The 57671-nt window shown below is 58.7% G+C and carries 52 protein-coding genes and 1 riboswitch; of the genes, 23 read left to right on the top strand and 29 right to left on the bottom strand.

Annotated features, from left to right (window positions below; all coding sequences use genetic code 11):
- Nucleotides 1-195 precede the first annotated feature (195 nt).
- Together Q1K07_RS16020 and Q1K07_RS16015 are read right to left on the bottom strand one after the other, a co-directional pair.
- Nucleotides 196-1848, bottom strand: coding sequence for a thiamine pyrophosphate-binding protein (locus Q1K07_RS16020; protein ID WP_300313030.1), 1653 nt, complete (start codon nucleotides 1846-1848; stop codon nucleotides 196-198).
- A gap of 55 nt (nucleotides 1849-1903) precedes the next feature.
- On the bottom strand, nucleotides 1904-2221 hold the full coding sequence (locus Q1K07_RS16015; protein WP_300313028.1) for an NIPSNAP family protein: 318 nt from the start codon (nucleotides 2219-2221) through the stop codon (nucleotides 1904-1906).
- 208 nt (nucleotides 2222-2429) lie between these two features.
- Between Q1K07_RS16015 and yiaK the strand changes: the two genes are divergently transcribed.
- From yiaK to Q1K07_RS15995, 4 genes are all read left to right on the top strand, one after another.
- Nucleotides 2430-3443, top strand: a complete 1014-nt coding sequence (gene yiaK, locus Q1K07_RS16010) for a 3-dehydro-L-gulonate 2-dehydrogenase (protein ID WP_300313025.1) — start codon at nucleotides 2430-2432, stop codon at nucleotides 3441-3443.
- A 194-nt stretch (nucleotides 3444-3637) separates the two neighbouring features.
- Entirely contained in the window at nucleotides 3638-4606 is a 969-nt protein-coding gene (locus Q1K07_RS16005) for a tripartite tricarboxylate transporter substrate binding protein (RefSeq protein ID WP_300313023.1), read from the top strand.
- A 64-nt stretch (nucleotides 4607-4670) separates the two neighbouring features.
- Nucleotides 4671-5162 (top strand): tripartite tricarboxylate transporter TctB family protein, encoded by a 492-nt coding sequence (locus Q1K07_RS16000; protein WP_300313021.1) that lies wholly within the window; start codon nucleotides 4671-4673, stop codon nucleotides 5160-5162.
- Between the two features lie 3 nt (nucleotides 5163-5165).
- Entirely contained in the window at nucleotides 5166-6680 is a 1515-nt protein-coding gene (locus Q1K07_RS15995; protein ID WP_300313019.1) for a tripartite tricarboxylate transporter permease, read from the top strand.
- A 102-nt stretch (nucleotides 6681-6782) separates the two neighbouring features.
- Here the strand turns inward: Q1K07_RS15995 and hmpA are convergent, their stop codons facing one another.
- On the bottom strand, nucleotides 6783-7958 hold the full coding sequence (gene hmpA / locus Q1K07_RS15990; protein WP_300313016.1) for an NO-inducible flavohemoprotein: 1176 nt from the start codon (nucleotides 7956-7958) through the stop codon (nucleotides 6783-6785).
- Nucleotides 7959-8195: 237 nt separating this feature from the next.
- Between hmpA and norR the strand changes: the two genes are divergently transcribed.
- From norR to Q1K07_RS15965, 5 genes are all read left to right on the top strand, one after another.
- Entirely contained in the window at nucleotides 8196-9758 is a 1563-nt protein-coding gene (norR, locus tag Q1K07_RS15985; RefSeq protein ID WP_300313014.1) for a nitric oxide reductase transcriptional regulator NorR, read from the top strand.
- A gap of 153 nt (nucleotides 9759-9911) precedes the next feature.
- Nucleotides 9912-10943 carry an amino acid ABC transporter substrate-binding protein gene (locus tag Q1K07_RS15980; RefSeq protein ID WP_300313011.1) on the top strand — a complete coding sequence of 344 codons (1032 nt, stop codon included), beginning with the start codon at nucleotides 9912-9914 and terminating at the stop codon, nucleotides 10941-10943.
- A 171-nt stretch (nucleotides 10944-11114) separates the two neighbouring features.
- The gene (locus tag Q1K07_RS15975; protein WP_300313008.1) at nucleotides 11115-12290 is read left to right on the top strand and encodes an amino acid ABC transporter permease; all 1176 of its coding nucleotides are present in this window, start codon (nucleotides 11115-11117) and stop codon (nucleotides 12288-12290) included.
- A 1-nt stretch (nucleotide 12291) separates the two neighbouring features.
- Nucleotides 12292-13395 (top strand): amino acid ABC transporter permease, encoded by a 1104-nt coding sequence (locus tag Q1K07_RS15970; protein WP_300313005.1) that lies wholly within the window; start codon nucleotides 12292-12294, stop codon nucleotides 13393-13395.
- A gap of 150 nt (nucleotides 13396-13545) precedes the next feature.
- Nucleotides 13546-14274 (top strand): amino acid ABC transporter ATP-binding protein, encoded by a 729-nt coding sequence (locus tag Q1K07_RS15965; RefSeq protein ID WP_300313138.1) that lies wholly within the window; start codon nucleotides 13546-13548, stop codon nucleotides 14272-14274.
- A gap of 143 nt (nucleotides 14275-14417) precedes the next feature.
- On the opposite strand, the gene Q1K07_RS15960 is transcribed toward Q1K07_RS15965, so the two are convergent.
- On the bottom strand, nucleotides 14418-15335 hold the full coding sequence (locus Q1K07_RS15960) for a LysR substrate-binding domain-containing protein (RefSeq protein ID WP_300313002.1): 918 nt from the start codon (nucleotides 15333-15335) through the stop codon (nucleotides 14418-14420).
- Nucleotides 15336-15599: 264 nt separating this feature from the next.
- Here Q1K07_RS15960 and Q1K07_RS15955 point away from each other — a divergent pair, with 264 nt between their 5' ends.
- From Q1K07_RS15955 to Q1K07_RS15940, 4 genes are all read left to right on the top strand, one after another.
- Nucleotides 15600-16940: a VOC family protein gene (locus tag Q1K07_RS15955; RefSeq protein WP_300312999.1), complete on the top strand. Its 1341-nt coding sequence runs from the start codon at nucleotides 15600-15602 to the stop codon at nucleotides 16938-16940.
- Between the two features lie 111 nt (nucleotides 16941-17051).
- Nucleotides 17052-17813, top strand: coding sequence for a sulfite exporter TauE/SafE family protein (locus Q1K07_RS15950; RefSeq protein ID WP_300312996.1), 762 nt, complete (start codon nucleotides 17052-17054; stop codon nucleotides 17811-17813).
- 137 nt (nucleotides 17814-17950) lie between these two features.
- The gene (locus Q1K07_RS15945) at nucleotides 17951-19585 is read left to right on the top strand and encodes a serine hydrolase (RefSeq protein WP_366945086.1); all 1635 of its coding nucleotides are present in this window, start codon (nucleotides 17951-17953) and stop codon (nucleotides 19583-19585) included.
- 149 nt (nucleotides 19586-19734) lie between these two features.
- On the top strand, nucleotides 19735-20610 hold the full coding sequence (locus Q1K07_RS15940) for a DMT family transporter (protein ID WP_300312993.1): 876 nt from the start codon (nucleotides 19735-19737) through the stop codon (nucleotides 20608-20610).
- A gap of 20 nt (nucleotides 20611-20630) precedes the next feature.
- Here Q1K07_RS15940 and thiE read toward each other — a convergent pair whose 3' ends face one another.
- From thiE to Q1K07_RS15895, 9 genes are all read right to left on the bottom strand, one after another.
- Nucleotides 20631-21383, bottom strand: a complete 753-nt coding sequence (gene thiE, locus Q1K07_RS15935) for a thiamine phosphate synthase (protein ID WP_366945085.1) — start codon at nucleotides 21381-21383, stop codon at nucleotides 20631-20633.
- Nucleotides 21373-22239 carry a hydroxyethylthiazole kinase gene (thiM, locus tag Q1K07_RS15930; protein ID WP_300312991.1) on the bottom strand — a complete coding sequence of 289 codons (867 nt, stop codon included), beginning with the start codon at nucleotides 22237-22239 and terminating at the stop codon, nucleotides 21373-21375. The genes thiE and thiM overlap by 11 nt, the downstream gene beginning before the upstream one ends.
- Before the next feature lie 34 nt (nucleotides 22240-22273).
- Nucleotides 22274-22373, bottom strand: a riboswitch (TPP riboswitch).
- 75 nt (nucleotides 22374-22448) lie between these two features.
- Nucleotides 22449-22934, bottom strand: a complete 486-nt coding sequence (locus Q1K07_RS15925; RefSeq protein ID WP_300312988.1) for a C40 family peptidase — start codon at nucleotides 22932-22934, stop codon at nucleotides 22449-22451.
- Nucleotides 22935-23016: 82 nt separating this feature from the next.
- On the bottom strand, nucleotides 23017-23361 hold the full coding sequence (locus Q1K07_RS15920) for a hypothetical protein (protein WP_300312986.1): 345 nt from the start codon (nucleotides 23359-23361) through the stop codon (nucleotides 23017-23019).
- Nucleotides 23362-23589: 228 nt separating this feature from the next.
- Entirely contained in the window at nucleotides 23590-25692 is a 2103-nt protein-coding gene (locus Q1K07_RS15915; RefSeq protein WP_300312984.1) for a sulfatase-like hydrolase/transferase, read from the bottom strand.
- A gap of 98 nt (nucleotides 25693-25790) precedes the next feature.
- On the bottom strand, nucleotides 25791-26891 hold the full coding sequence (locus tag Q1K07_RS15910; RefSeq protein ID WP_300312981.1) for a zinc ABC transporter substrate-binding protein: 1101 nt from the start codon (nucleotides 26889-26891) through the stop codon (nucleotides 25791-25793).
- Between the two features lie 38 nt (nucleotides 26892-26929).
- Entirely contained in the window at nucleotides 26930-27820 is an 891-nt protein-coding gene (locus Q1K07_RS15905) for a metal ABC transporter permease (protein WP_300312978.1), read from the bottom strand.
- Entirely contained in the window at nucleotides 27821-28543 is a 723-nt protein-coding gene (locus Q1K07_RS15900) for a metal ABC transporter ATP-binding protein (protein WP_300312976.1), read from the bottom strand.
- Entirely contained in the window at nucleotides 28543-28683 is a 141-nt protein-coding gene (locus Q1K07_RS15895) for a hypothetical protein (RefSeq protein ID WP_300312973.1), read from the bottom strand. The genes Q1K07_RS15900 and Q1K07_RS15895 overlap by 1 nt, the downstream gene beginning before the upstream one ends.
- 326 nt (nucleotides 28684-29009) lie before the next feature.
- Between Q1K07_RS15895 and Q1K07_RS15890 the strand changes: the two genes are divergently transcribed.
- Together Q1K07_RS15890 and Q1K07_RS15885 are read left to right on the top strand one after the other, a co-directional pair.
- Nucleotides 29010-29558, top strand: coding sequence for an outer membrane beta-barrel protein (locus Q1K07_RS15890; RefSeq protein WP_300312970.1), 549 nt, complete (start codon nucleotides 29010-29012; stop codon nucleotides 29556-29558).
- A gap of 249 nt (nucleotides 29559-29807) precedes the next feature.
- Nucleotides 29808-30392, top strand: a complete 585-nt coding sequence (locus Q1K07_RS15885) for a DUF4202 domain-containing protein (RefSeq protein WP_300312968.1) — start codon at nucleotides 29808-29810, stop codon at nucleotides 30390-30392.
- Between the two features lie 10 nt (nucleotides 30393-30402).
- On the opposite strand, the gene Q1K07_RS15880 is transcribed toward Q1K07_RS15885, so the two are convergent.
- The 6 genes from Q1K07_RS15880 to Q1K07_RS15855 form a co-directional block, all read right to left on the bottom strand.
- On the bottom strand, nucleotides 30403-31146 hold the full coding sequence (locus tag Q1K07_RS15880) for an ATP-binding cassette domain-containing protein (protein WP_300312965.1): 744 nt from the start codon (nucleotides 31144-31146) through the stop codon (nucleotides 30403-30405).
- The gene (locus Q1K07_RS15875; RefSeq protein ID WP_300312962.1) at nucleotides 31140-32171 is read right to left on the bottom strand and encodes an iron ABC transporter permease; all 1032 of its coding nucleotides are present in this window, start codon (nucleotides 32169-32171) and stop codon (nucleotides 31140-31142) included. Before Q1K07_RS15875 ends, Q1K07_RS15880 begins: the two co-directional genes overlap by 7 nt.
- On the bottom strand, nucleotides 32168-33166 hold the full coding sequence (locus Q1K07_RS15870; protein ID WP_300312960.1) for an ABC transporter substrate-binding protein: 999 nt from the start codon (nucleotides 33164-33166) through the stop codon (nucleotides 32168-32170). The genes Q1K07_RS15875 and Q1K07_RS15870 overlap by 4 nt, the downstream gene beginning before the upstream one ends.
- Before the next feature lie 4 nt (nucleotides 33167-33170).
- Nucleotides 33171-34214, bottom strand: a complete 1044-nt coding sequence (locus Q1K07_RS15865; protein WP_300312958.1) for a ChuX/HutX family heme-like substrate-binding protein — start codon at nucleotides 34212-34214, stop codon at nucleotides 33171-33173.
- 9 nt (nucleotides 34215-34223) lie between these two features.
- A complete protein-coding gene (locus Q1K07_RS15860) occupies nucleotides 34224-36335 on the bottom strand; it encodes a TonB-dependent hemoglobin/transferrin/lactoferrin family receptor (protein ID WP_300312955.1) in 2112 nt (703 codons plus the stop codon).
- A 109-nt stretch (nucleotides 36336-36444) separates the two neighbouring features.
- Entirely contained in the window at nucleotides 36445-36642 is a 198-nt protein-coding gene (locus Q1K07_RS15855) for a hemin uptake protein HemP (RefSeq protein WP_300312954.1), read from the bottom strand.
- Between Q1K07_RS15855 and Q1K07_RS15850 the strand changes: the two genes are divergently transcribed.
- Together Q1K07_RS15850 and Q1K07_RS15845 are read left to right on the top strand one after the other, a co-directional pair.
- A complete protein-coding gene (locus Q1K07_RS15850) occupies nucleotides 36641-36862 on the top strand; it encodes a hypothetical protein (RefSeq protein WP_300312951.1) in 222 nt (73 codons plus the stop codon). The two genes, Q1K07_RS15855 and Q1K07_RS15850, sit on opposite strands and share 2 nt — an antisense overlap.
- Before the next feature lie 76 nt (nucleotides 36863-36938).
- A complete protein-coding gene (locus tag Q1K07_RS15845) occupies nucleotides 36939-37205 on the top strand; it encodes a hypothetical protein (protein WP_300312948.1) in 267 nt (88 codons plus the stop codon).
- On the opposite strand, the gene Q1K07_RS15840 is transcribed toward Q1K07_RS15845, so the two are convergent.
- From Q1K07_RS15840 to Q1K07_RS15830, 3 genes are all read right to left on the bottom strand, one after another.
- Entirely contained in the window at nucleotides 37176-38225 is a 1050-nt protein-coding gene (locus Q1K07_RS15840) for a C45 family peptidase (RefSeq protein WP_300312945.1), read from the bottom strand. The genes Q1K07_RS15845 and Q1K07_RS15840 overlap by 30 nt on opposite strands.
- A 95-nt stretch (nucleotides 38226-38320) precedes the next feature.
- Nucleotides 38321-39580, bottom strand: coding sequence for a dicarboxylate/amino acid:cation symporter (locus Q1K07_RS15835; protein WP_300312943.1), 1260 nt, complete (start codon nucleotides 39578-39580; stop codon nucleotides 38321-38323).
- 254 nt (nucleotides 39581-39834) lie between these two features.
- Nucleotides 39835-40596 carry a dienelactone hydrolase family protein gene (locus Q1K07_RS15830; protein ID WP_300312941.1) on the bottom strand — a complete coding sequence of 254 codons (762 nt, stop codon included), beginning with the start codon at nucleotides 40594-40596 and terminating at the stop codon, nucleotides 39835-39837.
- Nucleotides 40597-40790: 194 nt separating this feature from the next.
- Between Q1K07_RS15830 and Q1K07_RS15825 the strand changes: the two genes are divergently transcribed.
- Complete coding sequence (locus Q1K07_RS15825) at nucleotides 40791-41996, top strand: ABC transporter substrate-binding protein (protein ID WP_300313133.1); 1206 nt, start codon at nucleotides 40791-40793, stop codon at nucleotides 41994-41996.
- A gap of 87 nt (nucleotides 41997-42083) precedes the next feature.
- On the opposite strand, the gene Q1K07_RS15820 is transcribed toward Q1K07_RS15825, so the two are convergent.
- The 6 genes from Q1K07_RS15820 to typA all read right to left on the bottom strand — a co-directional run bounded on the left by Q1K07_RS15820 (nucleotide 42084) and on the right by typA (nucleotide 48853).
- Nucleotides 42084-43394 carry a branched-chain amino acid ABC transporter permease gene (locus Q1K07_RS15820; RefSeq protein ID WP_300312938.1) on the bottom strand — a complete coding sequence of 437 codons (1311 nt, stop codon included), beginning with the start codon at nucleotides 43392-43394 and terminating at the stop codon, nucleotides 42084-42086.
- Nucleotides 43394-44398 (bottom strand): branched-chain amino acid ABC transporter permease, encoded by a 1005-nt coding sequence (locus Q1K07_RS15815; RefSeq protein WP_300312935.1) that lies wholly within the window; start codon nucleotides 44396-44398, stop codon nucleotides 43394-43396. Before Q1K07_RS15815 ends, Q1K07_RS15820 begins: the two co-directional genes overlap by 1 nt.
- Before the next feature lie 32 nt (nucleotides 44399-44430).
- A complete protein-coding gene (locus Q1K07_RS15810; protein ID WP_300312932.1) occupies nucleotides 44431-45135 on the bottom strand; it encodes an ABC transporter ATP-binding protein in 705 nt (234 codons plus the stop codon).
- A 151-nt stretch (nucleotides 45136-45286) separates the two neighbouring features.
- Nucleotides 45287-46057, bottom strand: coding sequence for an ABC transporter ATP-binding protein (locus Q1K07_RS15805; RefSeq protein WP_300312929.1), 771 nt, complete (start codon nucleotides 46055-46057; stop codon nucleotides 45287-45289).
- 330 nt (nucleotides 46058-46387) lie between these two features.
- A complete protein-coding gene (locus Q1K07_RS15800; protein ID WP_149286694.1) occupies nucleotides 46388-46696 on the bottom strand; it encodes a hypothetical protein in 309 nt (102 codons plus the stop codon).
- Between the two features lie 297 nt (nucleotides 46697-46993).
- The gene (gene typA / locus Q1K07_RS15795; protein ID WP_300312923.1) at nucleotides 46994-48853 is read right to left on the bottom strand and encodes a translational GTPase TypA; all 1860 of its coding nucleotides are present in this window, start codon (nucleotides 48851-48853) and stop codon (nucleotides 46994-46996) included.
- A gap of 289 nt (nucleotides 48854-49142) precedes the next feature.
- Between typA and nhaC the strand changes: the two genes are divergently transcribed.
- Nucleotides 49143-50648, top strand: coding sequence for a Na+/H+ antiporter NhaC (nhaC, locus tag Q1K07_RS15790; protein WP_300312920.1), 1506 nt, complete (start codon nucleotides 49143-49145; stop codon nucleotides 50646-50648).
- A 9-nt stretch (nucleotides 50649-50657) separates the two neighbouring features.
- Nucleotides 50658-51974, top strand: a complete 1317-nt coding sequence (locus Q1K07_RS15785) for a D-amino acid dehydrogenase (protein WP_300312917.1) — start codon at nucleotides 50658-50660, stop codon at nucleotides 51972-51974.
- Between the two features lie 75 nt (nucleotides 51975-52049).
- Here the strand turns inward: Q1K07_RS15785 and Q1K07_RS15780 are convergent, their stop codons facing one another.
- Nucleotides 52050-52589: a hypothetical protein gene (locus Q1K07_RS15780; protein WP_300312914.1), complete on the bottom strand. Its 540-nt coding sequence runs from the start codon at nucleotides 52587-52589 to the stop codon at nucleotides 52050-52052.
- 674 nt (nucleotides 52590-53263) lie between these two features.
- Here Q1K07_RS15780 and glnA point away from each other — a divergent pair.
- From glnA to ntrC, 3 genes are all read left to right on the top strand, one after another.
- Nucleotides 53264-54670: a glutamate--ammonia ligase gene (glnA, locus tag Q1K07_RS15775; RefSeq protein WP_149286689.1), complete on the top strand. Its 1407-nt coding sequence runs from the start codon at nucleotides 53264-53266 to the stop codon at nucleotides 54668-54670.
- Between the two features lie 419 nt (nucleotides 54671-55089).
- Nucleotides 55090-56139, top strand: a complete 1050-nt coding sequence (glnL, locus tag Q1K07_RS15770; protein ID WP_300312910.1) for a nitrogen regulation protein NR(II) — start codon at nucleotides 55090-55092, stop codon at nucleotides 56137-56139.
- A complete protein-coding gene (ntrC, locus tag Q1K07_RS15765) occupies nucleotides 56132-57538 on the top strand; it encodes a nitrogen regulation protein NR(I) (protein ID WP_300312909.1) in 1407 nt (468 codons plus the stop codon). Before glnL ends, ntrC begins: the two co-directional genes overlap by 8 nt.
- Nucleotides 57539-57671: the final 133 nt, after the last annotated feature.

The following is a 57671-nucleotide window of genomic DNA, read 5'->3' as shown; positions in this document are numbered from 1 at the left end:
CTGTCCCAGCATGTCGTGAGCGTCGGTTGAGTAAAATCCTGCTTTACTTGCGTTCACGTGAGCCATGGCTGACGTAAAAGGAGAGGGGAGATATTGATTTCCCCTAAGGCCGGACTAGATGTCCAACCTTGAGGAGAGGATCAATCAAAGGGGCCTATTACCCCGTGCCATCGGTCCTGAGAAAGCCCGATTCTTTCAAGCCTCCTTCTCCAGACGCAACCGCGGGGAAAGTGCCTCTCGATCGACGCGCAGCTCGAGGATTGCCGGGCGACCCGCCTGGCGGGCTCGATCCAGTGCCGATGCTATCTCCTTGTCTTCACGGATGACCTCGCCATAGCCGCCATAGGCCTGCGCCAGGGCGGCAAAATCTGGGTTGACGAGATCCGTCGCGGAAGGTCGTTGTGGATAGCGGCGCTGCTGATGCATGCGAATGGTGCCGTACATGCCGTTGTTGGACACCAGCACGATGATGTTGGCGCCATACTGGCAGGCAGTACCGAACTCCTGGGATACCATTTGAAAGCAGCCGTCCCCTGCCAGGCAGATCACTTCCCGTTCGGGATAGCGCAGTTTGGCTGCCACGGCAGCGGGCAGGCCGTATCCCATCGAGCCCGAGGTAGGAGCCAGTTGGGTGCGAAAATCGCGATAGCGATAATAGCGATGCAGCCATGCGGAGTAGTTACCTGCTCCGTTAGTCACAATGGCGTCGTCTGGAAGGGCCTCATTGAGATGATGAATCAAGGTCTCCATGCGTAACGCCCCCGGTGTCGGCTCCGAAACCTGCCAGGCATCGTAGTCGGCCCGCGCTGCTTCCAACCAGGCTCGTCGATCATTGCGCGGAGGCACGGCATGCTCAGCCAACTGCTGTACCATCATTCCGGCCTTGGCCACCACCGGCAGATCTGGACGATAGACCCGACCAAGCTCGTCGGCATCGGCGTGTATGTGGATCAGGCGCTGCCGGGACCTGGGCGGTGTCAGCAGCGTGTAGCCGCTGGTGGTCATTTCACCGAGTCGGGCGCCCAGTGCCAGCACCACATCCGCCTCCTTGATGCGCTCGGCCAGTGCTGGATTGATGCCGATACCAACATCACCCACATAGTTGGGATGGCGATTGTCGAGGTAGTCCTGGCAACGAAAGGAGGCGCCAACCGGCAATTGACAACGCTCAGCGAACTGCCCCAATGCCCGTGCGGCAGCCTGTGACCAGCCGCTGCCACCGACAATGACCATGGGCCGTTCGGCCTCGTTCAGTGTCTCGATGACGGCCTGGACATCCTGCTGATCGGCCCTGCCGCTAGGAAGATTGGCCGCGGGCAGCACGTCGGCTTCGCAATGGCTCGACAGCATGTCTTCCGGCAGGGCCAGTACCACTGGGCCAGGGCGACCACTCTGGGCGACATGGAAGGCATGGCTGACGTATTCCGGAATGCGATCCGCCCGGTCGATGGTGGCAACCCACTTGGCCAGCGGCGCAAACATTGCCCCGTAGTCCACTTCCTGGAAGGCCTCCCGGTCACGCTGGTCGCTGGCGACCTGACCAATGAACAGAATCATCGGCGTCGAGTCCTGGAAGGCTACGTGTACACCACTGGAGGCATTGGTCGCGCCGGGTCCCCGGGTCACGAAGGCCACCCCCGGCTGGCCGGTGAGCTTGCCGTCGGCCTCGGCCATCATGGCGGCACCGCCTTCGTGGCGGGCGACAATGGTGTCGATCTCAGCATCATGCAAGGCGTCGAGAGCGGCAAGATAGCTTTCGCCAGGTACACAGAAGACTCGCTCGACGCCCTGGGCGGCGAGGGCCTTGATGAGCACCTGACCACCGTGGGCACTGGTGTGAGAGGTCATGGCATTGTCCCGTCGGGAGAGAGTGGCTGCTGGAAGTATGGCAGTAGAGGCCCGCTTACAGCGGCGAAAATGACGTTGAACGCAGCAGCTTGTTGCACTGGTGCTGGACGTTGCCAGCTTCCGCGCTCTTCTTGCGGTAGGCGATCCACTCTGGGTCCTGCTCCATGGCGGTGCGGCGCCGTTCACGGTCTGCCGCGGAATCGTATCCCCACAGGTGGACAACCTGATTATGGGTGCCTGTTTCGGTCACGAAGTAGCCGATGAGATTGCCCAGATGACGTTTCTGAATGGGCAGGCCTTCGCGCTCGTAGAGTTCGAGAAAGGCGTTGAGGCGGCCGGGAACCATGGTGTAGGTGCGTAGATCGACGATCATGTGGCTTCCTGATGGGTGAATGTGGAAAAAGATGCATGAGAAGTTCTTCTATTAGTAGTACATATGATCTTTGTATGCGAGTTCGACCATAGTGGGGGGCTGGGTGCGCTGATCTGGGCGTCCACTAAAGTTGCATACCGCTCAGAGAAGGCGGGGTCTATGTTGTCCTTGGCTGTCATTTGTATGATGTATTATTTAAGGATCTGTCGTGGCTGAGATTCCCTTCATTGAGCTGGAAAAGCGTCTCGAGCGAATCCTCCGAGTGGCTGGGTTAGGCGCAGAGGATGCCGCTCTCTGTGCCCGTGTGCATGCCGAGTCGACGCGGGATGGCGTGGTCTCCCACGGCGTAGGCCGCATCCCTAGGTTCGTCGACTATCTCGCCAGGGGGTGGGTGGATCCGCAGGCGACTCTGACACCGGTCACTCGCCTGGATACCCTGGAGGTTCTCGATGGCGGGCAGGGTATTGGTGTGTGCCACGCTCTCACCGCCACTGAGCGTGCAATGGCGCTGGCCAGCCAGCATGGCATGGGGCTGGTCGCGCTTCGCAACACCACGCACTGGATGCGCGGTGGTACCTATGGCTGGCATGCCGCAGAGCAAGGGTATGCCGCCATCATGTGGACCAATACCGAGTCCTGCATGCCGGCCTGGGGCGCCAGGAGTCAGAGCATCGGCAACAACCCGCTGGTCATGGCCGTGCCCTCGAAAGAGGGGCCGCTGGTGCTGGACATGGCCATGTCGCAGTTTTCCTACGGCAAGCTGACCACCCTGTCCGAGGCCGGAGAGAGGCTACCGGTGGATGGGGGCTTCGATGAGCAGGGGCGTCTCAGCCGCGACCCCGGCGTGATTGCTGCCACTCGGCGACTGTTGCCGACCGGCTACTGGAAGGGCTCTGGCCTGGCCATCCTGCTGGATGCCCTGGCCGCGCTGCTGTCCCAGGGCAATGCCAGTCATCAGATCGACCGTATCCAGCGCGGCAGCGGTACGGGGTGCTCCCAGATTTTCATGGTTTTCGATCCTCGGCATCTTGGTGGCCTGGAGGCCTGTGAGGCGCTCTGCGCCGGAATTGCCGATCATCTTGCTGCCAGCGAGCCGGATGAAATGGGACGACAGGTTCGCTGGCCAGGGCAGGCGACGATGAACCACCGACGACAGGGCTCGGATGAACTCGTTCATATTCCAGATGACACCTGGCAGGCCGTACTGGCGCTGCCTGTCTGATGATGGACGCTGAAAATCGCAGCTCTGATGGGTTATGCAGACAGCGGCAGAGATATCCGTTGGTACAGCGATAACCGTTGTTGCTGCAGAACAGTTGCTACAGAGAGTAGTTGCTACAGAGAGAACAGTCGTTTTCGCAGCTCAGGCCGGTACGTCCGACTGAAACCCAATAACAATCCAAGGGAGTCAACGCCATGCACAAGTCAATCCCGGTTCTAGGGCTGGTGGCCCTGATCAGCGCTACCGCGGCACACGCCGATTATCCGCAACGCGACGTCCGCATGATCGTGCCCTGGGGCGCAGGCGGCGGTACTGACGGTATCGTGCGCAAGATATCCAGCCTCGCTGAAGATTCGCTTGGCGGCACCATCTATGTGGAGAACATCGAAGGCGGCATGAGTGCCAATGGTCTGGTGCAGGCGCTTGGTGCCCGGCCTGATGGCTATACCCTGGTCGCTCTGACCTACGATAGCGTGGTGACGATTCCCTGGCAGGGCATGCTGGCCGGATACGATATCGACAAGCTTGATCTGGTCGCCCGGATTACCAGCGAACCGGATTCCATCGTGGTTCCCGATGGCTCGCCATATGCCAGCCTCGAAGAGTTGGTTGCCGCGGCCAAAGAAGCCCCCGGCGAGATCCGTGCTGGTATCCAGAACATGGGCAGCCGCACCCACTTGACGCTGCTCCAGCTCCAGGATCAGGCCGGCGTGACATTCAAGGTGGTGTCCTATCCCGGTGGTGCGGCGCCACAGAAAGAAGCGCTGCTCAATGGGGAAGTGGATTTTGCCCTCACCAGCCTGGGCGATTTCGAGTCGCTGATCTCATCGGGGGACGCGCGTGGCCTGGTGGAGTTCACTGATGTGCAGAGCGAGAGCTTCCCTGATGTTCCTCCGGCCAAGGAGTTGGGCTACGACATCCAGATGGGCAGTTTCGTGATTCTGGCGGCGCCCGCCAATACGCCGGACGAGGCCATCTCTGCTCTGGAACAGGCTTACCAACAGGCTTACGACAGCGAGGAATTCCAGCGCTGGTTGGTCGATGTCGGGGTGACACCCAACTGGTTGGGTCATGACGAGGTTACCGACTGGGCACAGACGACGCAGCAGGCGCTCTTTGGTCGTATGGATGAGCTCAAGAAAGCGGGGCTGCTGGGGCAATGACCCCGATCAACGTCAACCCCGTCATGCTCGAGCATGGCGGGGCACCATTCCATGAGGTCCGGTCATGAAAATTCTGTCCTGGTTGGGCAGCAGCACGGGAGTCGCCGTGCTGCTGCTGGCCCTGACCCTGGTCTATCTGGTAGCGGCATTGGGCATCGCGCCACCGATCAGCAACGGCAATATCACCGCTTCTTTTTTCCCGGTGGTACTTGGCTTGATCATGCTGGTGGCATTGGGGACGTCAGTACTGGGGGGGCGGCGCAAGACGGCTGCCGAGAGTGAAGACGAGCCATCCACAGAGGCGGATGCCAGCACGTCATTCGGGCCCCTCGCGGTGGTGGTGCTGACTGCCGCCTATATCGCGCTGTTCTCATTGCTGGGGTACTTCATCAGCACCGCACTCTATGCCTTTGCCATGACCCTGGTGTTCAGCGCCGGGCGTCCCGGTCGACAGCAACTACTGGTCAAGGCGCTGATTGCCGTGGCCATTGCGGTGTTGGGGTACGGACTCTTCGAGTGGGTGTTCCAGGTCCGCCTACCGGTACTGTGGGGATAACACATGGACTATGTTGCTGAATTGATGCGTGGGTTTGCCGTACTCATGCAGCCCGACATTCTTCCCTACCTGATCGGTGGTTATCTGATCGGAACCTTCTTCGGGGCCGTGCCGGGGCTGACCTCGATGCTGGCTATCGCGCTATTGCTGCCGTTGACCTACAGCCTTGATATCACGGCGGCGCTGGTGGCCTGTGCCGGCATTTTCATGGCCGGCATGTGCAGTGGCAGCATTACTGCAACGACGATCAATATACCCGGTGCGCCAGCGTCGATGATGACCGCTATTGAAGGCTATCCCATGCAGCAGCGCGGGGAAGGCGCCAAGGCGCTGGGCCACGCGGCCCTGGCCTCGATGATTGGCGGTGCTCTGGGCGCGGTGTTGTTGATGGTGGTGGCGCCACTGGCCACCGACGCGGCGCTGTTGATACGCACGCCAGGCAAGTTTGCGTTGATTGCCTTCGCCCTGATCGTGATTGTCATCTCCCAGCGTGGGGCAATCTCCAAGGGACTGGTGGCAACCACACTAGGGGTCATGATTGCCACCGTCGGTATCGATGTGATGCAGCCAGTGACCAGATTCACCTTCGGTACTGCCGTGTTGATGCAGGGGATCGACATCATGCCGTTGGTGATCGGAGCCTTCGCCATCAGCGAGCTGCTGGTGCAGGCCGAGAACAAGTCAGCACGCACCGTGGAAGTCGCGGACGTCAAGGCGGCTCCGATCCGGCGTCGCGACTTCATTCCACCGTGGAGCGAGGTGCGAGAGATCGGCTTATTCCGCTATGTGAAGTGTGCAGTCATCGGCTATGCGGTGGGGGTTCTGCCTGGAGCAGGCGGGTCGATGGCGGCTTTCGTCGCCTATGCCGAGTCAATGCGCAGTTCGAAGCACCCCGAGAAGTACGGCAAGGGCTCTGTGGAAGGCATTGCAGCCGCCGAGGGGGCCAACAATGCCATGTGCAGCGGCGCTTTTGTCCCGATGCTGTCATTCGGCATACCGGGGGATCCGACAACGGCGATTGTGTTGGGGGTGCTGGTGATCAATGGTCTGCAGCCCGGGCCACAGTTCCTCGACAGCCAGATGGCCCTGATCGCTCCCATGTTCATGGCTCTGTTTGTGTCGGCCTTGATCCTGGTGCCGTTGACGCTCTACCTGCTGGGGCCCTGGTTCGTGCGCATCGTGTCGATCAGGCGGGACATACTTTATGCCAGCATCGCGGTGATCGCGCTGGTCGGCTGTTATGTGGCGACCTATTCGATCTTCCAGATGGGACTCGCGCTGTTGTTCGGTTTACTGGCCTGGCTCCTGCGTCGACATGGTTATCCGGTTGCCTGTCTGCTGCTGGGGTTCGTGCTGGGACCAAGTCTCGAGGAATACTGTCGACGTTCGTTGTCGATCTCCGACGGCAGTCCGCTGATCTTCCTGACCAGTCCGGATAGCCTGTTCTTCCTGGCCCTGACGGGAGTGTTCTATTACTTCATGGTGATACGCAAGCCACAGGCGCGCCAGCACGCCTAGGCGATATTTCTCTTCTTCTGCTGGCGCCGGATGGCACAAGGCCGCATCGTTTTCGATGCGGCCTTGTGCATTTTCACCGGGCAAAATGTTCTGCTGGTGATCTCAGGCTGCGGTGTGCAAGGGGCGGGACGGGCCGAAATGCTCGTAATGACGCTGGTTGCCGGGAACGCCGAGTTCCTCCAGATAACGATCCATCACACTCATGAATTCTTGCGGGCCGACGAAGTAGCACTGGGCCTTGTCGCTTGGCAGCAGGCGAGCCAGCACTTCCTTCTCGATGCGCCCCTGAACATCACCGCCTTCACCTTCTTCGTAGGCGACCAGGGTGGTCAGCTGGTCGGGATGCTGGGCAGCAAGCTCCTTGAGATCATGGGCAAAGGCATGATGCTGAGCACTGCGTGCCGCATGCAGGTAGCTTACCCGGCGGCCCTGCTTCAGAGCCTGACGCACCAAGGGCAGCATGGGGGTCTGGCCAACGCCGCCGCTGATCAGCACCACGGGGGTGTCACTGTCGTCCAGGGTCAGCTCGCCAGCGGGTGGCAGCAGCTCCAGCACATCACCGACCCTGGCCTGCTGGTGCAGCCAGTTGCTTACCAGGCCTTCCGGTTCCTGCTTGACCGAGATACGGTAGCCGCGGCCATCGAGCAGACCCGACAGGCTATAGTGGCGGTGTGTCGTCTGGCCGTTGATGTTCAGCTTGAGGCCAATGTACTGGCCGGGCTTGGCTTCTGCCACTGGGCCGCCATCGACGGGTTCAAGATAGAAGGAACGGATGACGTCGCTTTCCTGACGAATGTCAGCGATGCGGAAATCTCGTGTGCCTTTCCAACCGCCCTGGCTGTGGGCGAATGCATCGTAGCGCTGTGCCTCGGCGGCAATCAGCAAGTCGGCCAGGTCCTGATACAGTGCCCCCCAGGCATCGGCGATTTCCGGGGTGACGGCATCACCCAGTACCTCTCCGATGGCCGCCATCAGGCATTCGCCAACAACGGGATACTGCTCAGGCTGAATGCCCAGCGATACGTGCTTGCTGATCGCGGTGGCCATGGCGGCCTGAGCCTCGGCCGGGCGCTTGCGCAGACCCACATAGGCCAGTACCGACTGAGCCAGTGCGCGCGGCTGGGCGCCATCGCGCTGATGGGTCTGGTTGAAGAAGCTGGCCACCTCAGGGTAGCGCTCGAACATCAACGGATAGAAACAGGCGGTAATGGCATTCAAGTGTTCGGCGACAACGGGAGCAGTGGCGTCGATGATGGCGTCCTGAGCGGCTGTGGTCATGGCGTGACTCCTAGGTGTGATCATTCTCCTTTCTTGTCGCAACCCGCATGCCGACATGCCAGGCCTGCGTCATCCTGCCGCATATAGTTGCCTGCAGGCCTTGTGCCAGGCGCATTTCAGCTTCATGTCGGATAGAGACGCGTCCTGACGGCTTGTTGTTGTGATGTCAGAATGACACTACATTGATTGTCTTAATGACATTGGTGATTGTGAAATTGACAATTCAGGGGACTGACCATGGTGACGTTCATGCAGCGCCTGCGGGAACTGCTGGTGCGCCTCGGGGGAAATGATGACGATGGCCTGGTGGAAGCCTGGCAGGACCTGCTCGAGACGCTGGTGGCGGGAACCGGAGCCGATGCCAGCGCTTTACTGGTGCATCAGGGTAATGGCCTTGTGCCAGTGGCCGTGATCGGCCTGCCGGAGAGCGTGCGTGGCAAGACCTTTCTGCTGGAAGAACACCCGCGCTTGGCGGCCATTGCAGAAACGCCGCAGGTGTGCCGTTTTCCGGCTGATTCCCCGCTGCCTGACCCTTACGATGGCCTGCTCGATGAAGAGCTGAGTCAGGTGCACGATTGCCTGGGGGTTGCTCTACGTGATGGCAAGCGCCTGATCGGAATGGTGACGCTGGATGCTCTGACACCGGGGCAACTGGCATCCTTGGATGACGAAGGACTGATTGCCGCAGCCGATCTGCTTGGTACCTGCCTGTGTCTGGCCGAACGATTAGGCTCGGCACGCATGCAACTGGCGGTGACTCAGGAAACACCGCTCAAGCCATCCATCGTGAGCCGCTGGAACAGTCCGGCCATGCGTCAGCTGATGGCTTCGATAGAGCTGGTGGCTGCCTCTGACATGAGTGTGCTGGTGCATGGCGAGACTGGTGTAGGCAAGGAGCGGATTTCCCGGGCCGTGCATGAGTATTCACGTCGGGCGGATGGTCCCTTGGTCATGGTCAACTGTGCGGCATTGCCTGCCTCATTGATTGAAAGCGCTCTGTTTGGCCATCAGCGTGGTGCCTTTTCCGGGGCAACCCGGGATCATCGCGGGCATTTCGCCATGGCGGATGGCGGCACTCTGGTCCTCGATGAGGTCGGAGAACTGCCCTTGGCACTGCAGCCCAAGCTGCTCCGAGCGCTGCAGGAAGGGGAGATTCAGGCCCTGGGCAGTGAGAGGTCCCGCAGCGTGGATGTGCGTGTGGTTGCTGTGACCAACCGCGATCTGGCGGCGGAAGTCGCCGCCGGTCGTTTCCGCGAAGACCTCTATCACCGTCTCAGTGCCTTTCCGTTACGTGTTCCGCCTCTGCGCGAGCGACCGGAAGACTTGCCGCTGTTGATCGGACACTTTCTGGAAGAGAACCGCATACGTCTGGGGGTCGGTAATCTGCGTCTTGCGACGGAGACTCGGCAGGCCCTGAGCACCTGGGCGTGGCCGGGCAATGTGCGTGAACTGGAGCATGTATTGGCCAGGGCATCATTGCTGGCCGTGGCGGAAGCACCTCCTGCGGCCGATCCCAGGCGCCGAGTGGTACGAATCAACCCTCATCACCTAGGGCTCGATCCCAGCATGGGGGGACGTCAGAATGTTGCCGAATCCCTTGAAGAAGGGCACTCCATCAAGAAGCCTGAGCCAGGTAATGCTGTCGCGATGAATCTGCGGGAGGCCACGGATGCCTTCCAGCGTGAGCATATACAGCATGCCTTGGCCGAGCAGGGAAATTGGGCAGGGGCTGCCAGGGAACTGGGGGTGGATGCGGGCAATCTGCATCGCCTGGCCAGGCGCCTGGGGTTGAAGGCATGACCGGGATCACAAGTAAGGTGTAATTCGAGCTAGCGTTTAAAACCTGCGTTGACCAAGAACGTTTTGGCTCCGATAGTAAATTGCGTGATTCAGCAAATTGGCAAATCGACACAATCAGCCAATCAGCACACGCAACCGATCGGAGTTGAAAGCATGAAACGCAACAATAACAAGATGCTGATCCCTCTCTCTGTCGCTGCCCTGACCCTGGGCATGACAAGCGTAGCCTCCGCCGCGACTCTGGATGAGGTCAAGCAGCGTGGCAATCTCACCTGTGGCGTCAATGTCGGGCTCTCCGGGTTTTCCTCACCAGATGCCAGTGGTCAGTGGCAGGGACTGGACGTGGAAACCTGCCGGGCTCTGTCGTCAGCGATCTTCGGCGATCCTGACCAGGTCGAGTTCACACCGCTCACGGCCAAGGAGCGCTTCACCGCGCTGCAGTCCGGGGAGATCGACGTGCTGTCTCGCAACACGACCTGGACGGCAACTCGTGATAACTCGCTGGGGCTCAATTTCACCACTACCACCTTCTACGATGGCCAGGGCTTCATGGTGTCGAAGGATCTCGGCGTGACCAGCCTCGAGGACCTGGACGGAGCCTCCATCTGTATCCAGTCCGGCACGACTCATGAACTCAACCTGGCCGATTACTTTCCGTCCAAGGGAATCGAGATCAGTACCGTGACCTTCGATACCCCCGACCAGACGGCGTCGGGCTTTGCCAGTGGGCGCTGCGATGTGTTGACTTCCGATACCTCTCAGCTCAGTGCCTTGCGCCTGCAATTGCCCGATCCGGAAAGCGTCGAGATCATGACGCAACTGATCTCGAAGGAACCTCTCGGTCCGGTGGTTCGTCAAGGCGACGATCAATGGTTCGACATCGTAAAGTGGACGGTATACGCCATGGTCAATGCTGAGGAACTTGGGGTAACACGCGAGAATGTCGAGCAGATGAAGAATGATCCGCCGAATCCTCAAGTGGCACGTCTTCTGGGGGTGGAAGGGACCTATGGCGAGCAGTTGGGGCTCGGCAACGACTGGGCCTACAACATCATTGCTCAGGTAGGCAATTACGGTGAGGTGTTTGATGAAACCGTAGGGGCCAACTCACCACTCAAGATCAGCCGTGGCTTGAACGCGCTGTGGGATCAGGGCGGAATTCTCTACGCACCGCCGATTCGCTGAGCCCGTCCTGGCAGGTTGCGCCCCCGTGTGCGCAACCCGCCGGGACGAGCCGTGAGTAGACTGGGCTCTGCTTCATCAGGGTTGCGAGCCTCGGTCCGGTTTCTCATCTGACTGGATGATGTTGCGGGTTATCTCCGCGACATCGTCGAGTTGTTGCGCTAGAGGCCAGTCATGTCCAACCCCTCAGCCAGCCACGTCCCGTTGTGGCGGCGTCCTGCGTTCCGTGCTCTGATCATTCAGGCGTTACTGCTTGTTGGTCTGGTGGCCTTGATTACCATGATGGTAAACAATGCCCTGACTAACCTGGATGAGCGTGGCATTACCACCGGCTTTGCCTTTCTGAGCGAACGAGCCGGGTTTTCCATTCCCCAGACCCTGATCGACTTTCCCGGCAACAGCACCTACGGGCGAACCTTCATCGTCGGCCTGCTCAATACGTTGCTGGTCTCGGCCATGGGTATCGTGGCAGCGACCATCATTGGCTTTGCTGTTGGCATTGCGCGGCTGTCACCCAATTGGCTGCTGGCGCGCCTAGCGGCTGCCTACGTCGAGATATTCCGCAATATTCCGCTGCTGGTACAGATCCTGTTCTGGTACTTCGCGGTGCTCCAGGCACTACCGAGTCCACGCCAGAGCCTGTCGTTGATGGAGGCGGTGTTTCTCAATGTACGTGGTCTGGTGGTGCCGGCACCAATACCGGAAGCTGGCTTCGGGCTGACACTGGCAGCACTGGCGGTGGCGGTCGTTGCCAGTATTGCCTTTGCGCTCTACGCACGGCGTCTGCAGGAGCGAACCGGTCGGGCATTGCCGGTGTACTGGTGCGGCACGGCGATGATCATCGGTCTACCGCTGCTGGCTTTTGTCATCAGTGGCGCGCCACTGAGCTGGGAGATACCGGAACTGAAGGGCTTCAACTTTCGTGGCGGCATCACGGTCATTCCCGAGCTGATGGCGCTGTGGCTGGCACTGTCGATCTATACGGCGTCCTTCATCGCCGAGATCGTGCGCTCGGGTATTCAGTCGGTACCCTCAGGCCAGGTCGAGGCCTCGCGTGCCATCGGCCTGTCGCCGAACATCACCCTGCGCAAGGTGGTGATCCCCCAGGCCATGCGGGTGATCGTGCCGCAGTTGACCAGCCAGTATCTGAACCTGATCAAGAACTCGTCGCTGGCGACGGCGATCGGTTATCCCGACCTGGTGGCGGTCTTCGCCGGTACCTCCCTGAATCAGACCGGGCAGGCGATCGAGATCATTGCCATCACCATGGCGGTGTATCTGACCATCAGTCTTGTGGTGTCGGCGTTCATGAACATCTACAACGCCCGCACCCTGATCAAGGAGCGCTAGCATGAACGATTCCACTGCGCGAGATACCTTGATTGCGGCACGCCCGGCACCGGACATCCGCCATGGTCTGGTCGGCTGGCTGCGCTCGCGGCTGTTCAATGGCCCGGTCAACTCGATCGTCAGCCTGTTGACGCTGGCACTACTGGTGTGGGCACTGACGCCGATGGTCCAGTGGGCGCTGATCAATGCCGACTGGCTTGGCGATAGTCGCGAGGCCTGTTCCGGTGAAGGGGCTTGCTGGGTATTCATCAGTGCGCGCTTCGAAACCATCGTCTATGGCTTCTATCCCGTCGCTGAGCGCTATCGGGTCGATATCACCCTGGCATTGATGGCGGTGACCATTGCCTGGCTGGCGATTCCGCGCATGCCAGCCAAAAAGTGGGTGGTGGTCTTTGCTCTGGTCGGGTTCCCGATCATCGCCTGGTTGCTGTTGGTGGGCGGTGTGTTCGATCTGCCCCATGTCCCGACTCGCCGCTGGGGTGGCCTGATGCTGACGCTGACGGTGGCAACAGTGGGTATCGTCGGCTCATTACCGCTTGGCGTCTTGCTAGCGTTGGGGCGCCGCTCGCAGATGCCGCTGGTCAGAAGCCTGTGCATCGTCTTCATCGAGTTCTGGCGTGGCGTACCGCTGATCACCGTGCTGTTCATGGCATCGGTCATGCTGCCGCTGTTCGTGCCCAACGAGGTCGAGTTCAACAAGCTGCTGCGGGCGCTGATCGGCATCATGTTCTTCTGGAGCGCCTACATGGCCGAGGTGGTACGAGGTGGTCTGCAGGCGATACCCAAGGGCCAGGAGGAAGCCGCCAAGGCACTGGGACTCAGCTATTGGCGACGAATGGGACTGATCATCCTGCCCCAGGCGCTCAAGCTGGTGATTCCCGGTATCGTCAACACCTTCATCGCGCTGTTCAAGGACACTTCGCTGGTGTTGATCATCGGCCTGTTCGACCTGCTGGCGATCATCCGTGCAGGCTTGACCGATAGCGATTGGCTGGGCTTCGCGACGGAAGGGTATGTATTTGCGGCACTGATGTTCTGGGTCTTCTGCTTCAGCATGTCGCGCTACAGTCAGCATATGGAGCGGCGTCTGCATCGTGGCCATTGATGAGACTTGCCTCAGCCATGACCAGGCTGCTCCTAGCGCCGCCAGGCCCACAACAATTCCAATGATTCGGGAGTAAAGATGATGTCCTCTCAAGCTGCCACGTCTGTGCCGGAAGGTACATCACCAGCCTCGGCTTCCGACCAGCCGGCGATGATCGAGATATCCGGGCTCAACAAGTGGTATGGCGACTTTCATGTGCTGCGGGATATCGACCTCAAGGTCGAGCGCGGGGAGCGAATCGTCATCTGTGGACCCTCCGGCTCCGGCAAGTCGACCCTGATCCGTTGCATCAATCATCTCGAGGAGCATCAGCAGGGCGATATCGTGGTCGATGGCATGCACATGACCGAGGACGTCAAGCGCATCGAGCAGATCCGTCGCCACGTCGGCATGGTATTCCAGCACTTCAACCTGTTTCCCCATCTATCGGTGCTGGAAAACTGCTGTATCGCCCAGACATGGGTGCAGCGGCGCCCGCGGCGGGAGGCCGAAGCCACCGCCATGGAGTATCTCGAGCGGGTGCAGATCGCTGACCAGGCCCACAAGTATCCCGGTCAGTTATCCGGTGGTCAGCAGCAGCGGGTGGCCATCGCTCGGGCCCTATGTCTCAAGCCGGAAGTCATGCTGTTCGATGAGCCGACGTCGGCCCTCGATCCAGAGATGATCAAGGAAGTGCTCGATGTCATGGTCGAATTGGCCCGGGACGGCATGACCATGCTCTGTGTGACCCATGAAATGGGCTTTGCCAGAACCGTAGCCGACCGAGTGATCTTCATGGATCAGGGGCAGATCATCGAGGAAGCACCGCCGGAGACATTCTTCAGTGCGCCACGCTCGGAACGGACGCGGCTGTTCCTCAGCCAGATTCTGGGCCATTAGGGAAACACTGAATAAATAGCTACACGAAGCCAATCGCTGCGTTACGCGGTGCTCGGAATCCTCACATAGTCGGCCTATGCTCCGGTTCCTGCGCTCCGGGCGCCTTGCGCTTGAACTCGCTCACTGATTTATGCAGCGCTTCCTTAAGGGCTGGGTGGCTCGGGGAATGCAGAACACTGCGCCCGCTCGATCAGATAGTCGATGAAGTGTCTGACGTGTGGTTGCTCGCCCAGGGCTTCCGGAGTGACCAGGTAATAGGCGTCGGGAGTGGTCAGTACGTGGGGAGAGGCGAGTTGCAGTTGGCCGCTGTCCAGTTCCTCGTCGATCAGAAAGCGCGGCACCAGCCCCAGTCCAGCGCCGTTGATCAGCATCTGGATCAGGGTGTGGAAGGTCTCGACACGAGTACCGTAGTAGCTGCGTTCACTGCGGATGCCCTGACCGGCAAACCAGTGGTGCCAGGCAGCTGGGCGGGTGGCGAGGTGCAGCAGGCGACAGTCGCCGAAGGCTCGGGCGGCATCCGGCTGTCGCTCGGCCAGGTAGTGCGGGGCGGCCACTGCGACGACCTCCTCGCCAAACAATCGGTGGCATTCGAGCCCCGGCCAACTGCCATGACCATGGAACACTGCCACGTCGAGGCCTTCGCCATGCACGTCGAAGGCCTCGACACGATCGGTGAGCTGCAGGGTCAGTTGTGGGCGGGCTTCGAGGAAGGCGGGGAGATGGCGTGCCAGCCAGCGGCTGCCGAAAGTCGGCAAGGTCGCGACTTTCAGCACTTCGCCCTGGCCGCTCCAGGTCTGGATGGTATTGGTCGACATCTCGAGCTGGGCCAGAATCTTGCGCGCTTCGCTCAGGTACAGCGCGCCTTCCGGTGTCAGCACCAGACTGCGCCTCAGGCGGCGGAACAGCTTGCGTTGCAGCACATCTTCCAATTGTGCCACCTGCTTGCTGACGGCGCTCTGGGTGATGCTCAACTCTTCGGCGGCACGGGTAAAGCTGAGGTGTCGCGCCGCAGTCTCGAAGCACTGGATGGTGACCGTGGAAGGCAAGTGACGGGCTTTCATGGATAGGTACAACTTTTATGCATGAGTATGAGGGTACGGTGGAAAAGGCCATTCAGCCGTTTTTTACCTTGACGCCTTACATGAGATGCTGACTCGATATTCTCACCTCACATTCCGGAATGGAATGCAAAGCGTGCTTTTTTTCGTTTGTCCCCTATTGTCGGCTCTGTTTTCATGGGCGGTAAATCGGAGGTATGGCGTCCTGTCAGCCATGACTCCTTTCCAGCCATCACCATGTGTTCTTACATATCAGGTAGAGCCACCATGTCGTCCTCTTTCGTTTCCTCCGATGAGATTCGTGACCGCTTTTCGCGTGCTATGTCGGCCATGTATCAGACAGAAGTGCCGCAGTACGGCGCCTTGCTGGAACTGGTCGAGACCGTCAATCGCGAGACGCTGGAAGCATGGCCCGAATTCAAGGCCAGCCTTGAGGCCCGTGGTGAACTGGAGCGCCTCGGTGTCGAACGCCATGGCGCCATCCGCGTGGGAACAGCGGAGGAGCTGGCGACGTTGCGACGCCTGTTTGCGGTGATGGGCATGTATCCGGTGGGCTACTATGACCTCTCCGAGGCGGGAGTCCCGGTGCATTCCACCGCCTTTCGTCCGGTGTCTGACGCGGCCCTGGCGCGTAATCCCTTCCGCCTGTTCACTTCGCTGCTGCGGCTGGAGTTGATCGAGGATTCGGCGCTGCGCCAGCGTGCTGCCGATATTCTCGCGCAGCGCGATATCTTTACGCTGGGGGTGCGGGAGCTGATCGCCGCTTTCGAGAACGAGGGTGGATTGACCAGCGACCAGGCGGACCGGTTTGTCGCCGAGGCACTGGAGACCTTCCGTTGGCACCAGCATGCCACGGTGGATCGCACGACCTATGACGACCTGCATGCCGCCCACCGTCTGATTGCTGATGTAGTGTGTTTCCGTGGTCCGCATATCAATCACCTGACGCCGCGTACTCTGGACATTGATGAGGTTCAGCGCCGGATGCCCGCTGCCGGCATGTCGCCCAAGGCGGTGATCGAAGGGCCGCCGCGTCGCCAGTGCCCGATCCTGCTGCGCCAGACCAGCTTCAAGGCGCTGGAGGAACTGACCCATTTCCGTGGCGATGACATCGGCAAGCACACCGCACGTTTCGGCGAGATCGAGCAGCGTGGCGTAGCGCTGACCGCGCGTGGCCGCCAGCTCTATGATCAACTGCTCAATGAGGCGCGTCAGGCGGCCACTGGTGCGGACAATGAGGCTCATCAGGCGCAGTTGTCCGAGGTCTTCGAGGCCTTCCCGGATGACGACACCATCCTGCGCCGTGAAGGATTGGCTTATTTCGAATACCGTTATGCCCCAGGGCATGAAGGTGCCGAGGGTGGCCTGGAGGACCTGATCGATACTGGCAAGGTGATTGCCGAGCCGATCACCTACGAAGACTTTCTACCGGTCTCCGCGGCGGGCATCTTCCAGTCGAATCTGGGCGGTGAGGAAGGCTCCGTCGGCCAGGGCAATGCCAATCGTGAGGCTTTTGAAGCGGCTCTCGGCACACCGGTTATCGATGAGCTCAGGCTATACGCCGAGCGTGAGCAGGCATCCCGGGCCGCCCTGAAAACCAGGAAATAAGCTGCAAAATCGAGAAATAGCCGCCAGAAAGGTATGCTGGGCGACTGAGCTGTTCGGAATACAATCTTCAGAACTAGCCATTCGGAACATCGTCATTCGGAAGCCCAGCCCATGGATTGGCCTAGCCTGCTATCTCCTCTACCTGCAAGCATCAGTATTCTGCTGATTCTGCTTTCCTCTCTGACATCCATGATCAGCGCTTCCATGGGAGTTGGCGGAGGCACCCTGTTGATCATGACCATGGCTCAGGTGATGCCGGCATCGGCATTGATTCCGGTGCATGGCATGGTGCAGCTGGGCTCCAACGGTGGGCGCCTGGCCATGACGCTGCGCCATGTGGAGTGGAAAGCCCTGGCAAGTTTTGTCCCCGGGGCGATCATCGGAGCCCTGGTGGCCAGCTGGTTGCTGATTCGCTTGCCGGCAGGGGTACTGGAGCTGGCCATTGCGGGATTTGTCCTGTTTACCATCTGGGGGCCTGGGCTACCTCAGCGCGCGCTGGGTCATCTCGGCACACTGATTGCCGGTGCCGTGACGACACTGCTTTCCAGCATGGTGGGGGCCTCGGGGCCCATGGTGGCCTCATTCATCAAGCAACGTGGGGGTGGACGGCAGTCCACGGTGGCCACTTTTGCTGCCTGCATGACACTGCAGCACCTGAGCAAGGCCTTTGTCTTCGGTGTGGCAGGTTTTGTCTTCCGTGACTGGCTGGGGTTGATGGTGTTGATGGTCCTGTCTGGGGTAGTGGGTACCTGGCTGGGCCTGCGCTTGCTGTCGCGCCTGTCTGAGCAGCGCTTCGATCTTGCTTTCCGCTGGGTACTGACGGTGCTGGCTCTGCGCCTGGTGTGGTTAGGTGTCACCCGATTGACAAACTGAGAAAGTCTCTCACCTGTCATTTGTGGTACTTTTTTGCGGTTAAAAGGCGATAATTCCGAGGATTTCCCTCGCTTTGGCCTGTACAGATCGGCCAAGTGGGTCATAATGCTCTCAGAGCAAGCTGGAAATTCTGGGGAATGACAATGGTGTCCGCAAGGAGTACCGGGTGGCGCTCGGCCACCTCGCTGATGCTAGTGCTGGTTGCCAGCCTGATCCTGGGCCTGGCGTCAGGCACAGCGTGGGCCAATCCGCGATATGCCGGCATCGTGGTCGATGCCGAAACCAATGAAATTCTGTATGCCGAGAATGCAGATGAGCCTCGCTATCCTGCTTCTCTGACAAAGATGATGACGCTTTATATGTTGTTCGAGGCCTTGGAAAGTGGCTCCAAGACCATGACAACGCCCTTGGCAGTGTCGTCTCATGCGGCTTCCATGCCTGCCACCAAGTTGTGGCTGAAGGCAGGCCAGAGCATTCCGGTAGAGAAAGCCATTGAAGCCATGGTGGTGCGTTCGGCCAACGACGTCGCGGTGGTGGTGGGGGAATCCCTGGGGGGGACAGAATCCCAGTTTGCCAGCATGATGACCCGCAAGGCCCAGGAACTGGGCATGCGAAACACCACGTTCCGCAATGCCTCTGGACTGCCGGATGATGGTCAGAGGACGACGGCGCGAGACATGGCCATCCTGTCCATGCACCTGATTCGTGATTTTCCGCAGTACTACCACTATTTTGCGCTGACGGAATTCACCTGGAAGGGCACTCGACACACCGGGCATAACCGTCTGCTCAAGAACTATCCGGGTACTGATGGCCTCAAGACCGGTTTCATCCGTGCCTCGGGCTTTAATGTGGCGACATCATCCGTGCACAACGGTAAGCGCATGGTGGCGGTGGTCATGGGCGGATATACCGCTGCATCCCGTGATGAGCAGATGATGAGCGTGCTGGATCGTGGCTTCATGCGTGCCTCCTTGCTCAATGGCCGTGGTTTCCTTGCTGATACCGATTTCTCCGGTGGCGAGTTGATGGACCCTTCAAGCGGCTTCCAGCCAGCCACACGACCTTCGCGTCAGATCCAGGTCGCCAGTGTCTCGTCTACAGCGCCAGCAACTACCACATACAGCGCTTCCGCGACGAGACAAGCTCCCACAAGTACTGCGGTGCAGCCATCCCGTGTCGAGAGTGTGATTCAGCCGACGCCATCTACATCCAGTTATGCCGCAACGACGCCAAGCTATTCGTCTAGCGCCTCTTATGCGTCTGCATCCGGCTCTTCGTCGACCTATAGCTCATCGGCGCGCTATGCTCCCTCGTCGGGCTCTTCCACATCGAGCATGGGCGGGAGTTCAGGGAGCAGCGCAGCATCAGCAGACCCTTTGCGTCAGCTGATTGATCGCCCGAGTGTGGCGTCCACTTCCCCACCTGCTTCAACTTACTCGACCCCCACTGCCGGCCGTAGTGTTGCGGTAGCATCGACGGCTCCGGCAGCTTCGCAACCCCAACCCTCAGTACCGTCTCAGGGCGAGGGGGACTGGGGTGTGCAGGTCGGCGCCTTCAGCAATGCGGATCATGCCCGTGTGCAAGCTAGTGAAGCAGCGGAAAAGATCTCGTCCCAGATGGCAAATGCCCGGGTATCTGTGGCACGAGCCGACAGTACCGGTGTCTATCGCGCCCGGGTCGTGGATCTGCAGGAAAGTCAGGCGCGCAGCGCTTGTCAGAGTCTGCAGCAGCAGGGCATGGACTGCATGGTGGTGCAAGCCAGCTTGTAACCGCCCAGCACCGCTCTGTTGCATGTTCATGCGTTCAGGGCGGTGCATTGTCTAGTGTTCTCCAACGCCGATGCCTAGTGCATCGGCGTTGTTGTCTATTTCCACAACGTCCATATCAAGCATGACGTCTGTTTCCAGGAGGAAAAGCTGTGTCACCATCGCTCAAGGGCATTGCCTACATGTGTCTTGGGGTGTTGTGTCTGGCATTGGGGGACGCCGTGTCCAAATGGCTGGGGGCGAGTTATTCAACGATCCAGATCATCTTCTTTCGCACCCTGATTTCCTTGCCGCTGATCGCACTGTTGGCGTATTTCTCCGGAGGGCTGGGCAGGCTCCGCACCAGGCGCCCCAAGGTGCATCTGTTGCGTGGTTTGATCTATGCAGGGGCGATGGCCTGCTTCGTGACAGGGCTGACGATGCTGCCACTGGCGGAAGCGACGGCCATCGCTTTCGCAGCACCGTTGTTTGTCAGTCTGCTGTCGGTCCCTTTGCTGAATGAAAAGGTCCAGCCTTCGGTGATACTGGCTTCTCTGATTGGCTTTGTGGGGGTGCTGGTCGTCGTGAGGCCAGGTTTTTCGGGGGTATCTCTTGGAGCCCTGTTCGCCTTGGGAGCCGCCCTGTTCTACGCATTGATGATGATCACATCGCGCCGCTACGGGACGCGAGAGCATCTCTGGGCCATGGTCTTCTACATGGCCCTGGTGCCCTTTGTGCTTTCCAGCTTCATGCTGCCCTTTGTATGGCAGACGCCAATGGCGTGGCATTGGCCCGGCTTTCTGCTTTCAGGCACCTTGGGAGTGGGCGCCACCGTCTTTATCACTCTGGCCTTTCGCCATGCTCCTGCGGCCATTGCCGCTCCTTTCGATTACACCGCCATGTTATGGGCGGTGCTGCTGGGATGGGGCATCTGGGGTGAAGTGCCGGATATCTGGGTTCTGCTCGGCGGTACCCTGATCATCGGCAGTGGCCTGCTGATCGCCTATCAGGAAGGGCGCACTTCGCTGAAGAGACGACCTACGGTCTGAGACCGGCTGTAAGCTGTGAATTATAGCTTTGAGTTATAAGCTGTAAGCTTTAAGTAACCCCCGAACCCAGGCTTTTGTCTGTGATCCAGGGGGACTGGACGGCTCGTGACTCGATACTCGTGGCTATGGCTTACGGCCCACTCCTTCACCAGCACTTGAGTCGCGGCCTGAGGGTCGGGTTGCCCGCAGATGGCGGAGACAACGGCCATGCCATCGGCGCCGCTGGCGCGTACCTGAGCGGCATGTTCAGCCTTGAGACCGCCAATGGCCACATTGGGCAGGGGACTGGCACTCACCAGTCTTGCCAGCCCGGATAAGCCTAGTGGGGTGGCGTGGTCGCTCTTGGTAGAAGTAGCAAATACTGGGCCCAGCCCAAGGTAGTCCAATGCGGCGCGATCCAGCTTGTCCAGCTGGGTATGGTTCTGCACCGACAGGCCAATGATGGCCTGCTCCCCCAGCAGTCGGCGGGCTTCGCCGACATCCCCATCTCCCTGGCCCAGATGCACACCATCCACTTCTGCCGCCAGGGCAACCTCGACACGATCATTGATCACCAGGGGGACACCTGACCCGTCCAGCAATGTCTTGAGCCGCCGGGCGATAGCGATCAGCTCGGCGTCACTGGCATGCTTGTCACGCAGCTGTACCAAGGTGACGCCTCCACGCACGGCAGCCATCACGGTTTCTTCCAGTCCCTGAGTTGCACACAAGGCTGGGTCAGTCACCAGATAGATGGCGAGCTGTTCGGGGCGGAAGCGGCGTTCAGCAGACATGATCGATCTCCACGGGGGCGAGATGAGAGAAGGTGCTTTCGTTGAGGTTGTACAGGGCATCGAGGAAGGCGCTGGAAAAGCTGCCGGGGCCGTTGGCTGCAAGGCCTGCCTGGCGCCCGGCTTCTGCATAGCAGGCCAATGCAGCGATGGTGGCTTCGAAGGTGTCGCTGCCTCTGGAAATGAAGGCGGCGATCACTCCTGTCAGGCTGCAGCCTAGCGTGGTCACCCGTGGCATCAGTTCATGTCCCCCGGGAATACGAGCCAGCCGCTTGCCATCGGTCACCAGATCGACCTCCCCGGTGACGGCGACCACGGCCGATGTGGCGTTGGCCAAGGCAATGGCCGCCTGGAGAGCCTCATCAGTACCGGCAGTAGTGTCAACGCCGCGACCACTATCGGCCTGGTGTGCAAGCGCCATGATTTCCGAGGCATTGCCTCGAATGACGGTCGGCTTCAGGGCAAGTAGTTGCGCTGCGACATCGCGGCGATATCGGGTGGCACCAACCCCGACGGGGTCGAATACCCAAGGCTTGCCATGTTGCCGGGCACTACGTGCTGCCATGAGCATCGACTTGACCCAACTCGCCGAGAGCGTGCCGATATTGATGGTCACGGCATCGGCCAGAGCCGCAAATTCCGAGACTTCCTCTGGAGCATGAACCATGGCAGGCGATGCACCCAGCGCCAGCAGAATATTGGCCATGCTGTTCATGGCGACAAAGTTGGTCAGATTATGAACCAGCGGTGGGGTTTGGCGGAGTTCCTGCAGATGAACACCGAGAACGTCCGGTGAGAGTGTTGTGGTAGCCAAGCTGGGTGGCATGGTGTTGGATGGCATGGAAGAGCGGAATGACATCATTGCCTCCAGGCGGAGGCATGTGGAGACACGGCATCATGCCATGTCGACTCCCTCCGCCGGTATGATCCGGTTCAGGTTCAAAGGGTACGTCTCAGCCGTCCGACGATCCCACGGCGCCCCTGTCGAAGGCTTTCACTATCCTTGTTCCGCGCCATGCTGTAAAGCCAGCGTGGAACCCGCTGCGAGATGCATTGATGTGTGAGCCCTTATGGTGCGGGAGCAGCAGCACCGACGAAATGTTCGCGCCAGTAATCCAGGGCAAGGGAGGTGGTGGTCACCCTACGTCCGCTACCTGGAGCATGTACCATGGTGTCATCGCCCATGTAGATGCCCACGTGGCTGACTCCGGAACCCTTGCCTGTGGAGAAGAACAGCAGGTCTCCCGGCCGGGCAGAGTCGATGGGGGGAAGATTGTCATATTGAGACTGGGAGGTACGTGGCACCGAGATGCCAGCCCTGGAGTAAGCCATCTGGACCAGGCCGGAGCAGTCCATGCCGCGTTCATCGTTGCCGCCGTAGCGATACGGCGTGCCTATCGCGCTCCTGGCTTCCGTCAGTACCAGCGCGCGTTCCATGGACAAGCCCTGGGAGCCATCCTGAGTCGAGAGCTGAGGAGAAGAGCAGCCGGCCATGACCAACATCGTCAGTAGCCAGGGCAGGACGCGAACGAAGGGAAAAGGCGCAGGCACCATTGGCGCAATCCTTGCTGAGATGGATGCTGTACAAAGGTAGCCGGTTGGCGGTAGTGAGCCAAGCGCCAATATCCCGACTTCCTCATCGGAAGGAAATGCGCGTACCACTGGCCAGCATTTCATCCGGTGTCATGGGATGGCCTGGCACGCCGATCATTTCATCACCACACTGGTCGGCCCAGGTCAGTACGCCATGGGTCAGTCTTGTTTCGCCAAGGACTTCGCGGACTTCTCCTGTACCGAGAAAGGTGCGCGTCTCGCCATGTTCATCGCAAAGTTCAGACACGCCATTGGCATGGTGAAAGCGCACGGTACAGATACCATCCATGGACTCGACTTCGACAATGGGCGAAAAGCCATGAGATAGGGCGTGGACCAGCTCCTTGAGGGTAATCTGCCGGCCCAGGGTATCGCTGATATTGGACATGGTGAACTGCCTCATCAAGGGCAATGAAGGTTGCCTTTGTTCAGACTGGTCCAGGTCCGTGCATCTGGCAAACCCAATTTTGCATGGCGCCTGCTGAGAGGAGTGCCCCGCATATCCGCACAGCTGCCGCAACAGCCGAAAAAGGGGAGACGGATGTCTCCCCCTTGTCGTGACAGGGCTATTTGTAACAGGACGATGACGTTGCAGGTTACCTGGCCGTCTCGGGAGTCAATGCACAGCCGCTATTTTGTGGGCATCCTGCCTCTGGGTATCGAGGTTCAGTGCTTCGCGGCGAATTCGCCAGTCTTCGAGGGCCAGGTGCGCGCGGGCCTGTTGCGCTTGCTGCTGCAGGGTCTCGGAGGGGGACTGTGTCGCAGCGAGAGTGCCTTCGTCGGTCCAGTGATAGTAAGTCGGGTCAGCCAGGTTGGTGACGGCGCCATCGGTACTCACCAGCATGCCTATTCCTCCATCCTCCTTGTTGAAGGATAGTGCCATGGGCAGCGGTGAAGGCTGATACAGGTCCCTGCCTCCCCAGGGCACTTGGGCCTGAGATAGTGAATGGGCCCAGAGTGTCGGGAAGATATCCCGATGACTGGTCCATTGTTCGCGCTGAGGCTGGCCACCGTTACGGTATGGTTCGGGAATCCACATCAGGATCGGTACGCCGAATTGATCGAATAGGTTGTGGGTGTCCGGATACCGGATGATCGAGCGTGAATTATGGTCACCCGTTGCAGCGAACAGCGTATGGTCGAGCAGGCCATCCTGCTCAAGCTGGTCGAGGAAGCCCCCCATGGCATCGTTGGCATATTGGTATGTCTGCAGGATGGAGGTGCCCATGTCCGGCGAGACGGCCAACTCATCACCCAGCAGGGAAACATCCAGCGGGCCAGGCTGATAGCTGTCCGGAATATGGTAGGGGGGGTGATTGGTGATCGAAAGCATGGTCAGCATCACCTTCTCGCCTCGAGCATCTGCTTCCTTCAATAGCTGGTTGGCATAGCGGAACATCCACTCGTCATCGAGCCCCCAGGTGCCGCCTGTCGCTTTCGGGAAGCGCTCGCGGATGGCACTTTCGCCCAGTACCTCATCGAAGCCCTGGCGCTTCAGGGCATCTTCAAGGTTGCGCCACTGGGCCGGTCCCGAAGTCAGGAATACCGTGTGGTAGCCCGCCTGTCGATAAGGCAAGGCGACAGAGGTCGAGTAGGTGCGATAACCGTAACGGCTCTGGGTCAGGGGGCTGATAGGTGTATCCAGCAAAATGCCTTCCAGGCTGGGATGTGTGCCATTCTCCGCGGAGAGCGCATGCGGGAAGTAATCTGCCTTTTCCTCCAGCCAGGGGCGCAGCCGACCCAGCAGGTCGTTTTGCTGTGGGTCGTCGAAATCCATCGGGTGGCGTCCCCAGCTTTCCATCAGGCTGAGGACAACATGAGGTGGATGCTGTGCGGCGGCAGGATTGGGTATCGTCGTTTCGATCATCCGCGAGGCCAGCTCACTGTCGCTGGTGACATCGCTCCAGCCCAAGGCATGGGCCGCTTCCTGTGCAGAGGCATAGCCATAATGTTCAAGCCCTTCACCAGGATCGTCGCTGATGGTGGATACCTGACGCTCCTTCAGGGCCAGGTAAAGTGCCTGAGGACCACTGGGTACCAGGTCGTTGACGAAGGCGTTTGAGGACACAGACATGTGCATTTCACGCAGAGGGAAGGTGCCGAAACTGCCACGTCCCAATCCAGCGAGGGCTACCACGGCAGCGATGACCAGTATTGCCGAGGCTGGTGTGCTCAGCGTTCGTCTGGTCCGGTGGTGGCCGCGCTGCATCAGGGTGATCTGGATGCCGGTCATGAGGATCAGTGCAACGACCAGCGGGACAAGAGGATAGTCATTCCACACTGTTGCCAGTACGGCTTGAGTGTCGTCTTCGAATAGACCGAAGATCAGGGAATTGATTGGCCCCTGATAAAAACTGAAAAAGAAATGGTTGATCAGGGCCAGCAGATTGACCAGCAGCATGATCAGGACTGCCCATGGCAACCAGCCTCGACGCCAGGCGGCGATGGCAGGGCGCGGGAAGACCAGTAGCACAGTGGCAATCAGTAACCATGGCCCCAGCAGGGTGGCCATGAGCTTGGCATCGAAGCGTATGCCAATCCAAAAGGCTTGCAAGACTTCGGCCAGGGGGGCATTCAGTGGGTCAGGCGCATTCAGCCATAGCAATAGCCCGCGCATGACGGTCAGTGTCACAACGCCGGCCAGGCCCAGTCGCCATAACTGGCGATTCAGTTCGCGCCAGTGCTCCCAGCGCGAAATCTTCACGGTATCGTCACGCATATGTCATTCCGTCATGTTAATGCGGCGAATACTATAGCGGGCTAACAGTATGGTGACGATACAGAGAGGTCGTTAGTGGTGCTTCTGCCTGGTGTGTATCAGTGCTTGTGGGTTTCTTCCTGGTGGCCCTCTTCCTGATGCTGGGCATCAGCCAGACCGGCATGCAGCACTTCAGCGTTGTGCAGCATCATGCCTAGATAGTGGGAAGTGGGCCCACTTTCGGACAAGGCGCCGGTGTAGAGAGTGCCCGCAATAGGCAGGCCAGTCTCTTCTGACAGTTGCTGCATCAGGGCCGGACCCACCATGTTTTCCTGGAACAGCGCCGGGATATTGCGCTGCTTGATGATTTCGATCAGCTTGACCAGATCGGCGGCAGAGGGCTCTGCATCGGTGGAGAGTCCTACCGGCGACAGGAAGCCGATGCCATAGGCTCGCTGGAAGTGCCCAAAGGCATCGTGGTCAACGATGACATAGGTATCATGCGGTACGGCGTCGAGCAGCTCGTGGATATGAGCGTCCGTCGCCTTGATTTCCTTGATATAGGCATCAGCCTGGGCACGATAGTCCTGCTCATGCTCGGGATCGACGGCAATCAGGCCATCGCGGATATTGGCAGCGTAGATGGCTCCTGCACTTAGATCCAGCCAGGCATGTGGATCGAACTTGCCATGCTCATGGCCTGCATGTGCCTCGGACTCGGCGTGCTCCTCAGCATGCTCTTCGTGGCTGCTGTGGTGTTCTTCTTCATCGTGCCCGGCATGTCCTCCATGCTCCTGATGATCTGCGTGATCTGCGTGATCTGCGTGATCTGCGGCATGTTCCATGGAAAGGCCGCTGTAAGGCAGAGGTTTGGTACCTTCGCTTGCTGTCACCAGTTCGCCTTGATAGCCGCTGGAATCCAGCAGGCGATTCATCCAGCCTTCGAACTGCAGGCCGTTGAACACGACCAGGTCCGCTTCGGCCAGGGCGCGCGCATCGCTGGGGCTGGGCATGTAGACGTGCGAGTCACTATCCGGCCCCACCAGGGAGGTCACCTCCACGTGCTCTCCACCGACATTGCGAGCCATATCGGCCAGAATGCTGAAGCTGGTCACCACCTGAATCGGCTGGGCCTGCGCCAGTGAGGTAAACCCAAGAGTGACGAGGGCTACGGCGATGAGTCGAGACTTGGTACAGGGCAATGCAGATGGCAATGGCATGATGAGTGGCTCCTGTTGAGGCGATGGTGCGGGTGATGTCATTCGTTCATGTCGGCGCCAAGCGGCGTAGCCCGGCGGCGCCGGCGAGCAGACAGACTGTAGTGGCGGCCAAATATCGCCGAGAAAAGATAGGCCACACCGGCCAGCAGAATGATGGCGGGGCCGGATGGCAGGCTCAGGTGGTAGGACAGCAGGAGGCCTCCACTGCTGGATACCAGGGCAACCAGCACCGAGATCATGATCAGCCCTTCCAGGCGGGTACTCCAGAAGCGAGCGGTAGTGGCAGGCAGCATCATCAGGCCTACGGCCATCAAGGTGCCCAGAGTCTGAAACCCGGCGGTCAGGTTCAAGACCACCAGGCCGAGGAAAATGCTGTGGACCAGCCCGCCACGCACCCCTTGCCCACGCAGGAACAAGGGGTCCAGGCACTCCACCACCAAGGCCCGGAAAATTACGGCCAGGATGATGATGATCAGGCTGCTGATCAACGCGATCAACAGCAGCGCGGTACTGTCCACTGCCAGTATCGAGCCGAACAGCACGTGGGTCAGGTCGACACTGCTGCCGGCAAGCGAAACCAGCATGACACCACCCGCCAATGAGATGAGAAAGAAGCTGGCCATGGAGGCGTCTTCCCGGTGCCCTGTCATCTGCGAAACGCTACCGGCGAGCAGCGCCACCAGGATGCCGGACAGCATGCCACCCAGGCTCATGGCTGGTAGAGAGAAACCCGCCAGCAGAAAGCCCAGCGCCACGCCAGGCAAGATGGCATGGGACATGGCATCACCGATGAGGCTCATGCCGCGGAGCACAAGAAAGACGCCCAGGGGAGGTGCTGCCAGCGACAATGCCAGGCTGGCCACCAGGGCACGATTCATGAAGGCATAGTCGAAGGGAGCGATAAACCAGGCGTAGAGAGTTTCTAGCATTCAGTTGGTTCCTGGGAAGCTCAGAGGAAGCCGCGGAGGTCGCGATAGCTGGCCAATGGTATAGCGGTCGAGCAGTGCATCTGGCGTGGCCCAGCGGCCATGGCCTTCTGCCAGGATCAGCACATCGTCGGCCAGCTTGCTGAGGTGCACCATATCGTGCAGGACGATCAGAATGGTGGCGCCCTGTCTGGCCATGTCGCGCAGTACTTCCATCAATACGTCCACGGTGTCGGTATCGACGTTGGCGAATGGCTCATCAAGCAATAGCAGCTCCGCTTCCTGCATCAAGGTACGCCCGATCAGAGCACGCTGACGTTGTCCTCCGGACAGTTCTCCCAGAGGGCGATGCGCCAGGTGTGAAATGCCCAGGCGAGTCATGATTTCGCGGCCACGGCGATAGTGCGCACCACAGTACCCCTTGAAGGCACCATGGCTTGGCCAGGTGCCGGTCATGATCAACTCCTCGACACTCATCGGAAAGCTCAGGTCGAGAGCGAGCTGCTGGGGCAACCAGGCACGACGTACCGCAGGTACCTGGCATTCCACGGAACCTGATACAGGAGAAAGCGTGCCCATGATGGCCTGTATCAAGGTGCTCTTGCCGGCACCGTTGGCCCCGATCAGGGCGGTGATGGCAGCATCCTGGAAGGTCCCGTCGATATGTTCGAGTACTGTGCGCCCACCGCGGGCCAACTGGAGGTCCTTGAGTTGCAAGCGTGACATCAGTGCCACCACCCCGCAGACCAGGAGACCGCCAGCCACAGAGGTATCAGGGGAATCAGTGCATATATCAGCCGACGCCCCACCGATAAGGACATCAGCGAAAAGTGGCACGGCCCTTCTGGGCGGTGACGGTGGGACATGAGAAGAACTCCGAAACAGGGAAGGTCTGACAGAAAGGCTATAACATAACAAAAGTGTTGCCGGGATGCTAAGCCCGCGTCCATGCAGACTCGTACCACCATGGTGCTTACTGCAATCCATGGTATTTCCTGCAGCCATGGCGCTGCCCGCCAGTCACGATGCTTGCTACGAATAGGGGATTGCCTATGACAGCATGACGGGGAACTTTTTGCTGAACTGTTGATATAGAACCTGCACAAGCGCCGATTTCGAGATAAACTGAACTACTGATGCTTGGCGATTGAGGGGTGCATGCCAGGCGATGAATATCATATGGAGCTGTGTCATGTCATTGAAGGTGCGTCTGGCAGCGCTATTGGCCATGGGCCTGGGCTTTGGCCTGTTTATGTCGTCCAGTTGTATCGCTGGTGGCAATAGTGGTTTTTATATTGGTGCCGGTGCTGGACAGATGCAGGGCGATGATGATTTTGATGACGAAACAGGCCTCGGCAAGGTGTTTGCAGGCTACAACTTCGGTTGGCTGCCCTTCCTCGATATTGGCGCGGAATTGTCATACCTCAATAGTGGTGAACTCAACGGCAAGGTCGATGATACTCGCGCCACCCTGGAAATAGAGAGTTGGCAAGCCATGGGGATTGCAGGCCTCAGCTTCGGGCCGCTAGGAGTGTACGGCAAAGCAGGTTTCGCTGACTGGGAAGGTGAGCGCCGTGGGCATAATCTCGACCATGACTATTCCGGTACCGATCCGGTATACGGGCTGGGTGCGCGCATGCAGTTGTTCGACGTGACAGGCCGCCTTGAGGTCGAGCGCATCGATACCGATGACCTCGGCAATATCGATAGCATTACCGGAAGTGTCATCTACACCTTCTGATCCTGCTGCGCGGAAAGACTCCAGAAAGGGCCGATGCTTTGCATCGGCCCTTTTGCCATGTCGATTCCTTCACTGTGTGACGGCCCAGGCCATAAAAATACGCATCGTGTGAAAGTGTTAGCTAGATGAAAGTATTGGTCATATGAAAGTACTGGCCGTATGAAATTACTGGTCGTATGGAAGTACCATAGGCAACAACCGTGACAGCCTTGGCTGCCCTATTCAGCGTTTTCCAGATCCGGAGGCGACATGACGACCCCATACAACAAAGCGCTGAGTGCGCTGGACACCATGCATGCTGAAGACCCGCGCAGAGTAGAGGTAAATGGCCAGTCTCTACCGCTGGAGTTGTGGCACGCCGAGCGCATGAATGCCTGGCTCGAGCAGTTGGTGGAGGCGCCTGGCGAGTGTCTGATCCTGGCGGTGCGGGCTCAGCACCTCAAGCGTTGGGAGGTGCCCCGCAATCAATACCCGGAGGGGCGCATCGGTTATCTGACCTGGCGGCGCGACCAAGGTAAAAGGGCTGCCGAACTGGCTTCCGAAGCTTTGCTGGAAGCGGGCTACAGCACACAGGATGCAGAAGAGACCGCGCGCATGATTCGCAAGCAAGGGCTAGGACGTGATCCCGGCACTCAGGCAGTGGAAGACTGTGCTTGCCTGGTGTTTCTGGAAAACTACTTTGCCGACTTTTCCCACCAGGTTGATCATGATCACTTGATCCGCATCGTGCAGAAAACCTGGGCCAAGATGTCTCCCAAGGCCCATGAGCTGGCGTTGGCCTTGCCCATGGACGGAGACGCTCGCGCTCTGGTGGAAGAAGCTCTGGCGGGGTGACGGCTGGGGTTCAGCGTTTTAGCGCTAGCCAATGGCCACGATCGCTCGGGTGGGGAATGTCTTCCAGTTCTGCTCGATAGATGTGGGCTAGTTGCTGGGCGCGGAGTACTTCGTCCGGTCTTCCGGCAGCAATGCGCTGCCCGTCGTTCAAGAGCCAGATCCGGTCGGCGAAACTGCTTGCCAGGTTGAGATCATGAAGCACGCAGATCACGCTCAGATCGTACTGACGGGTCAGCCTTCGCAGCAGTCGCATCAGGCTTTGTTGCTGGCCGATATCCAGGGCGCTGGTGGGCTCATCGAGCAGCAGATAACGCGTCCCGAGCACCGGGCCATCGAGTTGTGCCAGGGCTCGGGCGATCATGACGCGCTGCAGTTCTCCTCCGGACAGTGTCAGCACGCTACGTTCGGCCAGGGACGTCAGGTCAAGTTCGTGCAACCAGGGCTGTGATACCTGCCCCTGGGCCCCGAGGGTGACCAGTTCCTCCACGCGCCAGGCGAAGATGGGACGATCTTTCTGGGCGACCACTGCGCGCCGAGCTGCGAGAGCCTTTGCCGGCCAATGGCTCAGGCATCGGCCATCGAGGTGGACACTGCCTTGGTCGGGGCAGTGGAATCCGGATAGCAACCCAAGCAGGGTGCTCTTGCCGGCACCATTGGGACCAATGATGACCAGCAACTCGCCAGTGTCGATGTGCGCATTGAATGGGGCCAGATACGGCGGCCCCTTAAGACCCGCTTCTTTCAAGGTCAGCATGCAGGCCGTTCCCGTAATACGAGCCAAAGGAAATAGGGGCCGCCAAGCAGACTGGTCAACAGCCCTACAGGAATTTCTGCCGGACTGGCCAGAGTGCGAGCCAGGCCATCGGCAATGATCAAGAGCAAAGCTCCACCCAGCATGGCTGCTGGCAGCAGGCGCTGATGACCTGGTCCGATCCACAGGCGCAAGGCGTGTGGCACCAACAGGCCGATGAAACCTATGATGCCGGCCAGGGCAACGCTGGCTCCCACACCCAATGCGGTTGCCAGGACGACCCGGCGACGCAGGCGTGCTGTATCGAGACCTGCGCCATGGGCAGTGAAGTCTCCCAGTTGCAGCAGATCGAGGTCGTTACGGCTACGCATCAGCCCCCATAATGCGATGAGAGCGCAGCACCACAGGCCGATGACTGAGGGCCAAAGCGCATTGGCCAGACTACCCATCCCCCACAGACTGAGCTGTCGGAGCTGCTGGTCGTTGGCCATAAAGGCCAGCACGCCACCGCCGGCACCTGCGAGCGTATTGATGGCAAGCCCCGCCAGCAACAGGGTCAACAGGGCGTTGCCGCCAGGGGCCCGGGCACCAATGGCAAAAATGACAAGACCTACCCCAAAAGCGCCAAGGAACCCCGCGACAAACTGGCCATAAAGACCAAGACTGCCTGTCGCGCCATCCAGCATCACGATCCATATCGCGACGGCAAGCCCTGCACCACTCGCCATACCGAGCAGGGTCGGATCAGCCAGAGGGTTGCGGAACAGGCCTTGCATGGCGGCACCACTTCCCGCCAGGAGTATGCCGATTCCCAGTCCCAGCAACAGGCGAGGAACACGCAGTTGCCACCAGATCTGCCAGGTGGTGGCGTTGGCATTTCCACTGAGCATGTCCCAGGACAGTCCCAGGGCTCCAGTACAGGCAGACCACAGCAAGGCAGCCATCAGGGCAATGACCAGGCCTGCCAGAAGGCCAGGACGCCAAGGGCTGGGAAGTGTGCTGGAGCAAGGCCGGGCTACATGATTCATGGTGCAGCCTGCATATTTTCGGTAGATACGTTCCTGGCAAGGGGACTCAGGGCATGATGCAGCTTGATCAGGGCCCGGGGTGTCCGTGGTCCCATTCCCATCAGCGCCACTTCATCCACCGCCACGAAGTGGTGTGACTGGCCTGCAGGTGTCATGGCCAGTCCCGGTAGCTGCCATAGTGCTTCATTTCCACCCAATGCATCGAGACCGTCATGCGACAGGATGACTACATCCGGAGCCGCACTGATCAATCCTTCTGCCGAGACGCTCTTGTAGCCCTGAAGAGTAGCGAAGGCATTGGTGGCACCCAGAGCATCGATGATGTCCTGGGCGATAGTATCCTGGCCGCCTACCATGGGTGTCATGCCACTGTGGTGGAGCATGAACATGATGCGCAGCCCCGTCAGGGGAGACAGGCTTCTGAGCTGCTCCTGATCGGCATCGAGTTCGGCAACCAGGGCATCTCCTTCGGCTTCGCGGTCCAGCGCCTGAGCGATCTCTTGCACCTTGGCATCCAGTTCGGCGAGACGAGGCTGTGACTGGAGAGTAATCAGCTCCACGCCACTGGCTTCGATTTGCGCCAACACTTCACTAGGGCCGGCAGAAGCGCTGGCGATGACGCGTTGTGGATGCAGGCTCAGTACGCTTTCCCCGGAGAGTCGACGTAGATAACCGATCGAAGGCAGCCTGGCCAGAGCAGGCGGGAAGGTGACGGTGTCATCTCGGCCGATGACGGTATCCGCCTCTCCCAGGCGTGCGACGATTTCGGCCACATCACCCCCGAGAACCAGTGTTGTGGGCGTAGTGCCTTCCTCTACACGAGCTGGCTCGAGTGCTGCCGCAGCCCCGCTGCTCAGTCCTCCACTCAGCACCAGGTATCCTGCCAGGACCAGATAACGAAGGGAGCGATAACGGAGCGAGCGGTAACCAAGCACAGCATCGCTCGCACACTGGTACAGATGGCCAAGGGCATGCTTTGACGTGAGCACTGTCATGGCCTCATGCCGCCGATTCACGGTGACTGAGGGTGTCCAGCAGGTTGCGCCAGGCAGTGGACTCAGGACTGCCTTCACGGCGTTCACTGAAAATCTGCAAGACCAGCTCACCATTGGCATCAAAAGCTTCAAGGCTGGTGGCGCCACCATCACGGTTTGGTTTGAACACGGCCCATGTCTGCGCAATGTTGGCATCATCAAGGTGCAGGGTGGCATCTTCGGCAAACAGGTTGAGCCAGCCACGTTTGCGTTCAGGAACAGGAATGCACCCGGTGCGAATCTGTACACAACCAGGACTGGCCACAAACAGCATCAGTGACTGAGCTGTTGCCGCCGCTCGTTCCAACAGATGTTCGATACTGTGCTTGGTCAGTGCGCGCGTGAAGTGCCCTTCCATGAGTGCATTGGCATCGCGACGGCTGAGCTTGTGACGGCGTAGCAGGCCGAAGAACTGGTGCACGTCAGTGAGTCCTGCCCACTCTTCTGCAAGCCCCTGCGGAGGACTGGTCGGGGAAGAGGTGGACTGTGGCAGCTGCTCCCCGGTGAAGCAAGGTGGATGATGGTTGCCTTCCTGCCATAAGGCTTGCCACGCCGAGGTTGAGTCGCCTTCCAGGCGGAAGGCCTTGTGCACGGCACGACCATGCTGGTCGAACACCTGCAGGCTCAGGCGCTCGCCATCGGGAAGTGAATCACGAATCAGGCAGCACCAGTGCCAATGAGCAAATATCAGGCGCAGGTCGAGGCCGCCGGGATCCAATAGCAGCCCAGCTTGACCGCCTCCGCTCAGGGAGGGGTATTCACCCTTCTGCTCGAGTACCGCGAGGGTTGAGCGTGTCAGTGCCTTGACCTGGCCCAGGGCATGCAGTCGGGCGGCGATGTCCTGAGGCGAATGAGGGAGCGTGATCACGTCCTGGCCAAGACGGGCTGCCTGGAGTTCGCCTTCACTGATATCCAGACGCCCGGCGATGCTGATGGCCGGTGTGTAGGGCGCTGTGTCGCGTATGGCATACAGTGCCTCGAGGATAGCGTTGCGTTTGTCGTCGCTCATGGAAGCCTCCTACCACTGATAGCTGATATTGGCGAGCAGACTGCGGCCTTCGCCGAGGCTGCCGTCCGGGCGGTACCATTCCTGGTCGGCCACGTTGGCCAGGCGCAGGGAGGTGGACAGGGCCGTTGTAGGCTGCCAGGCCAGTTGCAGGTCATTGAGGCCGTAACCCGGCAGGTGAGGCGTGTCATTGTTGCCATCGAAGTCCTGGGCAAAGCGTCCGCGCCAACCGACTGTCAGGTCACTGCGGGTAAAGTGCCAGTCGGCTCCCAAGGTGGCTTCGAGGGGCGTCTGATTCTCGAGTCCTTCGCCGCTGTCTCGATCCTTGCCTGAGACCTCCGAGAGCGCAGCAAAGGTATTCAGCGCGGGCAAATCCTGGGGCTGGTAACCCAGGCGCAGGTCGTAACCCCACAGGTGGGCACGGCTGACGTTCACTGCCTGGGTCGTACCTGCGAATAGATCGACAGAGGTGTCGATGAAGTCATCGGCGCGAGTATCGAAATAGCTGCCGCGCAGGGAAAAGTCGCCTTGTTGCCAGGAGAAGCCGCTTTCCCAGGTGTGACTGGTTTCCGGGTCCAGATCGGGGTTGGGGATCCAGTAGTTGTCGGGAACACAAAAGGCAGACCCTGCGCAGAATCCACTGAAATGGCGGTCAGTCGCGTAGAGCTCATTCAGGGTTGGAGCACGAAAGGCTTCTGCATAACCGGAATAGACAACCCATGCATCATTGGGACGCCAGGATAGGCGTATCTTGGGCGATACGTGGTCTTGATCACTGTCGCGATCCTCGTCGTCGGAGGCACGATAGTTGTCGTAGCGTAGTCCCAGGCCAAGGTCGAATTCACCGACCCCTCCTGCTTCGAGATAGCGACCTACCGTCAGGGTATCGTCGAGATAGAGCGCTGCTGTGTCGATGGTGGAATCCGGGAACCCGGTAGCGCCGCCGCCGGGGTCCTGTCTGGCATGTTCCAGTTCGGCACCGAATACCAGAGTCTGATTTAGCCAACCATGCTGGAAGCGTTGGTAGCCGTCGCTTTGCAGGCCATAACGGGTCAGTGTTCGTGAGGCCTCGTCGTCGATATCTTGACGGCTCAAGCTAAGCCGGGTTTCCAGCTGGGTATCACTGGATGGTGTCCACAGGTGGGCAAGCTGGACGTTATCGCTGGTGACCTTGCGGTCGACTTCAGGGCTGCTTGACGACACGTCCATCAGTTGTGGATTCGAAGGCTGGCGGCTGTCTTCAGCGTAGTGTTGCCAACTGGCTTCCAGGCGCTGGGCATTATCGAGTTGCCAACCGCCCTTGGCCAAGAGACTAGCGAGTTGGGCATCGTTGCTGGCATCGTCACCGCCGGCACGCCGGATATCACCAGAATCACGGTAGCCCAGGGCGAGCAGGCCATCCAGGTTGCCTGTTCCTGCATCACTGCGTCCGAACAGGGTGAGTTGAGCGCCGGTCTCGTGAGCTCCTGTGTCCCCGGAAACGGATAGACGAGCACCACTGCTTTCCCCAGGTGCCAGCAGATCATCGGCATCTACTGTCGTCAGGCTGACGACGCCGCCCATGGCATTACCACCATAAAGACTCGACAAGGCGCCTCGAGCAATCTGGACCTCCTTGATCAAAGCAGGGTCAAGGAAGGCATTACCAAGATGGCCGGTATCGATGTCCTGACGGATGCCATCCATGCGAATCAGCACGCCTTCGTTGTCAAAGCCACGCATGCTTAGAGTCTGGCCATTGCGGCGTCCACTGCCACTGACATGAACTCCAGGTTGCTGGGAGAGCACATCTTCCCAGCTTGAGGCTGTCGCGAGTACCGGGTCATCCCGGGTGATGATATCGATGATCATCGGCGTGCGGTGAATGTTGCCCGGCAAGCGCGTACCGGTCACGATAACAGTGTCCGTGTCCGCCTCTTCCTGTCTGGCCGTTGTGCTGTTGCTGCTCTTGGCAGAATGAGTGCCCGTTGCACTGAGAGGGGCAGTATTGCGATCGGCAGTATTACTACTGATGGCCTTGTTATTGGCAGTGCCTGTATCTTCAGCCTGCAGGTCAGGGGCGAAAAGTGCAGGGGTGAAAAGTGCCACAGCCAGCCAGCTGCCACTGTGCACGATCTTGTTCATCGTCATGTCTTCCGCAAGATGTCGGCTGGCTGAGGCAATGGCCCTGGCTGGCTGTGGATAAGAATATGAAGGTATCGTCCGGGGAAGCACCGCTGCATGCGGCGCTTCCCTAGCGCGTCAGAATCAGCTTGTTCTGGCGTGTACGTCGCAACTGATAGCGTTGCCCGTTATGGGTGATGATCAAGACGTTGCTTTCTCCCAGCAGGTCGGTACTGGATACCTCCCTGCTCTCGCTGTCTTTGGGGCATGCCGGGTCATGGTGGTGTGAGAGTCCGGTAATGCCCGGAAGAGAGGGAGAAGCGCACATGATCAGAACCTGCGTGATTGCCAATCTACAAATTGTAAAGATTAATGCTTTTGATAAGCATTCTCATAATATGGCATATATCACTCATATGACAACCTATCGAGCCCGGAGAGCCATGTCTGGCGATAATGTCTTAAACGCTGTTGTGACCGCCGCTGAGAGAGAACTTGACAGTACACCTGGATACGACCATATTGCAAATGACAATGATTATCATTGAATTTCTCTATGGGGACCCACATTGGTGATCTGAACATTGATGATCGGAATCATGGTCTGACTATCAGGAGGCTGTCATGTCCTATCGCATCAAGACCGCACTGCACGGTGCCAACCCTACACTTGAAATCTTTGACGTCAGTTCAGGATCCATGCGCATGGCATGGGAGTATCCGAATGTCGCCGATGACCCGGATACTGACCCGGAGCTTCTGACCATGCGACGTGAAGAGGCGATTCATGAACTGTTCCGGCGCCTGTTCCTGCTGACGACCGAGCAGTATCTCAAGGGGGAGTTGCCGGAAGAGAAGGACTCACACCGGTATGGGCGTCAGGCGCACTGATCGTTGCGTCGAACAGGGTCTGCCGAGGCGTAGCCACAGTTCACGTGAGGTGAGATTCATGACCACACTGAAGAGTGTCTCCATGCGTTCGGTCTCTGGCTCGCTGGGATCAAAATGACGGCATAACGATTCACGGCCCTCGCTGTGGTCGCCAAGCATGGCGAATAGTCGTTCGGGATCGAGAGCATGATCACGAGGCAATTGTTCGACCAGTTCGTTCAGGCGTTCCAGACGTGCCCAGGAGTCCGGCTTGGGATAGTCGTCCAGCCAGTGAGTGGCAGCATCGCTGATCAGGTGGTTGGTATGTGTCACGATGCCATCGCGTGGTTCCAGTCGTCCTGGAGATCCTGAGTGTACTTCACACCCCAGGCTATGCCCCTGACCATCGGCAATCAGGAAGTGAGCGGGTGCACACACACCGGCATTGACCACGGCTTCGGTAGCGCTGAAGGAGCGGCTTTCGAGAATCTTGCGCAATGCCACGTGGATAGGCAGTCCTTCGCCACAGGTGGCGGAACGAATCGCGTTGAGTGCCACGCCAATACCACACTCATTGAGCCCTATCTTGGCCACCATGCCGGCCTCTCCAATACTGATCAGGGCTGGAGTATCGTCTCCACGAATGCGCAGGGCGACCAGGTGCCTGCCCTGGTCTGCTCGCCAGTCCCAGTTCTGGGCTAGCCACTGGGCTTCCCGTTGCAGGATCGATACGGCTGAACAACCGCCGCTGGCTTTGGTCAGAGAAATCTCACTGCGACAGTTCAGGGTCAGGATATCCAGGAGTTCGCCGCCGATGCCCTGGGCGAGCCCTGCCATTTCCTCGAGAATTTCAGGAAAGCGTTTTTCGATCATGGGCAGGAAGCGTTCGGCATCGAGGCGGGCTTCGTGCCAATGCAATCCGACCATGTCGTGGAACATGCGGTCGTAGACATCGATGCTATCGATGATCGCCTGGCGGTGCAGGCGGGCATGGATGTGGCCAATGTCGAAGCGGCTGCCGGAGAGTTCTGTGACGTGCATTTGGGCCTCGCTGACGAACAACGTCGGGTGGCCTTGTCACTGTAGCAGCTTGGTGCTCGCAATGCGCCGGCTTGGCCGGCGCATTGAACGAGAGATCAGGACTTGCTGGTGGCGTTATAGACGTCTTCGTCCAGCTCACCTTCACTCTTGCCGACCAGTGTCGTCACCATCAGGTCTCCGGCGACATTGACGCTGGTGCGAGCCATGTCGAGGATGCGATCAATACCCGCTACCACGGCCAAGGCTTCCAGGGGCAGGCCGATCTGGGCCATGACGATGGACAGCATGATCAAGCCTGCCCCGGGTACTCCCGCCGTACCGATGGATGCCAGGGTACCGGTGACGATGATCATGCCGTAATCCGCCAAGCTCAGGTCGACGCCGATCAACTGAGCGATGAAGACTGCCACGACGCCTTGGTAGATCGCGGTACCATCCATGTTGATGGTGGCGCCTACCGGAAGCACGAAGCCTGCCACACCTTCAGAAATGCCCAGGTTCTTGGTGGCGCAGCGCAAGGACACTGGCAATGTGCCGGATGAAGATGCTGAGGAGTAGGCCACCACCAGGGCATCAAGAATGCCTTTCAGGTAGCGCATCGGATTGAGGCGGCCCAGCAACGCCAGCAGCCCGGAATAGACGACCAGCACGTGCACAACGCAGGCCAGGTAGACGACGCCAATGACCTTGACCAGCGGTAGCAGCACCTCGGCTCCATAGCTGCCGGCCACATTGGCGATCAGGCCGAATACACCAAAGGGCGCTATGGCCATCACCAGGCTGGTCAGCTTGACCATGGCATCGGCAAAGCTCTCGAACACTTTGAGTACAGGCTCACCTTTTTCGCCGATCAGGGTCAGGGAGATACCCAGACCGATGGCAAACACGATGATCTGCAGGATATTGCCGGTAGCCAGAGCATCGACAGGGTTCTGGGGAACAAGACCTACCAGAATCTCGATCAGGCTCGGAGCTTCCTGGGCATCTGCCGATGCTTTGTCGAAGCTGAGTTCAAGGCCGACACCGGGCTGGAACAGCCAGGAAGCGAACAGACCAATGGCGATGGCGAAGGCAGTGGTGATCAGGTACAGCGCAATGGTGCGTGCACCGATACGCCCCATTTTCTGGGGATCGCGCATGGCACCGATACCCACCACCAGAGTGGAGAATACCAGCGGCACAATCAGCATCTTGATGGCGCTGATGAAGATGTCGCCAAGCGGCTTGAAGACGCTGGCCTGTTCTCCCATCAGGCTGCCGACGAGGGTGCCCAGTATCAGGCCAGCAAGAATCTTCTGCCAGAGAGGAATGCGACGCCACAGACCGGGGCGGGCTGAGGAGGCGGGTTGAGGCATGTTCAGGCTCCAATGAGGGGCGATTGCCCGCAAGGTTCAAACAATGACCGCCGCCTGTCGACAAGGGACTGAAGGATGTTGGTCCCAGTATCTTCTCGGCAGGCGGTCGGTATAGGCGGGGCATTCTACAGAAAACGACGGAGTGTCACGTCCAAATATCCTTTTCCGTCTGGGGTTTCTTGGTGCCTTTGTCTGGTCCTGGATACGCTTGCCATTACCAGTGGAGGATGAGCGTAACCGGTTCTTGTTTAGCGCTATGTGTCGAGAGTGCGCTGCAGCAGCTCCTGAAAGGCTGCCCAGGAAGCCTGATCGGCACGCTCCTGATAGCTGTCGCTACCGAATACGCTGAAGGCGTGAGGGGCGCCCGAGTAGACCTGAATCTCATAAGGAACCTGAGCCGCTTCAAGCTCTTCGGACAATGCTGCGACCTGGTCCATGCGAATGGAAGTATCGGCTCCCCCATGGGCGATCAGGATCGGAGGGGTATCGGCGCTATAACTCTGGCCTTCCGGAGTGGCCAGGCTTCCGTGAAAGGAAGCGTATCCATGTACATCTTCGGCTTGCCCTGAGCGGGCCAGTTCCAGCACCACCGCACCACCGAAACAATAGCCCATGACCACAGTATTCTGGGCGGCCCCTGACTGGCGGGCCTGTGCCAGGCCTGCCAGGGTCAGCTTGCGCATGCGTTCACGATCTTCATACAAGGCCTCGGTTTCGGCTTTCTTTGCTGCGGTATCCACCGGACGATTACCGGTGCCATAAAGATCAACAGCGAAGGCGTCGTATCCTGCCTCGCTCAGCATGTCGGCACGCTTGCGCTCGTAGTCATCAAGGCCGTCCCAGTCGTGGATCACCAGCACGCTACCTTTGGCTTGGTCTCCAGCGCTGGCGAAGTAGCCTTGGAAATCTTCGCCGTCTACGGAATAGTCAATGGTTTCTCCTGCCCAGGCCCCGGGGGCCAGAGCGATACTGCATAGGAGAGAGGAGGACAGGCTCAAGCGAGATAACACGTTCATGGAAGCCTCCGGGGCATGTCCGGTGTCAACGATCAGTATCTGCACGGTATTGGCGATAGGTGAGAGCAGTAAGGGTGAAAGCAGTATAGAAGGACTGCCGAATAAACGTTGGTGGACGAACTTGTGTTTTGTCCATGTGCCTTCCAGATTGAAGGAGTACGTACAACCTCAGTACAACCACGAGTGAGATAACAATCATGAACAAGCGTGTACTGACAGCAGCGGTCGCTGCGACCACTCTGGCTATTGGCAGCATGGCATATGCCGAGGTCAAGATCGGCTTTCTGGGAGGCTTTACCGGGGGAATCGAAACCCTGACACCGCCCATCTTTGATGGAGCCGAACTGGCAATCACCCATGTCAACGCCCAAGGCGGCCTTCTGGATGGTCAGGATATAGTGATGCCGACAGGGGATACTACCTGTGGTGATGCTTCAGCCGCCTCCAATGCCGCTGACCGTATGGTCAATACTGAGCAGGTCACGGCCATTGTTGGTGCGCTATGCACAGGCGCCACCGTGGCAGCGGCCAACAATGTCGCGATTCCCGCCGGTGTCACCATGGTTTCGCCGGCTTCCACGGCCCCTGCAGTGACGACACTGGATGACAATGACCTGGTCTTCCGTACGGTGCCTTCCGATGCCTACCAGGGAGAGGTGCTGGCCAAGCTATTGCTGGAAAAAGGCATCGATGAAGTTGCGGTGACATACGTCAACAACGACTACGGGCGAGGCCTTGCCGGGGCTTTCAAGGAAGGCTTCGAGGCCGGAGGTGGCTCGGTACTGGAAAATCTCGCCCACGAAGACAATCGTGCCGATTATCGTAGTGAGCTGGGAGTGCTGTCTGCTACCGGGGCTCCCGTCCTTGTCGTGCTGGCCTATGCCGATACTTCGGGCCAGACCGTTCTGCGTCAGGCCTATGAAAGTGGCACCTTCACGCAGTATGTGGGTGGTGATGGCATGGTCGGCGACAGCCTGGTCAATGCCCTGGGTGCCGATGTGCTTGAAGGAATGATCGCAACCCGCCCTGGCAGTCCCGAGTTGCCTGGTACGGAGTTATTCCGGGAGCTGGCCGGTGAGGCGGAAATTGATCCGAGTGCCGTGTTTGCTGCCCAGGCCTACGATGCTGCCTTCCTGCTGGCACTGGCGATTGAAAAGAACGGCAGTGCGGATCGTGAAGGCGTGTCAGCAGCGTTGCGTGAAGTCGCTTCTCCTCCTGGCGAGGTCATACTCCCTGGTGAATGGGAAAAGGCCAAGCAACTGATAGCCGATGGTCAGGATATCAACTACGAAGGTGCTGGTGGCACTCAGGACTTCGATGACAACGGTGATGTTCCTGGTGTCGTGCAAGAGATGGCGGTAGAAGGCGGCACATTCACGGCTAAAGGTATCGTCGAGTAGTTCTCAGGTGTCACCCCTTCACGCCAATGCTCGTAACATCGGCGTAAAGAAGCCCCGGCCACTGAACTGAGTGGTCGGGGCCTATCATCAGTCGTGGTGCTTGACCTTCTCCGGCAGCAAGCCTTTGGGGGCGACACGTAACACCACGGTGATCAGCAGGCCAATGACAAAGACTCGGGCCTGAAGGGCACGGCTTTCCATGTTGCGTGGGATATCCCAGCCAAAGTGGGTATGGCCGAAGCTGGTTACCAGGTCCATGACATACAGGGCCAGTGGCTCTGACATGATCCAGATGATGTATACCGCCACGGCGCCAAAGATAGTGCCGAGATTGTTGCCCGGGCCGCCGAGAATCACCATCACCAGCACCAGGAATGTATGGTTCAAGGGCAGGTAGCCTTGAGGGTCGAAAAGGCCATTGAAGCTTCCCAGCGCTGCGCCGCCGAGCCCCATCAATATGCAACCAAGGACAAAGATCTCCAGGCGCCGGCGGTTGATGTCCTTGCCCATGGCCGCAGAAGACACTTCATTGTCACGGATCGCCCGGATCATGCGCCCCCAGGGCGCGTTATAGGCGCGTTGCAGGAGAACAAAGATGATCGCGATCATCACCGCCGTCACTGACAGATAGGCCGCTCGGGCCAGGGTGAAACCCAGCTCGCCAGGACCAGGGACTGGCCAGGGCAGGGGGGATACGGTGGCGGTGCCCCGGGTCAGCCAGTCGGAGTTCTTGAGAAAGGCCTTGATGATCTCGGCGATGCCAAGCGTCGCGATGGCTAGATAGTCGCTGCGCAGGCCAAGACAGATATGGCCAATGAGATAGCCGACACCTCCGGCCAGGGCGGCGCCAACGGCCCAGCCCAGCCATACTGGCATGCCGAAGCCGCCGATGAAGTCTGCCTGGCGCTGGATGTCGTCGGTGACGGCGCGAAATTGACTGATCACCACCATGTACAGAACCAGTGCCAGCACGATGGTGATGAAGGTTCGCAGCCAGTTTGGCAAGCCCAGCCGGTTCAGGCGGGAGGCTGCAATAACCGCCAGGCTGGCGGCGACCAGGTAGAGCAGTACTCTACCCAGTTCCCCCGGCAGGTCACTATCCCAGAAAGCATGATTGACGGGTACGGTGAAAAGCATGGTGGAAAAGCCGCCCAGAGCGACGAAACCCATGACACCAGCATTGAACTGGCCGGCATAGCCCCACTGGATGGTCAGGCCCAGGGCCAGGATGGCGTAGCAGCTGGCTTCCACCAGCATGCGCACGCTGTAGGGGGTTCCCATGCTCAGGAACACGGCTCCCACGGCAAGGGCAACCGCGGTCAACATGATCCATTCCCTGAGCGGGAAAGATCTGGGAGAGACGGCGACTTCGCGGCGATGGGGGTTATGTGCACTCATTAGATCACCTTACCCTTGAAGATGCCGGTGGGACGCCACACAAGAATGGCGACCAGAATGAAGAATGGCACCACAATCTTGTATTCAGTCCCGACGAAAGCCAGATTGCTGGGGAGTTCTAGCCAGGTTGGCAAGCTGTCGTGCACAGGTCTCAACAGGACATTCCAGTTGAACACGGCAAGCGCCTCGGCAAAGCCGACGACAAACCCGCCGGCAATGGCGCCGAAGGGCTGGCCGACCCCTCCCACGATGGCCGCAGCGAAGATCGGCAGCAGAATGTGGAAGCTCAGGTCAGGCTTGAAGGTCACATCCATGGCCAGCAAGGTTCCGGCGATGGTGGCCAGGCCGCCGACGATCATCCAGGTCACCGCCACAATGGTGTTGGTATTGATGCCTGATGATCGGGCCAGGTCTGGATTGTCGGACATGGCGCGCATGGCCTTGCCCAGCCTTGAACGAGACAGGAAGAGATGCAGTGCGGTGACGGCAATGACCGTCAGGACAAAGAGATAGATCTGGGGCTCGGTCAGTACCACTGGCATGCGCACTCCTTCAATGGGTACGGCGAAGCGGAAGATCTCTTTACGATCATCGACATACAGGCTCTGGGATCCCGTGCCGGTGAACAAGCGAATCAGGCCCTGCAGCATCAAGGTCACTCCCAGGGAAGCAATGACCATGACGATGGGCTTTACCCCATGGACGCGCATCGGCTTGTAGAAGGTCTTGTCGATCAGCACCGCGATCAACGCTGTGCTGATGATGGCCGGAGGCAGCATGACGATGGCCGTAGGCATGCCGACGGCGTTCCCTGCGGACGGAAACATCGAGGTGAGCAGCAATACGATGAAGGCGCCCAACGTCATCATGTCGGCATGAGCGAAGTGGGCAAAACGCATGATCCCGAACACTAGCGTGATGCCCACTGCACCGATGGCATAGATCGACCCAGTGACGCTGCCGGCAATCACCACATTGTTGATGAAGAACACGAACTCATTCACGCTGATATCTCCGCGCAACAAATGAAGCGGCATCAGCCACCGAGGAAGCTTCTGGCCACATCCGGGTCGGCCAGTAGTGCCTGGCCCGTATCAGTAAAGCGGTTCTGGCCTGCTGCCAGGACGAAGCCTTTGTCGGCAATGGTCAGGGCCTGCTTGGCATTCTGTTCCACCATCAGGATGCCGACGCCTGCAGCATTGATCTCTTTCACCCGCTCGAAGATCTCGTGCACGTACTTGGGCGAAAGTCCCGCGGTGGGCTCGTCGAGCAACAGCAGCTGTGGTTCAGCCATCAGTGCTCGCCCCATGGCAACCATCTGGCGTTGACCGCCTGACAGCTCGCCTGCGGGTTGCCGGCGCTTGTCTTTCAGTGGGGGGAAAAACTCGTAGATATTGCCGAGGTTGTGCTTGATGGAGCCTGGCTTGAGATAGGCTCCCATCTCCAGGTTTTCCTGCACGCTCAAGCTGGGAAAGACATTGTGTTCCTGGGGAACGAAACCCATGCCGAGTTTCACCAGGCGATTGGGAGGCTGGTTGTGGATAGGGGTACCACGCAGTCGGATTTCACCTTCGGTGACCTGGAGCAGGCCGAAGATGGCCTTGAGCATGGTGGATTTTCCAGCCCCATTGGGGCCGATAATGACGCCAACCTCATTGGCTTCAATGGAGATATCCACCCCATGCAGGATGTTCATGCCCCCATAGCCGCCATGCACGCCGCATGCTTCGAGTAGTGGCATCGCTCTGCGTCTCTAGGTTTACGGGATCATGGAAGGAAGGCAGGTACTGGCCTTGCATTCGATCCATGGAATCCGTGATGTTGTTGACGAATTGTTGTTATTGACAGGCGTCGCTTCTTTTCTTGTTACTTCTAATAAAGCAGTAATTGACTCAGGCTGCACCTGCGCCGAAATAGGCCTCGATGACGTCGGGGTTGCTCTGGATGTCTTCGATTGAGCCTTCGACCATCACTGTGCCTTGTGCCATGACGATCACGGGGTCACAGAGGCGGGCGATCATGTCCATGTCGTGTTCGATCACCAGGAAGGTGTAACCGAGTTCGCGGTTGAGTTTCTCGATGCTGGTCATCAAGTCGCCCAGCAGGGTGCGGTTGACCCCGGCGGCGATTTCATCGAGCAGCACGACCCTGGCATCGGTCATCATGGTGCGGCCGAGTTCGAGCAGCTTCTTCTGTCCCCCGGACAGATTGCCCGCCAATTCATTGCGCACATGCTTGAGGCCAATAAATTCAATCACTTCCTGCGCGCGCTGTTTGATCTCAGCTTCTTGCTTATAGACCTGACGTGGAGAAAACCAGGCCCTGGCCAAGGATTCGCCTGCCTGATGGGGCGGCACCATCATCAGGTTTTCCAAGGCAGTGAGGTTGGTGAATTCGTGGGCGATCTGAAAGGTGCGTAACAGGCCTTTGTGGAACAGCTCATTGGCAGGGTGGTTGGTGATGTCTTCGCCGTTGTAGATGACCTGCCCTGAATCCAGGGAGAGCGCTCCGGCGATGATATTGAATAGCGTCGTCTTTCCTGCACCGTTGGGGCCGATCAGTCCAGTGATGGAGCCTTGTTCCACCTGGAAGGAACAATCGTTGATGACCTTCAGGCCACCGAAGGCTTTATGGACATGACGAACATCGATGATGGTAGCCATGAGATGTCCTGCTGTTTTGATTTGTTGTTGTGGTATATCGCTGCAGTACTTCGTTGCAGTGTTCCGATACTCTTCACTTTGCGCCACAGCAGGTGCCATTGGCCAGAGAGCAAGCGTTTAGTCTGCGTTGGCGGGGCCATTTGTTTGGCCTGTATCTAGTTTGACCTGCCCTGGTCGCAGGATTCCTGATGGATGAACGCAACGAAGCCTGCGCCAAGGAGGGGCAGGCTTCGTAAGGCAAGGTCCTGGCTCTGTCTTGATGCTCGTCGGCTTTTCAGACAAAGCCTGAGCCTCGGTACTACATGACGCTGCCGCGGCGGCATGCCGTCCTCAAAGGCTATGTGGAGCCAGGGCACGATGATCGTCGGGCAGGCGTACAGTATCGCCAATGGACAGGTCGCCGATGCCTTGAGTGCGCTCCCCTGTACGTACCGAGATAAGCGCGACCACGTTGCCGATACTGACACTCACACCGTTTTCTTCGGTCCGGGCTTCGACACGTACACGCACCGAATAGCCATGATAGCGGCCAGCTACGATACTGCCGATGTGAGCCGTCGGATATTCGTCAGGCTTGTCGGCAAAGTATTTCTGGACACTATCAGCACCTGGGTCATCCCATTCGACGTGTTTATGCATTCATGTTTCTCCTTGTGTCTGAATCCATGATGTTTTAGCCAAGGGCGCCGTGAAGTCGTTTCACGAAATGGGCGGATGATGAAAGTAGCGAACATAGCTTAGGCCAGTCCTCCGTGGAAGAGGGGAGGGATACTTTCAGCATAGTCCGGCTCCACCATCGTGGAATTAAGCGTGGCCGGTTCATGGCGATGGTTTGATTCAGAAGCAGCTGACAGGCCTAAGGCTGATCAACCTGAGCGGTGCAAAGCTGCATAGGGGAAAGGCCGCTGCAGGTTCCTGCAGCGGCCTTGGGCTAGCTTACTTCTTGCTTGCACGCTTGCGTTCGTTTTCAGTCAGGAACTTCTTGCGCAGACGAATATGGTTGGGAGTAATCTCGACCAGTTCGTCGTCATCGAGGAACTCGATGGCCTGTTCCAGGGTAAAGCGAACCGGAGGCGTCAGGACAATGTTCTCATCGTTGCCGGAGGCACGCATGTTGTCGAGCTTCTTGCCCTTGGTCGGATTGACCACCATGTCGTTGGCGCGGTTGTTGATACCCACCAGCATGCCTTCGTAGACCTCTGTGCCGTGATCGATGATCAGCTTGCCACGATCCTGAAGAGCATACAGGGCATAGGCCAGCGCCTTGCCTGGCACCATGGATACCAGTACGCCATTGCGGCGCTCGATGGCGGCTTCAGGGCGCAGCGGACCGTAATGATCGAAGCGGCTGGTCAGGATGCCGGTTCCGGAAGTCAGAGTCAGGAACTGGCCACGGAAGCCGATCAGGCCACGTGCAGGGATGATGAAGTCGAGGCGTACACGTCCCTTGCCGTCAGGGTTCATGTTCTTGAGCTCGCCCTTGCGGTAGCCGAGCTCTTCCATGATCGACCCTTGATGTTGCTCCTCGCAGTCGATGATGACTTCTTCGTATGGCTCCTGCTTGACACCATCGATGTCGCGGATGATGACTTCAGGGCGGCCCACGGCCAGTTCGAAGCCTTCGCGGCGCATGGTTTCGATCAATACCGAGAGGTGCAGCTCGCCACGACCGGAAACGATGAACTTCTCCGGGGAGTCGCCCTGCTCGACGCGCAAGGCCACGTTGTGGATCAGTTCCTGGTCGAGGCGGTCCTTGATATTGCGGCTGGTGACGAACTTGCCGTCCTTGCCGGCAAATGGCGAGTCATTGACCTGGAAGGTCATGGACACGGTCGGCTCGTCAACGCTCAGGGGCGGCAGAGCTTCGACGGCAGCCGGGTCACAGATGGTGTCGGAAATCGCCAGTTCGTCGATACCGGTAATGCAGACGATGTCGCCGGCGGTAGCCTGCTGGGTCTGAACACGCTCCAGGCCCAGGTGAGTCATGACCTGGCCAACCTTGCCGCGGCGGGTCTGGCCTTCCTTGTTGATGACAACCACCTGCTGGTTGACCGAGATAGCACCACGAGTGATACGGCCAAGGCCGATGACGCCCACATAGCTGGAATAGTCCAGCGCCGAAACCTGCATCTGCAGGGGGCCATCCAGCTCGACCTTGGGCGGCTCGACGATATCGACGATGGCCTGGAACATTGGCGTCATGTCCTCGGCCAGCTCATCCGGCTCATTACCGGCGATACCGTTGAGGGCTGAGCAGTAGATGATCGGAAAATCGAGTTGTTCGTCGGTGGCGCCGAGGTTGTCGAACAGATCGAAGATCTGGTCGATGACCCAGTCCGGGCGAGCGCCAGGCCGGTCGATCTTGTTCACCACTACAATCGGCTTGAGGCCCTGATCGAAGGCTTTCTGAGTGACGAAGCGGGTCTGTGGCATGGGGCCGTCTACCGCATCTACCAGCAGAAGCACGGAATCGACCATGGACATGACGCGCTCGACTTCACCACCGAAGTCGGCGTGCCCAGGAGTATCCACGATGTTGATGTGATAGTCCTGGCCGTCCGGGGATGTCCAGCGGATCGCCGTGTTCTTGGCCAGGATAGTGATGCCACGCTCTTTTTCCTGGTCGTTGGAGTCCATGATGCGCTCTTGCCCCTCGGCCTTGCGGTCCAGGGTGCCGGACTGGCTGAGGAGTTTGTCGACCAGAGTGGTTTTGCCGTGGTCGACGTGAGCGATGATGGCAATGTTGCGAAGATTCTCGATCACGACGGGATCCTGCTGGGAAAATTGGGGCAGCATTATAAAGCCTGCTTGATGACGGCTACCAGCTTTGTTGGATCGATTCTCTGCTACCTACGTTGTATCCTTGCGCGTCTTTGGGAAAAACTCCCGCTGGGACAAGCTGTTCCAGCGACTATGTCTTTTTCATGTAAAGCGTTGAGCTTTCTTCGATACCTGGTTTTGGCGTCTGCAGGTACACCTGTTTGCCGCAGATGCACTGCGACTGTTCTCGCAGGACCACCTATCCGGTGGTTCCTTTGCGAAGCGAATCGCCTAAGCCAACGACAAAATGCGGGCCTAATTCGTCATGACCCCTGACAACCAACGATCTCCAGATGTATTACCTCTATTCGATGCGCTGATTCCGGTAGTAGCCACCATTGCATTGTTGATTCTTGCAGTGGCGTTGTTCGGAGCAGATGCCGCCTGGGGACCAGCTCAAGTGGTGCTGTTGATCGGCACCATGATCGCTGCCTGTTTTGGCCTCAAGAACGGGCACAGTTGGAAGAGTATTGAATCCGGCTTTGCCGATGGTATCTATGTTGCCATTCCCGCCATGCTCATCCTGTTGACCATCGGGGCCTTGATTGGCGTATGGATTCTCGCCGGTACCGTACCAGCCATGATCTATTATGGCCTGGAACTGGTGTCGCCCAGCTATTTCTATGCGTCGTGCTGCCTGTTATGTGCACTGGTGGCACTGTCCATTGGCAGCTCCTGGTCTGTGGCAGGCACTATCGGCCTCGGGCTGATCGGTATCGCCGAGGGCTTCGGCCTGTCGTTGCCGATCACCGCTGGTGCGATCATTTCCGGGGCCTATTTCGGTGACAAGATGTCACCGCTGTCCGATACCACCAATATTGCGCCAGCGGCGGTGGGTGCCGATCTGTTCGAGCATATTCGTCACATGAGCTGGACAACATTGCCGAGCCTGGGCCTGGCGTTGGTGGGCTTTGTGGTGCTCGGTCTTGATGGTTCTGCCGCCATGAGCACGCCGGAACAGATTGTGGTCATGCGTGAAGGCTTGGCTGCGCAGTTTGACCTGGGGCCGCAGCTATTGATTCCAGTGCTGGTCTTGCTGGGACTTTCCGTTGCGCGGATGCCGGCACTACCGGCCGTCTTCATCGGTGCCACCCTGGGCGTCATTTTTGCGCTGGTGTTCCAGCCTCATGCCGTGTTGACGCTGATAGGTGCCGATGCTGCCTCCACCACTGATCTGGTCAAGGGGGTGTGGACCGCGCTGTTTGATGGCTATGTCTCCCATTCCGGCAATGACAACATCGATGTGCTGCTGACCAAGGGCGGCATGAGCAGCATGCTGACCACGCTGTGGCTGGTCATTTCGGCCATGGCCTTTGGTGGGGTCATCGAGCGGCTTGGCATGCTTCAGCGCCTGGTGGCAGCGCTTGTGGCGGGTGCCAACAGTGCAGGGTCCTTGATCATTCGCTGTGTGCTGACCTGCTTTGCTTCCAATCTGGTGACGGGGGATCAGTATCTCTCCGTCACGCTGCCGGGGCGCATGTATCGTGCCGAGTTCCAGCGCCGCGGACTGAAGCCGGTCAATCTGTCTCGCGCTACGGAAGATGGGGGAACTATCACTTCTCCCCTGATTCCCTGGAACAGCTGTGGCGCTTATATGGCGGCCACCCTGGGGGTCGCTACCCTGAGCTATCTGCCATTCGCCTTCTTCAATCTGATCAATGTCGCCTTGGCCATTGGCTATGCCATGTTCGGCATCCGCATCACCCGGATAGAAGAAGATGAAACAGCGTCGACACCGGCAGTTCAGCCCTCTGAAGGTGAAGCCCGCTAAGGAACGGATATGGATATTGTCGTCATCGGTGCGGGGGTCACGGGAGTGACCACCGCCTACTGCCTGGCCAGGGATGGCCACGACGTCACCGTCATTGAACGCCTGCCCGAGCCTGGTCAGGAGACTAGTCGGGCCAATGCGGCCCAGCGTTCCTATGGCTATGTCTATCCTTGGGCGGATCCCGGCATGGTCCGTAAAGCCATGCTGTGGATGTGGACGCCCAAGGGGCCCTTCAAGCTAAAGCTGCCCCCCAATGCCCGGACGCTGAGCTTTCTGGCCCAGACATGGCGCCATGCCTATACGCCTGGGCTGTTTTCAGCCAATGAACGTTCCCTGATCCGGCTAGGAGGCTACAGCCGCGAGTGCTTTGCGGATATCGAGCGCCAGGTAGCGCTGGAGTTTGATGGTGGTCATGCAGGGCTGATCGACCTCGCCAGTGACGTGAAGACGGAGTCCACGTTGCGCGCATTGATGCCGTTGCTGGAAGAAATGGACGTCGATCATCGCTGGCTGGGGGTTGATGAGGTCTATGCGCATGAGCCTGGCCTGCGCCGAGGAGGCTCGGTACATGGCGGCTTGCGTATCAGTGGTGATGGCACGGGGGATTGCCACTTGTTCACCCAGACCCTGGCCGCACACTGCCGGGCCATGGGCGTGCGCTTCCTGTTTGATAACGAGGTGGTCGATGCCGAGTGTCGTCAGGGGAGAGTGGTCAATGTTTCCGTGTTGCCACGGGAGTCGGCCTCTGAGCGGGATGCATGGCCGAATTCAGAAGCGATGACCCTATCTGCAGATGCCTTTGTGGTTTGTGCCGGTTGTCAGTCCCGTACCCTGGGACGGCTGATAGGGCAGCGCATGCCGATCTATCCAGTCAAGGGGTACTCAATCACAGCGCCATTGAGTGATGAAGCCCTGGCGGATGATGTCATGGCGCCGCGATCTACGGTCATCGATGATCGCTTCAAGGTGGTGATCACCCGTCTTGGGCAGAGAGTCAGGGTGGCGGGTTTTGCAGAATTGGCTAACTTCGATCGATGCTTGCCGGCCTCTCGCATCGACACACTGAAAGAAGCCGTCGACATGCGCTTTCCTGGTGTCGCCTTGCTCGATCAGGCAACGCCGTGGGCAGGGTTTCGTCCCATGACACCAGACGGCCCACCAATACTTGGACGTGGCAAGTATGCCAATCTGTTGCTGAATACCGGACACGGTATCTTCGGCTGGACGTTCTCTGCGGCAAGCGCCGAGATCACGGCGGATCTGGTGGCGGGGCGGCCGCCTGCGATAGATATTGCCCCTTTTCGTCCCGAACGCTTTCTGCGTTGATTCACTGAATAGGCTCTGTGTTTCCTGAAGCTGTGGCTCTAGAGCAGGTTGTTGGATATACAGGCTGGGGTAAAGTCAGGCGTATTGCATGATGGTGCTTGCATGGCAAGCCTTGAGCCTGCTGATGAGATCTTGAAGAACACCCTTTTCCATGATCGGGTCGAAGCCGCCAAGGAGATCGAACCACTCTCGTTCTACGCCCAGAGCATGAGGAGTTCCCCCCTTTCGCCAGCGCCATGGGCACCAGCCCCATCGAGCCTGGCGAGGGGCAATGGCACTGTTCTTCTGGTCGCCGTCGGTGGCTGCCACCAAGCGTTTTCCCCAGTCCGGATCACATTCGGAAAAGCAGAATCCCAGCATGCGCCCACGGCTATAGGCGGCAGCCAGGTTGAGCCGCTGCCCCAGTGAATCTGAGTAACAGTGAATGATGCGACAGTTGTCCAGTTTCTCGTGAGGGATGTCTGGTCTCGAAAGCCGCCGATCAAGCACACCGTCGTCCACCACCAGGATTTCACTGTGGCCAGAATATAGAGAAGCTACCCTGGACGCCTGGCAGAGTAGATGATCGAGGGCATTTCCCGAGGATCTGGCATCGATGATCAGGCTGAAGTACACGACGACGCTCCATATAGGTAGGTCGCTGCCGTAGAGCAACATGAATACAACATGTAAGCAAGTGTATATTTGAGTTGCATTTAGTTCCAGTGGGAAAGTTAGCAGGCTTTGTGTAACGTCACACATATGTGTGCCTGCACGCTCCTCGGGATTCAGGACTCTTCGGCAGGGGTATGCCCCGATATGGTGCTTTTTGCCCTTTTATGCACCATGTTGGTGCTTTGATGGCAGAAATTTCATGGCCACAATACCCATAAGGCCCGGATTGAACCATCGTGGCGCACGAAGGAAAAATAAATAATTCATAAAATCAGTTGGTTGAAGTTTTTCTACCCTTGGTGGTGCAAATCTGGCACGCAGCCTGCATTGTGAATGACAAGTGAGATCGTGTCGCACAGGTGACCTTGGGCAGCCGCCCGGTAGCGTGCTACAACAGATCCGCTACTCCGAAAGAGTAGAGGAACCCCTGCTCTGGAAGCGGCAACCATGGCGTATGGCCGATCCGTCGGAACATTCGAGCTTGGCTTTGAATACTGTTTTCGAACCCAAGCTCTTGAACTCGGCTTCTTGAACCCGGCTTCTTGAACCCAGGCTTCTTGAACTGCGAGCACCTAACTACCTGAGCACCCAACTACGAGCCCTTGATTACGAGACAAGCTCAACTGGAGGACCGCATGTCAGAAAAGACACTTGCCCTGATTGAAGAACATGATGTGAAGTGGGTCGATCTGCGTTTTACCGATACCGGTGGTAAAGAGCAGCATGTCACTATTCCTGCCCGTGACGTGGACGAAGAGTTCTTCGAAAACGGTCAGATGTTCGATGGTTCCTCCATCTCTGGTTGGAAGGGCATCAATGAGTCCGACATGATTCTGCGCCCGGAAGATGGCACTGCCTATCTCGATCCGTTCACCGAAGACACTACTGTGGTGCTGGTCTGTGACATCATCGAACCGGCCACCATGCAAGGCTACGAGCGTGATCCGCGCTCCATTGCCAAGCGCGCCGAGGCCTATCTGCAATCTGCTGGCCTGGGTGACACCGCCTTCTTTGGCCCCGAGCCCGAGTTCTTCATCTTCGATGAAGTTCATTGGAAGGCCGACATCGAAGGCGCCATGTACAAGATTTCTTCCGGGGAAGGTGCCTGGTCGACTGATCGTGCCGTGGAAGGCGGCAACCTGGGGCATCGTCCGCGGGTCAAGGGCGGCTACTTCCCGGTTCCCCCGGTCGACAGCTTCCACGATATCCGTGGTGCCATGTGCAATACCCTGGAAGCCATCGGTCAGAAGGTCGAGGTTCACCACCATGAGGTGTCCAACGCTGGTCAGAACGAAATCGGTGTTGCCTTCAACACTCTGGTGAAGAAGGCCGACGAAGTGCAGGCGCTCAAGTACGTCGTGCACAACGTTGCCGATGCCTACGGCAAGACCGCGACTTTCATGCCCAAGCCGCTGGTGGGCGATAACGGCAGTGGTATGCACGTTCACCAGTCATTCTGGAAGGATGGGGTCAACCAGTTTGCTGGTGATCAGTATGCCGGCCTGTCAGAAATGGCGCTGTACTACATCGGCGGTATCATCAAGCACGCTCGTGCACTGAACGCCTTCACCAACGCGTCGACCAACTCCTACAAGCGTCTGGTGCCGGGCTTCGAAGCGCCGGTCATGCTGGCCTACAGTGCGCGTAATCGTTCTGCTTCCATTCGTATCCCGTACACTTCCAGCCCCAAGGCCAAGCGTGTCGAGGTGCGTTTCCCTGATCCGACAGCTAACCCCTATCTGTGTTTTGCAGCGTTGCTGATGGCGGGTATCGACGGTATCAAGAACAAGATTCATCCTGGCGATGCCATGGACAAGAACCTGTATGACCTGCCGCCGGAAGAAGGCAAGGCCATCCCGACCGTGGCCGAGAGCCTGGACCAGGCTCTGGAAGCTCTGGATGCTGACCGCGCTTTCCTCACCGAGGGTGGAGTGTTCACCGACGACATGATCGATGCCTACATCGAACTCAAGTCCCAGGACGTCGAACGCATTCGCATGGCGACCCACCCGGTCGAGTTCGACATGTACTACAGTTGCTAAAGACGGCTGTTAAAGACAGCGGTGGAAGCTGAACTGTCAGGCAGTAACCGGCCTCATCAGTGATGTCGAATCCATATGGAAGCGGGCTCCGCAATGCGGAGTCCGCTTTATTTTTGCCCGGCCTGGCTACGTTGCCTTACCACAAGACGGCACATTTGGGAGCGGTAATCATGGTGATGCACCATAGTGGTGCACTACCATGGTGCATAGAAGCGCCACTTTGGCACAGCCACGGCATTTTTGAGCTGGCCCAGTTCTTGCTAACTCTTTATAGACAGCTGCCATGAAGTGATATGCATCAAGCGGTTGTTGATGCACCGGCAGTAAAGATTGGATGTACAAGGTAGTGCATCCGGATGGGGAGAAAGGCGAGTGGCCGGCAAATGGTGTGCGCATGTTGCACAGGAGATTTGAAAGGCATGATTCAGGGCATCACTGAACATCTTTCCACAGCGGTGTTGTTGCTTGATGGTGGGCTTCGACTGACCTGGATGAATCCGGCCGCTGAATCATTGCTGGCCTTGAGCCTTAGTCGGCTTGATGGCCAGTACCTCCCTGATCTGCTGGCAGGAGAAGACGATATCGGTGAAGTATTGGCCAAGTCTCGGGACGCCTTGCACCCCTATACCCAGCGTGAAGCACGCTTATGTATCGCCGGAGGAGAGATCCTGACAGTGGATTATACCGTGACCCCTCTGTCTGCTGATCAACTGCTGCTGGAGATGCAGCCACTCGACCGGCTGCTGAGAATTTCCCGGGAAGAAGCTCTGCAGTCGCGTCAGGAAAGCATGAAGATTCTAGCCAGGGGGTTGGCCCACGAGGTCAAGAATCCACTTGGGGGGATTCGAGGGGCCGCACAACTGCTTGAACGAGATCTTGCTGATGCGCCGCAGCTCAAGGAGTTTACCCACATCATCATCGAAGAGGTTGATCGGCTGCGTGATCTGGTCGATTCGATGCTGGGACCCAACCGGATCAGGCATGATGAGCCTCTCAACGTACACAAGGTACTGGAGCGCGTACGCTCTCTGGTACTGGCCGAAGAGCCATCGGTAAATATCCAGCGGGATTATGACCCCAGCCTGCCGGAGCTGCATGGTGACGAGGCTCAACTGATTCAGGCTGTGCTCAATATTGCGCGTAATGCGGTCCAGGCCCTGACCGAATCGGGCACATCATCTCCAACGCTGATCATGCGAACCCGAGCCCGACGCCAGTTTACTCTTGGTGCCCAGCGTCACCGTCTGGTGTGCGAGTTGAGCTTGACCGACAACGGCCCCGGCATTCCCAGCGAACTGCATGAAACCCTTTTCTACCCCATGGTGTCTGGTCGTGCGGAAGGCAGTGGACTGGGACTGTCCATTGCCCAATCGATTCTGCACCAGCACCGTGGGCTGATCGAATGCGATTCCGAACCAGGACGCACTGAATTTCGACTGCTGATTCCACTGGAGAAGCGTCATGACTGATGCTGCACGCGTTGTGATCGTCGACGACGATCGTGCCATTCGCTGGGTGCTGGAGCGCGCCCTGGCTCAGCCCGACCTCAACGTCGAAACCATCGACCGTGCCGACCGGTTACTTGATCGGCTGCTGCAGGATCCCCCCGATGTGCTGGTGACGGACATTCGCATGCCTGGCATCGATGGTCTTGACCTGATGGCCAAGGTGCGCGAGATACATCCGGATCTTCCGGTCATCGTGATGACCGCTCACTCTGACCTGGATAGTGCCGTGGCCTCCTACCAGGGAGGTGCCTTCGAGTATCTGCCCAAGCCATTTGATGTGGATGAGGCCCTGGCTCTGGTGCGGCGTGCGGTGGCTCATGCACGTGAACGCCAACGTCCGGTCAGCGTACCCGAAGGGCTGGATGCCGAGATCATCGGCGAAGCACCGGCCATGCAGGAAGTCTTCCGCGCCATTGGCCGCCTGGCTCATTCCCATATCACTGTGCTGATCAATGGAGAGTCTGGTACCGGCAAGGAGCGTGTTGCCCGTGCCCTCCACCAGCATAGCCCGCGATCGGGACGTCCTTTCATCGCCTTGAACATGGCGGCGATTCCGAGAGACCTGATCGAGTCAGAGCTTTTCGGCCATGAGAAAGGCGCCTTTACCGGTGCCGGTGGCCAGCGCCAAGGGCGCTTCGAGCAGGCTGACGGCGGCACCCTGTTTCTCGATGAGATCGGCGACATGCCCGCGGAGACCCAGACTCGGTTGCTGCGTGTGCTGGCCGATGGCGAGTTTTACCGAGTGGGTGGTCACACACCAGTACGTGTCGATGTGAGAATCATCGCTGCCACTCACCAGAATCTGGAATCTCTGGTTACCGATGGGCGTTTTCGTGAAGATCTGTTCCACCGGCTCAATGTGATCCGTGTACACCTGCCAAGGTTGGCCCAGCGGCGCGAGGATATTCCTCGCCTGGCCCGTCATTTCCTGGCCGAGGCGGCACGAGAATTGTCCACTGACGTCAAGGTGCTGACCCCGGAAGCCGAAGCCCACCTGACGCGGGTCGACTGGCCCGGTAACGTACGACAACTGGAGAACACTTGCCGGTGGCTGACGGTGATGGCCTCTGGACGAGAGATTCTGGTCGAGGATCTGCCGCCAGAGCTGACCGAGGGCGATGGTAGTACCGTCTCCGGGGATTGGCGCGAGGCCTTTCGCAACTGGGCTGACCATGCCCTGGCCGCCGGCCATACTCACTTGCTTGAAGAGGCCGTGCCAGACTTCGAGAAGATCCTGATCGAAACGGCTCTCAAGCATACCGGCGGGCGTAAAGGGGAAGCAGCAGAGTTGCTGGGTTGGGGGCGCAATACCTTGACGCGAAAACTCAAGGTATTGCTGCCCTCGCTGGCGGAAGACTGAGCTACGAGCCATAAGCGATAAGCGAAGGAATCTTTACACGGTTCCGAGAAGCGTTTGGCATCATTGGCTTACGGCTTACGGCTTACGGCTTACGGCTTACGGCTTACGGCTTACGGCTTACGGCTTACGGCTT

Source organism: Halomonas sp. (genome assembly GCF_029263665.1).
Classification (GTDB): domain Bacteria; phylum Pseudomonadota; class Gammaproteobacteria; order Pseudomonadales; family Halomonadaceae; genus Halomonas.
Note: the sequence above shows the minus strand (reverse complement) of the source record. Positions and strands in the feature narration are given on the sequence as shown.

Coding starts and splice junctions, on each gene's coding strand:
- Q1K07_RS16020 (WP_300313030.1), bottom strand. CDS start 1,848: ATGACCTCTCACACCAGTGCCCACGGTGGTCAGGTGCTCATCAAGGCC.
- Q1K07_RS16015 (WP_300313028.1), bottom strand. CDS start 2,221: ATGATCGTCGATCTACGCACCTACACCATGGTTCCCGGCCGCCTCAAC.
- Q1K07_RS16005 (WP_300313023.1), top strand. CDS start 3,638: ATGCACAAGTCAATCCCGGTTCTAGGGCTGGTGGCCCTGATCAGCGCT.
- Q1K07_RS16000 (WP_300313021.1), top strand. CDS start 4,671: ATGAAAATTCTGTCCTGGTTGGGCAGCAGCACGGGAGTCGCCGTGCTG.
- Q1K07_RS15995 (WP_300313019.1), top strand. CDS start 5,166: ATGGACTATGTTGCTGAATTGATGCGTGGGTTTGCCGTACTCATGCAG.
- hmpA (WP_300313016.1), bottom strand. CDS start 7,958: ATGACCACAGCCGCTCAGGACGCCATCATCGACGCCACTGCTCCCGTT.
- norR (WP_300313014.1), top strand. CDS start 8,196: ATGGTGACGTTCATGCAGCGCCTGCGGGAACTGCTGGTGCGCCTCGGG.
- Q1K07_RS15980 (WP_300313011.1), top strand. CDS start 9,912: ATGAAACGCAACAATAACAAGATGCTGATCCCTCTCTCTGTCGCTGCC.
- Q1K07_RS15975 (WP_300313008.1), top strand. CDS start 11,115: ATGTCCAACCCCTCAGCCAGCCACGTCCCGTTGTGGCGGCGTCCTGCG.
- Q1K07_RS15970 (WP_300313005.1), top strand. CDS start 12,292: ATGAACGATTCCACTGCGCGAGATACCTTGATTGCGGCACGCCCGGCA.
- Q1K07_RS15965 (WP_300313138.1), top strand. CDS start 13,546: ATGATCGAGATATCCGGGCTCAACAAGTGGTATGGCGACTTTCATGTG.
- Q1K07_RS15960 (WP_300313002.1), bottom strand. CDS start 15,335: ATGAAAGCCCGTCACTTGCCTTCCACGGTCACCATCCAGTGCTTCGAG.
- Q1K07_RS15955 (WP_300312999.1), top strand. CDS start 15,600: ATGTCGTCCTCTTTCGTTTCCTCCGATGAGATTCGTGACCGCTTTTCG.
- Q1K07_RS15950 (WP_300312996.1), top strand. CDS start 17,052: ATGGATTGGCCTAGCCTGCTATCTCCTCTACCTGCAAGCATCAGTATT.
- Q1K07_RS15945 (WP_366945086.1), top strand. CDS start 17,951: ATGACAATGGTGTCCGCAAGGAGTACCGGGTGGCGCTCGGCCACCTCG.
- thiE (WP_366945085.1), bottom strand. CDS start 21,383: ATGTCTGCTGAACGCCGCTTCCGCCCCGAACAGCTCGCCATCTATCTG.
- thiM (WP_300312991.1), bottom strand. CDS start 22,239: ATGTCATTCCGCTCTTCCATGCCATCCAACACCATGCCACCCAGCTTG.
- Q1K07_RS15925 (WP_300312988.1), bottom strand. CDS start 22,934: ATGGTGCCTGCGCCTTTTCCCTTCGTTCGCGTCCTGCCCTGGCTACTG.
- Q1K07_RS15920 (WP_300312986.1), bottom strand. CDS start 23,361: ATGTCCAATATCAGCGATACCCTGGGCCGGCAGATTACCCTCAAGGAG.
- Q1K07_RS15915 (WP_300312984.1), bottom strand. CDS start 25,692: ATGCGTGACGATACCGTGAAGATTTCGCGCTGGGAGCACTGGCGCGAA.
- Q1K07_RS15910 (WP_300312981.1), bottom strand. CDS start 26,891: ATGCCATTGCCATCTGCATTGCCCTGTACCAAGTCTCGACTCATCGCC.
- Q1K07_RS15905 (WP_300312978.1), bottom strand. CDS start 27,820: ATGCTAGAAACTCTCTACGCCTGGTTTATCGCTCCCTTCGACTATGCC.
- Q1K07_RS15900 (WP_300312976.1), bottom strand. CDS start 28,543: ATGTCACGCTTGCAACTCAAGGACCTCCAGTTGGCCCGCGGTGGGCGC.
- Q1K07_RS15895 (WP_300312973.1), bottom strand. CDS start 28,683: ATGTCCCACCGTCACCGCCCAGAAGGGCCGTGCCACTTTTCGCTGATG.
- Q1K07_RS15890 (WP_300312970.1), top strand. CDS start 29,010: ATGTCATTGAAGGTGCGTCTGGCAGCGCTATTGGCCATGGGCCTGGGC.
- Q1K07_RS15885 (WP_300312968.1), top strand. CDS start 29,808: ATGACGACCCCATACAACAAAGCGCTGAGTGCGCTGGACACCATGCAT.
- Q1K07_RS15880 (WP_300312965.1), bottom strand. CDS start 31,146: ATGCTGACCTTGAAAGAAGCGGGTCTTAAGGGGCCGCCGTATCTGGCC.
- Q1K07_RS15875 (WP_300312962.1), bottom strand. CDS start 32,171: ATGAATCATGTAGCCCGGCCTTGCTCCAGCACACTTCCCAGCCCTTGG.
- Q1K07_RS15870 (WP_300312960.1), bottom strand. CDS start 33,166: ATGACAGTGCTCACGTCAAAGCATGCCCTTGGCCATCTGTACCAGTGT.
- Q1K07_RS15865 (WP_300312958.1), bottom strand. CDS start 34,214: ATGAGCGACGACAAACGCAACGCTATCCTCGAGGCACTGTATGCCATA.
- Q1K07_RS15860 (WP_300312955.1), bottom strand. CDS start 36,335: ATGAACAAGATCGTGCACAGTGGCAGCTGGCTGGCTGTGGCACTTTTC.
- Q1K07_RS15850 (WP_300312951.1), top strand. CDS start 36,641: ATGATCAGAACCTGCGTGATTGCCAATCTACAAATTGTAAAGATTAAT.
- Q1K07_RS15855 (WP_300312954.1), bottom strand. CDS start 36,642: ATGTGCGCTTCTCCCTCTCTTCCGGGCATTACCGGACTCTCACACCAC.
- Q1K07_RS15845 (WP_300312948.1), top strand. CDS start 36,939: ATGTCCTATCGCATCAAGACCGCACTGCACGGTGCCAACCCTACACTT.
- Q1K07_RS15840 (WP_300312945.1), bottom strand. CDS start 38,225: ATGCACGTCACAGAACTCTCCGGCAGCCGCTTCGACATTGGCCACATC.
- Q1K07_RS15835 (WP_300312943.1), bottom strand. CDS start 39,580: ATGCCTCAACCCGCCTCCTCAGCCCGCCCCGGTCTGTGGCGTCGCATT.
- Q1K07_RS15830 (WP_300312941.1), bottom strand. CDS start 40,596: ATGAACGTGTTATCTCGCTTGAGCCTGTCCTCCTCTCTCCTATGCAGT.
- Q1K07_RS15820 (WP_300312938.1), bottom strand. CDS start 43,394: ATGAGTGCACATAACCCCCATCGCCGCGAAGTCGCCGTCTCTCCCAGA.
- Q1K07_RS15810 (WP_300312932.1), bottom strand. CDS start 45,135: ATGCCACTACTCGAAGCATGCGGCGTGCATGGCGGCTATGGGGGCATG.
- Q1K07_RS15805 (WP_300312929.1), bottom strand. CDS start 46,057: ATGGCTACCATCATCGATGTTCGTCATGTCCATAAAGCCTTCGGTGGC.
- Q1K07_RS15800 (WP_149286694.1), bottom strand. CDS start 46,696: ATGCATAAACACGTCGAATGGGATGACCCAGGTGCTGATAGTGTCCAG.
- typA (WP_300312923.1), bottom strand. CDS start 48,853: ATGCTGCCCCAATTTTCCCAGCAGGATCCCGTCGTGATCGAGAATCTT.
- nhaC (WP_300312920.1), top strand. CDS start 49,143: ATGACCCCTGACAACCAACGATCTCCAGATGTATTACCTCTATTCGAT.
- Q1K07_RS15785 (WP_300312917.1), top strand. CDS start 50,658: ATGGATATTGTCGTCATCGGTGCGGGGGTCACGGGAGTGACCACCGCC.
- glnA (WP_149286689.1), top strand. CDS start 53,264: ATGTCAGAAAAGACACTTGCCCTGATTGAAGAACATGATGTGAAGTGG.
- glnL (WP_300312910.1), top strand. CDS start 55,090: ATGATTCAGGGCATCACTGAACATCTTTCCACAGCGGTGTTGTTGCTT.
- ntrC (WP_300312909.1), top strand. CDS start 56,132: ATGACTGATGCTGCACGCGTTGTGATCGTCGACGACGATCGTGCCATT.